We start from the raw sequence: 56,007 nt of genomic DNA, 5'->3' as shown, positions 1-56,007 counted from the left end.
GAGTTCCAGGTGCCGGTGTAGGCGAGGGTGCCGTCGCCGCTGGAACGTCCGTCGTCGTTGATCCAGTGAGTGCCCGAACCGGGGTCGCCGGAGGGCAGGTTCTGGGTGGCGCCCAGGGCGAGCGGCGTCCCGAGGCCGGGGCTGCCGTCGGCGTTCCAGCCGATCTTCTGGGCGCGGGTGGTGCGGTTGGTGTAGGTGTACTGGGAGGTGGTCTTCGCGTGGTAGACCATCCAGTCCTCGGTGCCGTCGGGCGACTTGAAGAAGGCGTGGTGGCCGGGGCCGTACACGCCGACGGCGTCGTTGCGGGAGAAGAGCGCGCCGGTTCGCTGCTGCCAGTTGGCGGGGACCAGCGGGTCGGCGCCGTTGGCCAGGGAGAGCATCCACAGCTGGTAGTCGGGCTTGCCGGTGTCGCAGGCCGAGTAGGTCATCCAGGTGCGGCCGTTGCGGTTGAGGAACTCCGGTCCCTCGCGCACCTCCGGGCAGCCGCCCGCCGCGTTGATCGCGACCGCGTTGCCGGAGACGGTGTAGGGGTTGGACAGCGGCGCGATGTTGAGCCCGTTGTGCTGGTAGGCGTTGATGCCGCTGTAGGCGAGGTACAACCTGCCGTTGTGGGTGAAGACGCTGGGGTCGATCGCGAAGTCGTTGGCGTGGTTGGGCGGGACGAGCGCGGACTTGAAGCGGTAGGGGCCGGTGGGGGAGTCGCCGGCGGACTCCAGGACGTAGAGGCGGTGGTGGTCGTCCACACCGTCGTCGGCGGTGTAGTAGAGGTACCAGCGGTTGTTGAAGCGGTAGAACTCCGAGGCCCAGATGTTCTTGTTGCGGGAGCTGTCGGTGTCGGTCCAGACGGTGACCGGGTCGGACGCCAGGAGGGTGGCCAGGGACGGCGAGCGCCACATGCGGATGCTGCCGCCCTGGGTGGTGGTCATGTAGTAGGAGCCGTTGAAGTACGTCAGGTACGGGTCGGGACCGGTGTTGAGCGGATTGCGGAAGGTGGTGCTGTGGGCGGCCGCGGCCTGGGGCGCCGCGGCCGTCGGGGGTGCGGAGACGAGGGAGAACATCACGGCCAGCAGCAGGGCGAGCAGGGCTGCGGTGCGGGCCGTGCGGGGGGACGACGTACTCATGGGCGACTCCGTGGGGTGGGTGGTGCCTGAGTGGGTGCTGCCTTTCAGCCGGTGGGTGGTGTCACTGGCCGCCGAGTCCCGTCGTGGCGACGGACTTGACGATGTGCCGCTGGAAGAACAGGAAGACGATCACCAGGGGCAGTGCGGCCAGGACGGCCGAGGCCATCGACTGTGCGTACTGGACGCCGTAGGCGTCCTTGACCGACGTGATGCCGACGGGCAGGGTCATCAGGTCGGGGTCCGAGGTGGAGACGAAGGGCCACAGGAAGTTGTTCCAGGCCCCGATGAAGACGAAGATCGCCACCGCCGACAGCATCGGGCGGGACAGCGGCAGGAGCACGGACCAGAAGATCCGCAGGTGCCCGGCGCCGTCGATGCGGGCGGCCTCCTCCAACTCCCTGGGCAGGGAGTCGAAGTGCTTCTTCAGGATGAACACCATCACCGGCGCCACGGTCTGCGGCAGGATCACCGCCGCGTAGGTGTCGACCAGGTTCAAGGTCAGCATCTGCTGGAACCACGGCACGATCAGCATCTGCGGCGGCACCAGGACGGCCGCCACCGTGACGGCGAACAGTGCCTTGCGCCCGGCGAACAGGGTGCGGGAGAAGGCGTAGCCGGCCATCGCGGACACGGCCACCGTGATCACGGTGACGACGGCGGCGATGAGGAAGCTGTTGAACATCCACAGCGGCAGGTCGCCGCGTTCCCACACACTGCGGAACCCGTCGAGGGTGAAGCCGTGCTCGGGCCACAACCAGTGGACGGGGTCGCTGGCGTCCTGCTCCGACTTGAACGCGGTCAGCAGTCCCCAACTGGACGGCAGCAGCCACAGGAGGGCCAGCAGGGTCAGCGCGGCGAAGGTGAGGGTGCGGGCGGTGCGGCCGTCGCCGAGGGAGAGATGGGTGCGGCGGGCCTCGGCGCGGTGTCTGCGCGCCGCCACCTCCCGGATGACCGGTGAGCGGGGCGCGGCCTCGGGGCGGCCGGCGGGCAGCTCGGTGGTGGTGGAGGTCATGTCACTTCTCCCGGCGGCGGAGGGCGGCGTACTGGGCCGCGGAGGCGAGGATGACGAGGGCGAAGAAGACGTAGCTGATCGCCGAGGCGTAGCCGAGCCGGTAGCCGGTGAAGCCGACGTCGTACATGTACTCGATGACCGGGCGGGTGGAGTTGTCCGGGCCGCCCTTGGTGAGCAGGTAGATCTGGTCGAAGACCTTCAGCGAGGCGAGGATCTGCAGCACGGTGACGACGACGGTGATGCGGCTGAGCTGCGGCAGGGTGATGGAGAACAGGCGTCGCCAGGCGCCCGCGCCGTCGAGTGCCGCGGCCTCGTACAGGTGGTCGGGCACGGACTGCAGGGCGGCGAGGTAGAGCAGGAAGTTGAAGCCGACGGTCCACCACAGGGTGGTGAGCACGATCGCCCACATGGCGACCGACCTGTCGCTCAGCCAGGCCACCGAGTCGAGCCCGACGGCGTTGAGGAGCTGGTTGTACAGGCCGAGGTCGCCCTGGAAGAGCCAGCCCCACACCAGGGTCACCACGCCGACGGGCAGCAGGTACGGCGCGAAGAAGGCCAGGCGCCACACCCACTGGCCGGGCAGCCCGGTGTGGACCAGCAGGGCCATGCCGAGGGCGACGACGACGAGCGGGACGGTCGACAGGACGGTGAACCACACGGTGTGGCCGAGCGACCGCCACATCTCGGCGTCCCGGAGGGCCTCGGAGAAGTTGTCGACGCCGATGAAGCTCGGTGCGTGGGCCGACAGCGAGGTGTCGGTGAAGCTCATCCACAGTCCCTGGACCAGCGGCCAGACCATGAAGAGGGCGAAGAGCACGAGGAAGGGGAGGGCGAAGAGCAGGCCGGGGGAGAGGATCCGGCGCGCCGGGAGCGTCCCGGGGCGGGACGGGGCGAGGGGAGAGGACATCGTTGTGCCTCCTGCGCGGATGGTTCGCGGCCGGATCAGGCCGGGCTGGGCTTGGAGAGGAAGGTGTTGAGGCGCCGCACCATCGCGCGGGCCGCGCGGTCCGGGCTCATGTCGCCCAGGAGGGCCTGCTGGAGGACCTGGGACATGGCGTTCTGGAAGTCCGAGCCGGCGCCGGCGAACCATGCCGCCGGATCGAGGACGACGTGCTCCGCGGCCTGGGCGTAGTGGGACTGCGGGAGCAGCGCGGCGTACTCGGAGGTCTCGGTGACCGGCGTGTAGGAGGGGATGTGGCCGGCCGTGGCCCAGATCTGTCCCGCCTTGAGCAGCGCGGCGACCGCGCGGTGGGTGCGGCGGCGGTGTTCCTCGTCCGGGTGGTCGCGGCGGGGCAGGACGAAGGCGTGCGAGTCGGCGTAGACGGCCGGGGTGCCGAAGACGGTGGGGAAGGGGGCGGCGCCGACGTTCTCGTCGGTCGACCGGAAGGTGCCCAGCTCCCACTCGCCGGAGAGGATCATCGCCGTCTGGTTGTTGACGAAGGAGGCGATGGCGGCGGCGTAGTCGAGGCTGCGGGGGTTGACGGTGCCGTCGACGATCTTCGCCATGAAGGCGATGACCTCGGCCATGCGGTCGACGTCCACCTCGGCCGGACCGCCCTCGGGCAGTTCGAAGCGGCCGCCGGTCTGGTGGTAGAGGCCGTAGAAGAGCCGCCAGCACTGGGCGGTGTCGGTGACGTAGCCGAAGGCGATGCCCTGCTTCCCGGAGGCCTTGGCGAGTTCCTTGCCGGCGGCGAGGAACCGGTCGGGGGAGGAGAAGGCGTCGGTGTCCAGGGCGCCGTCGGCGGTGAGCAGGCCGGCCTTCTTCGCCGGTTCGGGATGGTAGAAGACGATGAAGGGGTGGGTGTCCAGGGGGATGGCGTAGGTCTTGCCGTCGAACCGGGTGCGGGACCAGACCGCGTCGGCGAAGTCCTCGGGGGCGACGCCGTACTCCGCGAGCATGGTCAGGTCCCACGGGTCGAGCAGGCCGGTGGGCGCGTAGCCCGCCAGGCGGGACATGTGGGAGACGGCGACGTCGGGGCCCCGGCCGCCGGCGGAGGCCATGGCGAGCTTGGTGTAGTAGGGCGTGCCCCACTCCAGGACGGTGCGCTCGACGCGGGTGCCGGGCATGTCGGGGCGGGCCTTGGCCACCATGTCGTTGAGGAGGCCGCCGTCGGCTCCGCTGAACAGGTCCCACAGCCGGACGGTGGATCCGTCGTCGGAGGCGAGGGCCGAGCCGCAGCCGGTGAGGGTGCCGGCGCCGAGGGCGGCCGCTCCGGCCGCGAGTGCTGTCGTCAGGACGCGGCGTCTGGTCGGTCCGTGGCGACCGACCTGGGCGGGTGTGCCGGTCATGAGGGTCCTTTCCGGTGGGCGGCGGCGCGGGAGGGGAGTCCCTGCGCCGCCACTCCACCACATGTGCGGTGCGTTCTTACATCGATGTAAATCTTGCGCAGGAGTCTGCGTGCCCGCTCACGGGGGAGCGGTGGTCCGGGGCTACGGCGTGTTCTCGTAGGCCGCCGTGCGCAGTTGGGCCTCGCGCAGGGCCGCGGTGTCGGCCTTCTCGGAGCGGTCGAAGCGGTAGACGCCGTTGCGCTCCTGGAAGACGTCGGTGAGCTGCGTGTAGCAGTAGCCGAACATGCCGGGGTCGTCGAGCAGCACGCCGGTCAGACCGCGGAAGCGCTCCACGAACTCGGCCTCGGTGCGCGGCCGTTCGCCGTACCCCCAGGAGCTCGCCGAGTCGTCACCCGCAGCGGCGGCGGCCTCCGGGTCCCACCAGATCCCGCCGAACTCACTGCAGAAGTAGGGCTGTCCGCGGTAGGGAACGGACCAAGTGCGGCCGTCGGGGCCGGTGTTGACGTACGGCCGGTTCTCGGCGAGCCCCGCCATGATCTTGGCGAAGGCGGCGGGGTCCTGCTCGTAGCAGTGCGAGTCGTAGACGTCCGTCTCCGGCACCCGGTGCGCGTAGCCGGAGGCGTCGATCACCGGACGGGTCGGGTCGGCCTGCTTGGTGGCGATGAACATGGCGTGCGTGACGTCGTCCAGCACCGTGATGCGGTCGTGCAGGTTCTGGTACGTCTCGTTCAGCGGGCACCAGCCGACGATCGAGGGGTGGGAGTGGTCCCGCTCCAGCGCCTCCAGCCACTGGGTGACGTAGGAGGCGTCGGGCCGCTGGTTGTCGTCGCGGACGCCGCTCTCGCAGCCCCAGTCGCCGAACTCGCCCCACACCAGGTAGCCGAGCCGGTCGGCGTGGTAGAGGAAGCGCTCCTCGAAGACCTTCTGGTGCAGGCGGGCGCCGTTGAAGCCGGCCGCGATGCCCAGCTCGATGTCCTTCAGCAGCGCGGCGTCGCTGGGGGCGGTCATCAGGCCGTCGGGGTAGTAGCCCTGGTCCAGGACCAGCCGCTGGAAGAGCCGCTCGCCGTTGAGCAGCAGTTCCTTGCCGCGCACGGAGACCGAGCGCAGGCCGGCGTAGGAGCCCACGGCGTCGACGACCGTGCCGTCCGGGCCCAGGACCTCCAGGGCGAGGTCGTACAGGTGGGGGTCGGCCGGCGACCAGGTGCGGCGGCGCTCCTCGGGGACGGCGAGCGTCAGGCGCGGGCACAGGTCCAGGTCGGCGCGTCCCTCCGCGGTGACGACGACTCCGTCGGCGTCGCTCAGCGTGGCGCGCACCCGGTGTCCGGCGAGGTTCGCGGAGAGCGGCAGCTCGACCAGGAAGGAGCCGGTGGCCAGTTCGGGCGTGATGCGCGGGCGGCGCAGGGCGACGGTGCGGGGGACGGGCTCCAGCCATACGGTCTGCCAGATGCCGGTGGTGCGGGTGTAGTGGCAGTGGGTGTTGGCGTACCAAGTGGCCTGCTTGCCGCGGGCCTGGAGGGTGTGGCGGCTGTCGCGGGCGCGGACCACGACGGTGAGTTCCTCCCCGGCCGCGACGGTGTCGCCGAGATCGGCGGTGAAGGAGGTGAAGCCCCCGCGGTGGCGGGCGACCTCTCTGCCGTTGGCCCACACGGTGGTGTCGTGGTCGACGGCCCCGAAGTGCAGCAGGACGCGGGAGTCGGTCCACTCGGCGGGCACGGTCACGGTGCGCCGGTACCAGACCGCCTCCAGGAAGTCCGTCTCGCCGACGCCGGACAGTTCCGACTCGGGGCAGAACGGGACGAGGATGCGGTCGGCCAGGTCGCGGTCGGTGAGGCCGCGTTCCAGACCGGTGTCGGACCGGTCGATCTCGAACTGCCATTCGCCGTTGAGGTTCAGCCAGGCGTCCCGGGTGAACTGGGGCCTGGGGTACTCGGGGCGGGGTGGCTCGTCCGGGAGGTACGGGGCGGGCATGGTGCTCCTCGTTGCGAGAGTGCAGGTCGGTGCGTTGTGCGGTTGGTGCGGGCACATGGCACCATGCCGATTACATCGATGTAAATAGCTGGGGCGCAGATTGTGTCGACCCGGCGGACGGAAAGCGCTCTCTGCGGTCGGTATGATCACCGCAGTTCGGAAGGAAGGGCAGCGTGGAGGCCAGACCGAGGATCAAGGACGTGGCGCAGTACGCCGGCGTCTCGCCCAAGACCGTCTCCAACGTGATCAACAACTACGAACACGTCTCGGAACGGACCCGCACCGCCGTCCAACAGGCGATCGACGCCCTCGGCTACCGCGTGAACATCGCCGGCCGCCAGCTCCGCCAGGGCCGCACCGGCATGATCACCCTCGCCGTCCCCGAACTCGACGTCGCCTACTTCTCCGAACTGGCCCGCCACGTCATGGAAGCGGCCGGACGACACGGCCGCACCGTGCTCATCGACCACACCGGCGGAGATCGCGAACGCGAGCTGGCCGCGCTCCACGGATTCGACACCCAGTTCTGCGACGGAGTGATCCTCAGCCCGCTGTCCCTGCTGCCCCGCGACCTCGCCACCCGCGACCGGCGGCTGCCCCTGGTACTGCTCGGCGAGCACTCCGCCGAAGGGCACACCGACCACGTCGGCATCGACAACGTGCGCGCCGCGCGCGAGGCCACCGAACACCTCCTGGCCCGGGGACGGCGCCGGATCGCGGTGATCGGCGGCACCCTGCGCGGCAAGCAGGGCACCGACCGGCTGCGCACCGACGGCTACCGCGAGGCCCTCGCCGCGGCGGGCCTGCCCTTCGAGGCCGACCTGGTGGTACCGGTGGACGCCTACCACTGGCGGGACGGCGCCGAGGCGGCCGCCCGCCTGGCCGGGGACGCGTCTCCACCGGACGCCCTGCTGTGCCTCAACGACAACCTGGCGCTCGGCGCCCTGCGCGCCCTGCACGAGGCCGGCCTGCGCGTACCCGCCGACCTCGACGTGATCGGCTTCGACGACATCCAGGCATCCCGGTTCAGCGTGCCCAGCCTGAGCACCGTCTCGCCCGACAAGCGGGAGATCGCCCGACTGGCGGTCGCCCTGCTCCTGGACCGGGTGGACGACCCGAGGTCCACCGCCGCCTACCGGGACGAGGTCGTCGGCCATCGGATCGTCGTGAGGGAGAGCAGCGGAGGCTGACGGTCAGGAGGTGCTCACCGGTCGGACCCGCGCTCCAGGACACGGCGGGCCGCCTCGGCCTCCGCGGCCGCCGGCGACAGCTCGTCGAGCGTGTCGAGTTCGTCGTCCGACTCCAGCTCCCGCTCCCAGGCTGCCGCGAGGCGCTCCTGCTCCTCGCAGGGCCGGGCGTCGACGGCCTCGCGCTGCTCGGGGCTCAGGGCGGCGAGGAATCGCTCGACCGGGTCGGTGTTCATGCGTGCTCCCTGTCGCGAGAAGGCGTGAGGTCCTGTTCAAGCATGGGGGAGAGCTCTGCCGGGGACGACCCGAGACACCCCGTTGGCCCCTTCGGGGCTGTGGCAGGTCAGCCCCCGAGATACCGGCCGAGTATCTCCGGGCTGTCCGGGGTGAAGGTCCACTGCCGCAGGGCCCGCCGCAGCTCGGGCTCGGTCAGCCACCCGTGCCAGGCCACCTCGCTCGCGTCGGGGGCGACGGTCTCGGTGAGGACGGCGTCGTACACCGCGAGCCAGTGCGGGCTGAGTCCGCCGCGGTTGAGGAACGTGAACCGGAGGGACACGGCCGCCGCTGTTCCGAGCTCCTCACGCAGTTCCCGGGCGGCCGCCTGCTCGTAGGTCTCGCCCACGCCCACGGCGCCCCCGATGCCGAGTTCGTAGTGCCCCGGGAAACGGGACAGCCCCTCGGCACGCCGGTGCACGAGATAGCGGCCCCGCCGGTCCCGGCACACCACTACCGCGACCCGGTGCAGCCAGCCCTCCCGCACGGCCTCCGCCCGGCCGACCGTGCCGAGCACGCGGTCCTGCTCGTCGACGCGTTCCACGAGTTCGTCCACGCGCACACGATCGCAGCACCCACTGACATGCGCCGGCGGTGTCGTCGGCTCGCGGGGCTACAACCCGTACGTCCTGCCGATGATGTCGCGCTGGATCTCACTCGTGCCGCCGTACACCGTGGACACGACCGTCTGTCGCAGCAGGGCCTCCATGCCGTACTCGGTGGCATAGCCGTAGCCGCCCATCATCTGCATGCCCTCCAGCGTCACGTGCTTGGCGAGTTCGGTGCACTTGAGCTTTGCCATCGACGCCTCGCGCATGAACATGCGGCCGGGTTCCGCGTCGATCGCGGCGGCGACGTCGTCCAGGAGGAGCTGGGCGCACTCGATCTCGGTCGCCATGTCGGCGATCCGGTGTCTGAGGGCCTGGAACGAGCCGATCGGGCGGCCGAACTGCTCGCGCTGGCGCACGTATTGGACCGTGTCGTCGAACGCCCGCTGGGCCACGCCGAGCATCAGCGCGGCGAGGATCATGCGTTCCAGGTTCAGCCCGGCCATCAGCTGGGTCCACCCCTGTCCCGGGGTGCCGACGACCGCCGAGTCGGGGAGGAAACAGTCCGTGAAGTACAGGTCGTTGACCTCCTTGCCGCCCATGGTGTCGATGCCGCTGATCCGCAGGCCGTCGACGTCGGTCGGCACCATGAACTGGGTGAGGCCGTGGTGCTTGGACTCCCCTTGTTCCGTGCGGGCGACCAGCAGGATGTGGTCGGCGATATGGGCGTTGGAGCACCATGTCTTCTGGCCGTTGACCAGATAGCCGCCGGTGGTGCGCTCGGCTCGGCAGACGAGCGCGCCCACGTCGGAGCCCGCGCCCGGCTCGGACATCGAGATGGCCTCCACCCGGCCCTTGGTCACGCCCTGGAGGACGACGCGCTTCTGCTCCTCGGTGCCGAACCTCTCGTACGCGGCGGCGGCGATGATGGTGGTCCCGAAGCCGGTGATGGGCGCCCGCCCGTAGGCGGTCTCCTGGAGGAACAGGCACAGGTCGACCATGCCGCGTCCCGCGCCGTCGTACTCCTCGGGGACGGCGATGCCCAACCAGCCGAGCGCCGCCATCTTCTCGTACAACCGCTGGTTGTGCGGTTCCCGGCCGTCGGCCGTCAGCTTGTCCCGCTGTTCCTTCGTGCCGCACTCGCGGCGGCAGAAGTCGCCTATCGCCGCGAGCAGGTCGCGGCGTTCGTCCGACAGGACTCGGGGCATGGCATTCCTCTCTCCGGGGGCGGGGTGGGAGTCGGTGCTCAGTCCTCCCGCACCGCGGGGTGGACGGTGTGGAGCAGGTGCAGCACGGTGCGGGTCAGCATCACGTGCAGGTCGCTCCGGCTGAGGGTGCCGCGCACCAGCCATTCGCGGGAGGCCGCCTTGAGCATGCTGCTGTGGGCGCGGATCATCGCCCGGAGCTTGGGGGTCGCCTCGGTGGCGTCGGTCATCATGGCGGCTTCGAGGATCCGGTCGGTGGCGATCTCGTCGGCCTCGAGCATGATCTGGTCGATCTCGGGGTCGTTGCCGAGTGACTCCAGGCCGATCGCCGAGAGCCACATGTCCCGGTTGCGCTCGACGACTTCGAGCCACCGGTCGACGCAGATCGACAGACGTTCCTCGGCGGTGGTGGGCGGCAGACGTTCCGAGACGGAGGCGGGGACGACCATCATCTGCCGTACGACGTCCAGGTAGAGCTGTCGCTTGCCGCCGAAGTAGTGGTTGATCAGCGCGCGGGCCACACCGGCTTCGGCCGCGATGTCCGAAGTGGACACCGACGCGTAGCTGTTGGCGCCGAAGAGCCTGCGGGCGACGGCGAGGATCTCCGCGCGGCGGGCGTCCGGTTCCATTCTGCGGCGCGGTGTCTGGCGCTGATCGACCATGCCGTCGTTCCTTTCCTGCCGTGCGGTCGATGACGGGTCGCGTGGACGCGGGCTATGTGTACATCGACTCGATCGTGGCGGCGTGCCGCTGGTCGATGGCCTTGCGGCGCAGGCTCAGCTTCGGTGTCAGCTCGCCCGACTCGGCGGTCCAGGGCCCGGCCAGGACCCGGTAGCGCTTGACCTGTTCGGTCCTGGAGAGGACCGAGTTGGCGCTCTCGACCGCGGTGTCCAGAGCCGCGAGCACCTTGGGGTGGCGGGCCAGCTCCGCGAGGCCGGTCTCGTCGATCGCGTGGGCCTTCGCCCACAGCGGAGCCGTCTCCTCGTCGAGTACGAGGAGTGCGGTGACGTACCGGCGGCGGTCGCCGATCGCGACGGCCTGGGCGATCAGGGGGTGGGCGCGCAGCAGGGACTCGATCTTCGTCGGGGCGATGTTCTTGCCGCCGGCGGTGATGATGATCTCCTTCTTGCGGTCGGTGACGGCGACGATGCCGCGGGAGTCGACCGAGCCGACGTCACCGGTGGCCAGCCAGCCGTCGGCGTCGGTCGCCGGCTCGATCCGGCCGTCGGGCTGCAGGTAGCCGGCGAAGACGACAGGGCCGCGGACGAGGAGTTCGCCGTCGGACGCCTCCTTGACCTCGATGCCGGGGCCGGGCCGCCCGACCGAGCCGAGCGCGAACACCTCGGGAGTGCTGACCGTCGCGGCGCCCGTGGTCTCGCTCAGCCCCCACACCTCGTACACCGGGAGCCCGACGCTCGCCAGCACCTCCAGGACACCGGTGGGGATCGGCGCCGCCCCGCTGAACGCCCTGCGGCAGGCGCCGAACCCGATGGCGGCGCGGATGGGCTCCAGCACATGGGTGTCGAAATGTTCCAGGGCGGCGGCGAGTTCCGCGGGGACGTCCTCGCCGGCGGAGCGCAGGCGGTACACCTCCAGCGCGGTCTTCTGGGCCCGGGCCACGGCGGTGGCCTGTTCGCCGGGGAGTGCCGCGAGCTTCGCCTGGAGTCCGGCGGCGAGCTTCTCCCAGACCCGGGGGACACCGAAGAACCCGTGCGGCCGGGTCGCCAGCAGCGCGGGCAGGAGCTGTGCCGGGTCCGGGCAGATGGTGACGTGGCCGGCGTTGCAGATCGGCAGGTAGATGCCGAGCACCCGCTCGGCGATGTGCGCCATCGGCAGGTAGGCGATCGTGCGCGGATGCTCCGGGCCGGGCACGAGCTGCTCCTGCATCAGGGACTCGTGGATCACATTGCGGTGGGTGAGCACCACGCCCTTGGGGTCGCCGGTGGTGCCCGAGGTGTACACGAGCGCCAGCGGGTGGTCGGGCAGCGCGGCGTCGGTGAGTTCCTCGAACGCGGTGTCGTCGGGCGGCACGGCACCCCGCACCGCCGTGTAGGCGACGAAGCGCGGATCGCCCGCGGGGGCGGCGTTCCAGTCGAGGAGGACGACGGCCCGCAGGTGCGGCAGGTCGTGCAGGACCGGCTGCCAGCGCAGCAGTTGCTCCTCGCCCTCCAGTACGAGGACGGTGGCCGCGCTGTGCCGGGCCACGGCGCCGATCTGCTCGGTGCTCAGGGTGTCGTACGTGCTGCAGGCCAGGGCGCCGATGTGGATCGCGGCCAGGTCGGTGACCCAGTGCTCCGCGCGCTTGGACATGGCGATGAGCATGCGGTCGCCCCGCCGCAGGCCGAGCGCGGTCAGCCCCCGGGTGAGGGCGGCGACCTCGGCGCGCAGCTGTGTCCAGGTCAGGGTCCCCGCCTCCGGGCCGGGACCGGTGGTCAGTGCGGGAAGTTCGGCGAACTGCTGGGCGTTGCGGCGCAGCAGTCTGGTGATGGTCAGCCCCTCGGTGGACTGGTGCAGCGGCTCTGCTGTGGTCACGGCGGGCTCCCTCCCTCGCGAACCGAGAGCGGACTGGTCGACCGGTCTCGTGCAGTGGTCTCGTGGAGCGGATCTGCTTCGTCAGCGGGCTCACAGTGGACCCGTTCCTGGCGGGGTGTCAATAGTGAACGAGCGTCGAGTCTCAGGGAGTTGAACGGCCACTCAACTAGTCATTTTCCAAGGGGACTTGATGCATTGTCGTCTCTATTGACACTCCGCCAACAGACCTGCAGGCTTCATCGGCGGCCAGGGTCGCGCGGGTCCTGGGCGTCGTCGCGGTTCGCGTACGGCGGTCCGAGCATCGGGACGAGGAACTGCCGGGCCACCGCACGCATCCGCTCGTCGTCGTCGAGGTCGATGACATGGCTGGGGACGACCAGGAACGACGTGCACACCCGGACCATCATCTCGGCGACGACGTCCACGTCCACCTCGGGCGCGACCTGGCCGGCCCGCTGTTCCTGGCGCAGCCGGTCCGCGACGAACCGCTGCACCACGGACAGGGTGCGGCCCCCGTCGCCGGTCAGGGACGGCACGACCGCGTCCGGTTCGACGGCCATGAGACCGCCGATGAGCCGGTTGTGGCGGATGGCGCGCAGGGAGCTGACGAACCCGAGCACGACCCGGTCGGCGACGGTCCCGGCGTCCTGGATCTCGACGGCGAACCGGTCGAAGTACCGCCGGAACTCGCGCCGTACCACCTGCTCGACCAGTACTTCCTTGGTGGCGAACCGGCGGTAGACGGTGATGCGGGAGACCCCCGCGAGCCGCGCCACGTCGGCCATCGTGGACCGTTTGATGCCCGTCCGGCAGAACTGTTCGTGGGCGGCGTCGAGCAGGCGCATGGCCACCTCGTCGTCCGGATCGGTCTCCTCGGCCGTGCCGCCGAAGGCCAGTTCCAGCACGGAGGGTGAGGCGGACGGCCCCGTGAAGCCGGTTCGGGCAGGTTCCACAGGTGCCTCCCTGATTCGGTGAAGCCTCTGGCGCGCGGGCTTCGTTTGTGCTCCCCTGGTGATACAAAGAAGCTGACTGTGTATCAGCGTATCAGGAGCGTTTCCCCGGCTGCCGGACTCAAGGAGGAGTTCTGAGCTATGGACGGACTCAGCAGGCGCAGGATGTTGCTGACAGGAGGGGCCCTCGGGGCCTTCGGCGCGCTGGGTGCGGCGGCGCCGGCCGCCGCCCGGTCGCTCTGGACCTGGTCGCCGGCTGCGTCGGTGGCGGGCGCGGGCGCGGGGGTCGACCCGGAGTGGGTGTGGGACGAGGAGGTCGACCAGCTGATCGCCGCCGTCATCGACCGCGGTGACGTGCCCGGGGTCAACGAACAGCTGCGGACCTGGACCCGCAACGACCAGCCGCCCCCGGCCGGACTCCCCGCGGACGTACGGGACTTCATGGCGCGGGCGAGTCAACTGCCCTCCTGGGCCGAGCGGGGCAAGCTGGAGGCCGCGGCGAAGTTCAGCGAGGGGCGCAGTCTCTACCTCAACGTCCTCAACGGCATCGGCGGCGGCATGCTGAGCACCGCCATCCCCAGGGAGGCGCGCTCGGTCTACCACTCCAAGGGCGGCGCAGACATGGAGGACCGCGTCGCCAAGACGAGCCTGCTCGGCTTCGCCATCGGTGACCTGAAGGCCTACCGGGCCGACGGCGACTGCATCGTGCAGGCGGTCAAGACGCGCATGGTCCACGCGGCCGTACGGCACCTGCTCCCGCGGTCGCCGGCCTGGACCCAGGGCAGCGGCGGCCAGAAGATCCCGATCAGTCAGGCCGACATCCTGGTCACCTGGCACAGCCTGGCCACGTACGCGATGCAGAAACTGCTGGAGTGGAAGGTCCGGGTCACGCCCACCGAAGCCGCCGCCTACCTCCATGTGTGGCAGGTGACCGCCCACATGCTCGGCGTCCGCGACGAGTACATCCCCGCCACCTGGGACGCCGCCAACGCCCAGTCCCAGCAGATCCTCGACCCGATCCTGGCCACCACCAGGGAGGGCGTCGAGCTGACCGACATCCTGCTGGGCCAGCTCGCCGAGCAGACCAGCCCCGGCGGCATCGACCGTCCGCTCGTCAACGCGTTCGCCCGGTACCTGGTCGGTGACCGGGTCGCCGACATGGACCGGATCCCCCGCGAGCCGTTCTGGGAGAAGACGATCGAGCTCGTCTGGCCGAAGCTCGTGGCCTACCGCGAAGGACTGATCCAACTGCCCCTGGTCCCGCCCCTGGCCTGGACGGTCGACGAGGCGGCACGCCAGTACATCCTCTTCTACCTCACCAAGGGCAAGGGCACCGCGATCGAGATCCCCGACACCAACCGGCCCGCTTCCCGCTGACGCGGGCCAAGGAGGAATGCACCCGATGAACGGATTCGACAACAGATCCGGACGTGAGGTCAGCAGGCGCAGGATGCTGCTGACGGGCGGGGCCCTGGGCGCCTTCGGCGCGATAGCGGCGGCCTCTCCCGCCGCGGCCCGGTCCCTGTGGACCTGGTCGCCGAGCGCCTCGGTGGCGGGCACGGGCGCCGGCATCGACCCGGAATGGGTCTGGGACGAGGAGGCCGACCCGGTGATCGCCGCCGTGCTCGACCGGGGCGAGGTGGCGAGGGTCAACGAACTGCTGCGGCAGTGGACCCGCAACGACCAGCCCTTGCCGGACGGCCTGCCCTCGGACCTGCGGGAGTTCATGGAGCACGCCCGGCGGCTGCCCGCCTGGGCGGACCGGACGATGCTCGACCGCGGAGCGCAGTTCAGCAAGACCAAGGGGATCTACGTCGGCGCCCTGTACGGCCTCGGCAGCGGTCTGATGAGCACCGCCATCCCCCGTGAGTCGCGCGCCGTGTACTACTCCAAGGGCGGCGCGGACATGAAGGACCGCATCGCCAAGACCGCGAAACTCGGCTACGACATCGGCGACCTGGACGCCTACCAGCCGCAGGGCTCGATGATCGTCACCACCGTGAAGACCCGGATGGTGCACGCGGCCGTTCGGCACCTGCTGCCCCAGTCCCCGGACTGGACCCGGACCAGTGGCGGCCAGACGATCCCCATCAGCCAGGCCGACGTCCTCGTCACCTGGCACAGCCTGGCCACATTTGTCATGCGCAAGCTAAAGGAGTGGAACGTCCGGGTCGGCACCGCCGACGCGGACGCCTACCTGCACGTGTGGCAGGTGAGCGCGGCCATGCTCGGCGTCAACGACGAGTACATCCCCGCCACTTGGGACGCAGCCAACGCCCAGTCGAAACAGGTCCTCGACCCGATCCTGGCCCACACCCGCGAGGGCGAGGCGCTGGCCGAGGTCCTCCTCGACATCGTGGCCGAGATCGACGCCGGGCTGACCCGCCCCCTGATCAGCGCGTTCTCCCGGTACACACTCGGAGACCGGGTCGGCGACATGATCGGCCTGTCCCGTGAGCCGATCCTGAAGCCCGTGATCGCCGCCGCCTGGCCGCTCCTGGTGGCGTTCCGCGAGGGCCTGATCGGCCTGCCCGGCATCCCGGCCATCGCCTGGACCCTGGAGGAGGCACTGCGCCGGTTCGTCCTGCTGTTCCTCGCCGAGGCGCGGCCGATCGCCATCGATCTCCCGGACACCAACCGCCCCTCGTGAACCCCCTACGCGCCAGGGGTGGCGGCACTCCCGCCACCCCTGGCGCACGTATGCCCCCTGTCACCGACCGGAGCCGAGCCCTACCATGCCCATGCCCGCGCCGACCTCTCCGCACGGCAGTGCGGCGGGACGGCAAGCCGACGACGGGAGCCGCCGATGAACGGTGCCGACCCCGCAGCGCCGCAGCCCTCCGACCGTCCCGCAGCCCAGCAGCGCACCGACCAACCCGCAGCGCGACAACCCTCCGGCCACGCCGCAGCGGAACAGTCCTCCGACCACCCCGCACCGCAACAGCCACCCGACCGCCCCGGCCTCGGCAGGCGCCGCTTGCTGGGCTACGTGCTGGCGGCACCCACCCTGGTGACGGCGGCCCAACTCACCGCCTCCCCGTCGGCCGCCGCCGAAAGCGACGCGACGACCGGCGCCACCTCCGCGGACGTCCCCTCCGCCGACATCACCGAACTGGTCGACCTCAACGACGTGATGACCGCGGCGGCACTCCCCACCTCCGGCCTGATCACGATCCAGGTCAACAGCGACGGCACGGTCTCCTTCGCCCTCCCGCGGGCCGAGGTCGGGCAGGGCATCACCACCTCCACGGCCATGCTGATCGCCGAGGAACTGGACGTACCCCTCGACCGGGTGCGGGTCACCCTGGCCGACGCCCGTCCGGAACTGGTCTTCAACCAGCTCACCGGCGCGTCGAACACGACCGTCTCGACCTTCACCCCGATCCGGGTCGCCGCCGCCGTGGCCCGGGGCCGGCTGCTGCGGGCCGCGGCGGCCGAACTGCGGGTCGCCGAGAGCGACCTCACCATCGAGGCCGGAGTGGTCACCGGTCCCGCGGGCCGCGGCATCGGCATCGGCGCCCTCGCGCGGAAGGCGGCGGCCGTCGAGACACAGGCCGTCACCGCCGTACTCAAGCCCGCCGGCAGCTTCACGGTCATCGGCACCCCGCGCGGCCGGATCGACGCCCTCGCCGCGGTCACCGGGCGCAAGAAGTACACGATGGACCTCGACGTCCCGGACGCCCTGCCGACCATGGTGTGCCGGGCGCCGACCATCAACGGCACGGTCGGATCGGTGGCCAACCTGGCCGAGGTCCGCGCGATGCCCGGTGTCACGGACGCGGTCGCGATCTCCACCGGGGTGGCCGTGCGCGCGCGGACCTTCGGACAGTGCATCGACGCCGTACGCGCCCTGCGTGTGACCTGGCGGCCCGGCACCGCCGAAGGACAGTCCGACGAGTCCGTGCTGGCCGAGTTGCGAAGGGCCGAAATCCCGCTCGGCCTACCGCCTTTGACGCCGAGCGTGGAGGAGCGCTTCACCTTCCACTTCCGCGGCAACAGCGCTCTGGAGCCCAACTGTGCGATAGCCGACGTGCGTTCGGACCGCGCTGAGATCTGGTCCAGCCTCAAGGCCCCGATCGTCGCCCAGGAGACCATCGCCGCCAAGCTCAAACTGCCGCTCCACGCGGTCACCGTGCATGTCACCGAGGGCGGCGGCTCGTTCGGACGCAAGCTCTTCTTCGACGCCGCACTGGAGGCCGTCGAGGTCTCGAAGAAGATCGGCAAACCGGTCAAGCTGATGTGGCACCGTGCCGATGACGCCCGCCAGGGACGCGTCCACCCCATGGCCACCTCCCGCGTCCGCGTCGCCTACCTCGGCGGCACCGTCCTCGGCTACCAGCAACGCCACACCGGCGTCGCCACGGACCTGAGCCACGGCTTCGGCGAACTGCTCACCGCCATGGCCGCCAGGCTCCCGGTCGCCGACCTCGGCTTCTCCGAGACGTTCTTCCAGCTCTCCCAGTCCATGCCGTACGACTTCGGCACCGGCACCCGTCTGCTGAACGAGACCAACAAGAGCTTCAACACCGGCAGCATGCGTAACGTGTACTCGCCCGACGTCGCCTGCGCGCGCGAGCTGATCGTGGACCGGGTCGCGGCGAGGATGGGCAAGGATCCCTACCGCTTCCGCCGGGACTTCCTGCGGGACGAACGGTTCCGGGCCGTCCTGGAGAAGGTGGCCGAGGCCGGGCAGTGGGGCCGGACCATGCCCCAGGGCATGGCGCAGGGCATCGCCTTCCACTCCGAGTACCACTCCGTCAGCGCCGCCCTCGTGGAGATCGACTGCCGGCCGGAGACCGTGAACAGGCCCGTCCGTGACGGCGTGACCGGACCCCGGGTCACCAGGGCCGTGTTCGCCGTGGACGTCGGACTCACCGTCAACCCGCGTGGTCTGGAGGCCCAGATGATGGGCGGCATCATGGACGGCATCGCCCTGGCCCTGACCTCCAGCATGCACCTGCGCGAGGGCCACTTCCTCGAAGCGAGCTGGGACAACTACTTCTACACCCGCCAGTGGAACACCCCGCCCGAGCTGGACATCATCGTGATGCCGACCAGCACCGGGGAACCCGGCGGAGCGGGCGAGCTGGCCGTCGCCGCGTCGATGGCCGCCGTGGCCTGCGCCTACGGCCGGGCCACCGGCACCATGCCCACGACCTTCCCCATCAACCACGGCACGCTGTCCTTCACCCCCAAGCCGACCGTGCCCCCCGTTCCGCCCGCCCCGTCCGACGGCCTCGACCACGCCCGCTGACCCGAGGAGCACACCCGTGCCTCAGCACACCTTCCGTCTCAACGGCGAGCAAGTCACCGTCGAAGTCGCCGACGACGTACGCCTGTTGTGGGTCCTGCGGGACCTGCTGGGCGTCACCGGACCCAAGTACGGCTGCGGCATCAACGTCTGCAAGGCATGCACCAGCCACCTCAACGGCAAGGCCGTCAACCCCTGCGCCGTCCCGGTCGGAGCGCTGGCGGCGACCGACGAGGTCACCACCATCGAGGGACTCGCGGCAACGGTCGACGCGGAACTGCACCCGATGCAGGAGGCGTGGCTGGAGCAGGACGTCGCCCAGTGCGGCTACTGCCAGCCGGGGCAGATCATGGCCGCCGTCGCCCTGGTCCGCCGGGTCGCGCAGGAGGGCCGCGAGATCACCGACGACGACCTCGACGGCATCCGCAACGTCTGCCGGTGCGGCACCTACTTCCGTATCCGGGAGGCCATCAGGGCCGGTGCCGCCAAGATGTGACGGGGCGCCCTCTCCGCGCGGCCTCCGCCGAAGTACCGGCGGAGGCGGCTGCGTTGTGGGCGGTGCCCTCCGGCCTGAGACGGTTCACGCGGTCCGAGCCGCGACACCCCTGTTCTCGTCCGCCGCGACGCGTGCGGCGGGCCGGCGTCGCTCGATCCAGACCGCGAGGACCGTCAGCACGACGGCGAGCCCGAGCAGTCCGAGCGGACCTGCCGTGCTCAGCAGCCACAGCAGGCGCTCCGCGGTGGCGGCCTCGTCGGCCTGGTGGCGCACGGAGGCGGTCGTCCCCTTGACGTCGACGTCGGTGACCGGGAAGAGGGCCAGCGGGCCGTCGGGGCCCTCGGTCTGGGCCACGACCCTCTGGTGCAGGGCGCCGTTCAGGGACAGGCCGGTGTCGGCGTCGACCCACCCGCGGCGCTCGGTGTCGGAGGTGAAGGTGAGCGGCACGGTGTCGGGGAGTGCGGCCAGCTCGGCCTCCGACGGGCGCTGGTCGGCGGGCAGGGCGGCGGAGAGCCCGGCCACGGCCTCGCGGGGCAGGGCCTTGGGCAGGGACTCCAAGGTGGCCGCCTCGGTGAGCCGGCCGCTCGCCTCGACGGAGTACACGTAGGCGCTGCGGCCGGACACCGAGGCCGTCCCCGTGTACCGGGCCGGTACCGCCCGCTGGGTGGGCGTGTCCCAGAACTGGTAGTCGCGCTGCTCGGGCTCCAGGGGCCAGGCGATGACCAGGCCGTGGTGCTTCGCGGCGCCCGAGCCCGCGGGAACCGGGCGGTCGGCCAGGGTGCGCCGGTCCACGGCCCAGATGTCCTTGGACCCGCTCAGTTTCGTGCCGTCGGGACCGCGCAGCACCGCCGCGTCCGACACGACGGCGGTCCGGCCGTCGGTGTCCTCCACCACGACCCGACGGTCCAGTGTGACCGGCAGATCGCGCAGGTAGGGGTCGCCCTCACCGCTCTGGAGGGCGGCGGCGTTGAGCATGGTCGCGGTGCCCTGATAGCGGAACGTGGTGGTGGATTCGGCCGGTACCTGGTGCAGGGCGGGATAGACGGTGAATCGCGTGACGGCCGAGGCGGCCAACAGCACCACCGCGGATCCGCTCAGAATCCAACTGCTCTTGCGCATGGCCTCTCCTCGGAACGGGAGTCGGCAGGATCGCCGGATCTCGCTACTTAGCGAGCGCTAGATAAGTTATGGGCGGCTGTGAGGACGGTCAATACGACGGCGCACATGTGTTGTGCGGCCCGGGTGTTGAGCACCGCGCGGGCCACCGCCCCCGAATGATCGCTAGACTCGCCGCCACCAGCGGGCGGAAGGCACGGGGTCATGGCGGAAGTTGCGGCAGCGCTGCGCGCGGACGGGCATGAGGACTGGCGGAAGTACGGGCCGTTGGAACTGCCGCCCATCCTGGACGCCGCACTCGCGGCTTTCGACGAGCAGGGCTACCACGGCACCAGCGTGCGGGACATCGCCCGCCGCATCGGGGTCACCGTGCCGACCCTCTACTACCACTTCCACAACAAGCAGGCGATGCTGGTCGAGTTGCTCATGGGCTCGATGCGGGCGGTCCTCGGCCGCTGCCGCGACGCCGTCGAGGACGCCGACGCCGATCCGGTGGCCCGCTTCCGCGCACTGGTCGAGTGCACCGTGCTGTACATGGCGCATCGCGCGCCCCTGGCCTTCCTGGACACCGAGATCCGCAGCCTGGAGCAGGAGAACCGGGCCCGCTACGTCGCCCTGCGCGACGAGCTGGAGGCGATGCTCCGGCACAGCGTGCGCGACGCCGTCGACACCGGCGCCTTCGCCACCGCCTACCCCGTGGACGCGGCGCGAGCCGTGCTCACCATGTGCCAGGGAGTGGCGAACTGGTACCGCCCCGACGGCCCGCTGACCCCCGCCGACCTGGCCGACCGGTACGTCGACATCGCCCTGTCCGCCGTAGGCCACCGTCCCCGCGGCACGGCGGCCTGACGACCGCGGCTCGGTCCGACCGGGGCCGGGGCCGGGGCTCGGCTCAGGAAAGGGCCGCCGCGAGCAGAGCGGCGGCCGGCGGCACACCCTGCCCCAGGGCGCCCCGCCACAGGCGGGGGAACGAGGCGAGGAAGACGATCGCCGAGACGACCAGGAACGCGCAGAGGTGGACGACCAGGGTCCGGCCGACGGTGGTGTCGCCGGTGTGCAGGGCCGTCACGCCCGCGACGAGGCCCAGACCGAGCAGGATGTTGTAGACGGCGACCCCCGAGCGCCACAGGGTGACCTCGGGCGCGTCGGCGGCGGAGGTCGTGAGGAAGACACGGACGTCCGGGCGGTCGTAGAAGAACCGCTCCAGGATTCCGACGACGATGTGGGTCAGTGCTGCGAGGGCGGCGAAGACCTGAGTCGCGAGGTTCACGCCCGGAGTGTCTACCTATATCAGGAGATCGGCAAGGCGCGCCGGGCCCAGGAACACCCGAAGAGGGGACCCGCTCGGGGAGCGGGCGGGTCCCGGGAGCCTCGGCGAGACGGCGCCCCCTTCAGTCGCCCCGGGCGAGCCAGGCGGCGTTGGCCCGGTAGAGGTCGTTGATCGTGTCGGGCCGGTCCACGCCGGGCAGATCGTCGCGCACCGCCGCCGCACCCCGGGTCTCCTCGACCCAGTAGGACAGCGCCGAGTAGGACGGCCGGTAGCGCGCCAGGCGGCCGGGATCCAGCTCGACGGTGTCGCCGGGGTTCTCCGGCGTCAGGTAGTCGAACTGGTAGACGCACTTCAGCTCACTGATACGCCAGTCCCGTCCCCGCTTCTCCAGCCGCTCCACGATGCGGCTGTAGGCCGTCAGGAACACCCCCACGCCACCCACGCTCATACGTCCGGCGATCACCACGCCGGTGTCCGCGGTGGCGCGGTCGCCGTTGACCTGGATCAGCACAGGGCTCAGGACGTGACAACTGCGGCCGCCGCCGTCGAAGCTCTGCCGCGAGAGGCGGACGAACTCCGGTCCGCTCGTGCGGATCCAGGAGATGTCGACCAGCGAGTCGGGATGGAACTGCGCGGCCATGACATCCCACTGGGCCATGTCCCGGGCCCACCGTTCGGTGAGCACGACGTTCTCGATCTCCTTCTGCACGGTCAGGTCCTTGAGGCCGACCGCCGGGCCGGAGTGTCCCGCGGCAGCGGCGGGGTGAGCCGCCAGACCCGCGCCCGCCAGCCCTGCACCCCCGGCCAGGACGGCTCGCCGCATGAGGGCCGGAGTGGGCTTGTCGTGGTGGTCCGACATGATCGTCTCCTGTACGTGACCTGCCCGAGGGCAGCGGTGCGACCCGCGACGGTCCACAGCCCCGTCCGCGCGGTCCCGGGAATCGGTGAGTCAGTGATCTCACGATTGCCGCGCCATGACATTGGGCCGGGAGGCCAGCAAGGACGGATGCCGCTGGACGCCCGGCCCAAGCGGACCGCCGGCCCCTGCGTGCGCATCCCGTCCGAACTATTGACGGGCCATGAAACAACTCAATAGCTTCAGTATCATCGGCTCACTCGGTGCGCTCCCACCGGAACCCGGTACGGCCGCCCGCCCCGAAGCAGCTCGCCGGCGGCATCCTCTTCCCGGCCTGAACGTCCGTACGTCTCATGCGACTCGACCGCTCGCCCCGCGAGTCGGTGGCCGCGATCCGACAGGAGGGACTTCCCCATGGGCCGCTACAGTCGGCTGCGCCGCATCCGGCAGCTGGATCCGCAGAAGGACTTCGAGCAGATCTACCGGTGGATCATCCACTACGAGTTCCCCGAGGACTACCTCCACGGGACGTCGATCGCCTTCCTCCGCGACTACGGCGTCCCGCGCATCTCCCGACTCCTGGACCGCACCCAGGAGTTCGAACGCGCCGGCCAGAAGCGCTACGACGACACCGTGCTGCTCACCTACGAGATGGTCCGCGAAGGCATGGACTCGGAGCACGCACACGCGGCGGTCCGGCACCTCAACCGCATCCACGGCCGCTACCGGATCGCCAACGAGGACTTCCTCTACGTACTGGCCACCACCGTGGTGGGGCCGAAACGGTGGATCGACCGTTTCGGCTGGCGGCGCCTGTGCGAGCAGGAGACCGAGAGCCTCGCGCTCGTCGGCCGGCGGATGGGCGAGATGATGGGCCTGTCCGACGTGCCCGACACCTACGCCGCGTTCGAGCACTTCCACGACGCCTACGAACGCGAGATGTTCGCCTACGATCCCGCCAACCGCCGTGTCGCCGCGGCCACTTTACGAGTCCTCGCCTCCTGGTACCCGGCACCCCTGCGCCGGCCGGCGTCCCGGATCGCGCTCGCCCTGCTGGACGAACCACTGCTGGAGGCACTCGGCTTCCGCCCCCAGCCGCGCTGGCTGCGAACCGCCGCACACCGCGCCTTCCGCACCCGGGCCGCGCTGATACGGCTGCTGCCCGCCCGCCCGGAGCGGTGGCCGCGCACGCCGAAGCCACGCACCTACCCCTTCGGCTGGACCCTGGACGACCTGGGCCCGCACTGGGCGCACTCCCGTCAGCCGGGACCGCTCCACGAGGAGACTCCGCCCGAGGACGCCCCCGCCCCGGTGGCCTCCGCAGCCCCCGAAACTCCCCGTCAGGAGCCCCGATGACCGACACCACCCCGGCCACCGCACCGCGAACCGCGACCTTCACCACGCGTTCCCCCGCGACCGGCAAGCCGATGGCCGAGTACCCGGTGGACGGTCCGGCGGAGGTCTCCCGCGCCGTCGCACGCGCCCGGAGCGCCCAGGAGAGCTGGGCCGCGCTGCCCGCGTCCCAGCGCCGCGGACACCTGCTGAGCTGGAAGAAGAGGCTCGCCAACGACCTCGACGACCTGGCCCGCACGATCGCGGAGGAGACCGGCAAGCCGGCCGGCGACGCCGCGCTGGAAGTCGTACTCACCCTGGAACACCTGGGCTGGGCCGCCCGCAACGCCGACCGCGTGCTGCGCCGGCGCACGGTCCGCACCGGACTGTTCGCCGCCCACCAGAGGGCCTCGCTGGTGCACCGGCCGCTGGGGGTGATCGCAGTGATCGGCCCCTGGAACTACCCCCTGTACACACCGATGGGTTCGGTCGGCTACGCCCTGGCCGCGGGCAACGGCGTGGTCCTCAAGCCGTCCGAGCTCACCCCGGGCACCGGTACCGCGCTGGCCGAGCGCTTCGACGCCGCCGTCCCCGGGCACGCCGGACTGCTCACCACCGTCACCGGCGCCGCCTCCACCGGGGACGCCCTGGCCCGGTCCGGCGTGGACAAGCTGGCGTTCACCGGCTCACCCGGGACCGCCCGCAAGGTGATGGCGGCGTGCGCCGAGACCCTCACTCCGTTCCTCGCCGAATGCGGCGGGAAGGACGCGGTGATCGTCACCGCCGACGCGGACCTCGACGCGGCCGCCGACGCGATCGTGTGGGGCGCGCTCAGCAACGCGGGCCAGACCTGCGCCGGGGTGGAGCGGGTCTACGCCGTGCGGGAGATCCACGCCGGGCTGTGCGAACGGGTCGTGGAGCGGGCCGCGGCGGTGCGCCCGGGCGCCGAGGCCGACGCCTCCTACGGTCCGCTGACGCTCCCGGGCCAGATGGAGATCGTCGAACGCCATGTGCGCGGCGCGGTCTCCGCGGGTGCCCGCGCCCTGCTGGGCGGTCCCGACTCGGTGCGCGCCCCGTACGTCGCGCCCGTCGTGCTGACCGGGGTTCCGGAGGACGCGGAGGCGATGACGCAGGAGACCTTCGGACCCGTGGTGGCGATCAACGCGGTGGCGGACGTGGACGAGGCGGTCCGGCGGGCCAACGCCTCGCAGTACGCCCTGGGGGCCGCGGTGTTCTGCCGCAACGGGCGGGCCGGAAGGGCGATCGCCGCGCGGTTGCGCGCGGGGGCCGTGTCGGTGAACTCCGTGCTGGGCTTCGCAGCGGTGCCGGCGCTGCCGTTCGGCGGTACGGGGGAGTCCGGCTTCGGGCGGATCCACGGCGCGGAAGGGCTGCGTGCCTTCACCTCCGTGCAGTCGATGACGGTGCAGCGGTTCACCCCGCCGATCGCCCTGACGTCCTTCGGGGTTCCGGCGGCGACGCGCGAGCGCGCGGTACGGCTGGCGCAGGCACTGCACCGACGCCGCTGACCAGTGTGTGCGGGGCCCGTGCTGAGGGGCCGGTCAGGCGTCCAGCAGCGGGGCCAGGTAGCGGCGGGCGAAGGCCCGGGCCTGGTCCTCGTCGTCCATCTCGATGCAGCTGGCCGGGTTGAGCAGGAAGGACACCGCCACCCGCACCATGAGCTCGGCGAGCGGGCGCGGGTCGTCGCCGGGACGGTCCTCGTCCTGCTGCGCGCGGCGCAGATGGGCCGTCAGGTAGTCGACGGTGGCGGAGAGCGAGGAGCCGCCCTGCACCGTCAGGTAGGGGAGCACCACTTCGGGTTCGAGGCGCAGCAGCCCGCCGAAGAGAGGATGGGCGCGGGTATGGCGAAGGGCCACCACGAAGCCCTCCACGACTCGCTCCCGCATGGACGGCAGCGGCGCCACCGCGCCGTCCAACTCCTGGAAGAAGCGGCCGAGTTCGCGCAGCAGGGTCTCCTCGACCAGCTTGTCCTTGGTCTGGAAGCGCCGGTAGACGGTGACCCGGGAGACGCCGGCCCGCTTGGCGACGTCGTCCACCGAGGAGCGGCGCAGCCCCAGCAGGATGAACTGCTCCAGCGCCGCGTCGAGGATGCGCCGTGCCGTGTCGTCCTCCGGCTCGGAGGGGGCGTGAGCGCGGACGCGCCACGAGTCGTTCGTGTCAGTTCGCATGGTGCGTCTCACGATACCGGGGGCCCTGGACCTGCGGCGGGGCGCGCGCAAGCCCCGCAGGAGCCGCGGCGATCGTCTTCCCCCTGACCGCAAGGGGCGGTCGAATCGCTCCGGACGGCGTGCCCCGCCGGTTCGCACGGAGCCGGTGAGGGCCCCTGACGAGGTGTGATTGACTGCTCGGCATGGCTGCCGCCTCACCGTCCGCCCGCCCGGCCCCGAACACCGGTCCGCCCGCGCACAGCGCCGCGAACAGCGCTCCGGCCGTGGCCACCCGGCCGCGCAACCGCAGACAGCTCATCCTCGAAGCGGCCGGGAGGGTCTTCAGCGAGCGCGGCTACCACAAGGCGTCCATGGAGGAGGTCGCCGCCGGCGTGGGGATCACCGCCGCGGCCCTGTACCGGCACTTCCCGAACAAGTACGCCCTGTTCGCCGAGTGCGCGCACGTCATGGTGGACGGACTGGTGGCCGCACTGGACGAGGTGCCGGCCGAGGCGCCCCTGGCGGATGTGCTCGCCGCGGTCGTCCGGGTCACCATCGCCCATCGCGCGTCGGGCGGCGTGTACCGCTGGGAGGCCCGCTACCTCGACGACGAGGACCGGCGGGGCCTCGGGTCGAAGTACTCCCGTCTCGTCGAGCGGGTCGATGAGGCGGTGCGGCGCGAACAGCCGCTGCCGGACGGGCGACTGCGGGCCGTGGCGGCCCTCGGCACGATCGGGTCGATCACGATGCACCGCACCGCGATAGCCCAACGCCGGGCGGAACGGCTGCTGTTGACGGCGGCCCTGCGCGTGGCCGCCACTGATCCGGCCGCGGCCCGGCCGGGCGCTCGCCCGGTCGCCCTGCCGGCCCGGCCGGTACCGCGTACACGCCGTACGGAGATCCTCGCGGCCGCCGTGCCCCTGTTCGCCCGCGAGGGCTTCGCCAACGTCACCAACGGGCGGATCGCGCAGGCCGTCGGGCTGACGCCGTCCGCGCTGTACCGCCACTACCCGGGCAGGATCGACATCCTGGCGGCGGCGTGCCTCCAGGCGGCGGGTCTGCTCTCGCAGGGGGTGGAGCAGAACCTGCACGGCGTGACCGACCCGCACGAGGCCATCGCCGTGCTGACCGCCACGTATGTCGCCTACGGCTTCGAGCACACCGCACTGAACAGCGTCGCCGAGGCCGAACTCCCCGGCCTGCCGCCCGATCTGCGCCGGCCCCTGCTCCTCGCCCAGCGCGAACACATCGCCCTGTGGCAGCAGCAGTTGAGGCTGGCCCGCCCCGAACTGGACCCGCGCCAGGCCCGGGTGCTGGTGCACGCGGGGTTCGGCGTGGTCGTCGAGGCGGGACGCGGGCTGCGCTGGCGGGACAGCCCGGAACATCGTGCAGCCGTCACCGCTCTGGTGATGGCCGCGCTGGGTCTGTGAGCGGCGGGGGAGTCCGCCGCCCGGCCCCGGCCCGTCAGGCCGCCCTGTTCCCGGTGGGGATCGTGATGGGCGTGGTCTGCCCGGAGGATCCCTTGTTGAGGAAGAGCATGGCCAGGGCGCGGACGAACTGGTCGAACACGTAGAAGCTGCTGGGCATGACGGGCGACAGGCCCTCGCGGAACAGGATGAACGCCGGCCACACGGTCCGCACCAGGGCGGCTGCCGCGTAGTCGCGCTTCAGCCCCAGCCAGTCGCCGACCTCGTTGCTGAGGACGTAGCGGACGAACTCGTTGAGGAAGCCGCGGGTGACACCGAGGTCGATCTGCGCGGTCAGGCCGAGCAGTTCCTCGGCCAGGGCGATGCCCTCCTTGGACGGGGAGAGGATCGGGGTGAGCACCCGCGCCGACTGGGCCTCGGCCTCGGCCCACGTCTTGGGGATGTGCTGGTCCGGGACGCCGAGCAGGGAGATCGCGACCTGCCAGGAGTGCAGGAACGCCTCCTGGTCCGCGGCCGGGAAGGGGACCTTCCAGTCGACCAGCTTGCGGTAGACGTAGGTGCCCAGGCTGTGGAAGGTGACCAGGATGTCGGCGGCGCTGATCGGGATGGTCTCGTCGGCGACGGCCCGCCAGTGCGGCGACTGGGGCAGCAGGTGCCGTACCGCGGCGTGCACCACGCGTGTCTTGTTGGCGGTGACGACGAACTGCCCCGTCGGCTCGAAGGCCCCCAGTTCGGCCAGGTCGTAGCCGAACGTGAACGTCTTGGCCGCCCGGTCCTGCATGTCGGCGCCGCCCGCGGACCAGTAGACGCTCTTGGCCTCGCGGGGGATCACGGTGCTCATGATGCCGCTGCCGAGGCCGTAGAGCATGAACAGGTAGGTGTCCTTGCGCCGGTTGAAGTCGGCGGCGCGCTTGAGCTTGGCGGGGTCCGCCCAGGAGGGCAGCCGGTTGACCTGGCGCAGGTAGGCGGTGAACTCGGCCGGCAGTCCGGTGGGCAGCGGGTCGTTGTTGTTCACCCAGGATGCCCACGCGGAGTTGATCGCGGGAACGTGACCGCCCTTGATCATCGAGACCATCAGCGGGTCCGCCGCGTCGTCCCAGATCCACTCCGGTCCGGGCCCCGCGGCGGCCGCGGCGGCCGAGCCCGTCGACGCCCACGCCGACACGGGGCTCGCCGCGCCGACGAGACCGAGGGCGACGCCGAGTGACAGGGCCTTGCGCCTGCTGAGGTTTTCCATTGACTTACCTGCTTCCCTGATGGGCGAGGGGGTTCCAGATTCCTTGGCAGACCAAGCATCTGTACGGACAGCTGCATGATGCATCTGGTCGCACAGATGTGATTTCGGATTAACATAGCGACGTGCGTCGCTGTGGGCAATGGTCCTGACAGGGCCCCGCCACAAACAGCTCACGACCCGCCGCCCTCGTTCGGGGCGTCCTTCACGCGCCCGCTCCGGACAGTGCCTGCTCCGGGCGGTGCCCGCTCCGGCGCCCGTGGATCACATGCCGACCCGCTCCCGTGGGCGTAGCGTCCTGATAGGGGCAGGCACGGGTGGGTGCGGCAGTCCCGGACGGCGCGCCGAGGAGAGCGGATGGCATGACCGGTACGGCTGACCAGGACGCGGACACCGACGCGCTGGATGCCGCGTTCGCGCAGACCGTCAGCGCGACCGGCGCGTCCATCGGCGCCCTGTACCTGCTCGCGCCGGACGGCGAGCTGCTGTGTCTGGACGTGCTCTGCGGAGCGCCGGCCGAGTTCGCCGAACCCTGGCGCAGGGTTCCGCTCGCCGCACCGGCCCCCGTCGCCGACGCCGTCCGCGAGAACCGCACGGTGTGGGTGGGGGACCAGGAGGAGATGGCCCGCTCCTACCCGCGCACCGCGATCGTGCTCCCGTACCCGCTGGCCCTGGTCGCCGCGCCGGTCAGCGGGGTACGGCAGTGGGGCTCCCTGCTGCTGATGTGGCCGGCCACGCGACCCCCGCACATGACCCGGCGGGAGCGGGGCAACATCACCGCCAGCTGCCGGCGGCTGGCCCGGCTGCTGGAGGAGGCGGCCGGGCACGGCGGTGCCGGCGCACGGCGGGAACAGCCGCGCGTCGTCGCACCGGCGAGCGGCATCGGCTCGGCGGTGCACACGGCCGTCGCCGACTTCGTCGAGCGCCTGCCCGGGGGAAGCTGCGCCGTGGACCTGGACGGCCGGTTCACCTACGTCAGCGAGGGCGCTTCCGACCTGCTGGGATGTGACGCCGGGCGGCTGTTGGGCACCCGGCCCTGGCAGTCGCTGCGCTGGCTCGACGACCCCACCTACGAGGACCGCTACCGGGCCGCCGTCATCAGCCGCGAGCCCGTCTCCTTCACCGCGCGCCGCCCGCCGGACCACTGGCTGGACTTCCACCTGTACCCGGACGCGAGCGGCATCAGCGCCCGTATCGTCCCCAGCCGCGAGCACACCCTGCCCTCACCCGCGCCCAGCCGGCCGACCGGTACGGCCACACCGGCGCGGGCCGGCCGGCTGTACCAGCTCATGCACCTGGCCGCCGCGCTCACCGAGGTCGTCGGAGTGCAGGACGTCGTGGACCTGGTCGCCGACCAGATCATGCCCGCCTTCGGAGCGCAGGGCCTGGTCCTGTCCACCGCGAGCGCCGGCCGCCTGCGGATCACCGGTCACCGCGGCTACCCGGCCGACACCATCAGACGCCTCGACGGCCTCTCCGTCGACACCTCCTTCACCCCGGCCGGGCAGGCGCTGTCCAGCGGAATCCCCGCGTTCTTCGCCACCCCCGAGGACATGCGCCGCACCTACCCCGAGGCGCCGCAGGTCAGCGGGAAGAAGGCCTGGGCGTTCCTGCCGCTGATCATCACCGGCAGAGCGGTCGGCGTCTGCATCCTGTCCTACGACACCCCGCACGAGTTCCCGGCCGAGGAACGCGCCGTCCTGACCTCGCTCGCCGGACTCGTCGCCCAGGCCTTCGACCGCGCCCGCCTGTACGACACCAAACACGAACTCGCCCACAGCCTCCAGCAGGCCCTGCTCCCGCGCAGCCTGCCCGAGATCGCCGGACTCCGGGTCGCCGCCCGCTATCTGCCGGCCACCCGCGGCATGGAGATCGGCGGGGACTTCTACGACCTGATCCGGCTCGGCGACACCGCCGCGGGCGCCGTCATCGGTGACGTCCAGGGGCACAACGCCGCCGCCGCGGCACTGATGGGCCAGGTGCGCACCGCCGTCCACGCCCACGCGACCCTCGGCACACCACCCGGCCAGGTCCTGCACCGCACCAACCGGCTGCTCACCGACCTCGCGCCCGAGCTGTTCACCACCTGCCTCTACGCCCACCTCGACTTCGCCCGCGCCCGCGCGACCTTCGCCAGCGCCGGCCACCCACCACCCCTGCTGCGCCTGCCCGACGGCCGCACCCGGCCCGTGGCCGTGGAACCCGGACCGCCCCTGGGCATCGACCCCGGCGCCGACTTCCCCGTGACCGAGGTGCCGCTGAGCGAGGGGACCCTGCTCGTCCTGTACACCGACGGGCTCGTCGAAGTACCCGGCGCCGACCTCCAGGACTCCATCGAAGGGCTCGCACACCACCTCGCCGGCACCGACGAGCGGAGACTGGCCCCCCTCATCGACCATCTGCTGGGAAGGGCCGACAGGCGAGGGCCACGCACCGACGACATCGCCCTGCTCGTACTCCGCCACGAAACGCCTCCGGCACGGCCGCCGTGAACCGGCGGCGGAGGCCGGCGCCACGGTGCCGGACGCCGACGCCGGGGTGCCCCACCGCCGCCCTCGGCCAAGGCGTGCCGGGGCCCCCGGGGCGCGGGGTCAGCGCACCGGGAACCCGAAGGAGTAGCCCTGCTCCTTGAGCATGGGCAGGATCCGGCGCAGGGCCTCCACGGTCTGGGAGCGGTCGCCGCCCGCGTCGTGGAAGAGCAGTGTCGGCCCGTTGGGCAGCTCCCGCTGGACGGTGGCGACGATCGCATCGGCGCCCGGCTGCTCGAAGTCCTTGGTGTCCACGTTCCAGCCCAGCGGGCGCATGCCCCGGGAGGCGGCCACGGAACGGCTGTAGGGAGTGAAGGCGCCGCCCGGCGCCCGGTAGTACATCGGCCGCACACCCCCCGACGCCTCGATGATCATCCGCTCGGCGTCGAGGATCTGCTTCGACTGATAGGACTGCGACTTGTTGTCCATGGTGGTGTCGTGGGACACCGAGTGGTCGCACAGCCGGTGCCCGGCCGCGACGACCCTCTTCACGAGGTCCGGGTGCGCCTGCGCCTGCGTTCCGACCATGCAGAAGGTGGCCTTCACCCCGTACTCGTCCAGCAGGTCGAGCATCTGCGGCGTCCACACCGGGTCGGGGCCGTCGTCGATGGTGATGTTGACGCCGCGCGCCCCCTTGTCCGAGGCGTGCGCGATGGACTTGTCGACCGCCTCCGGGCCCGCCGCGGGGGACGCGGCCTCCTGCGGCGAAGAGCCGCTGTCCACGGAACGCGCCTGCGCGGTCCACACCGAGGCGCCGCCGGCGAGCAATGTCACCCCGAGCGCCGCCGCGGCGATCCTGCCGTGCCAGCCCCGCCTGCTGCCGTGCCGTGCCATGTCCGCCCCGCTCTCTCGTACCTACCCACCAGCCGTCGGCCGTCCCGCAGCCAACTGGCAGGACGAGGGAGGCGGGCCGGCGGATCCGTCCGTTACTGATCACGGACAATTCCGTGGGAGTCCCCGGACAACCGGGCGCGGGAGATCACCGAACCGGGCCGCCCGGCCCGTCCCTTGTCGCTCGAACAAGAGAACAAAGAGATAACGGTGGGCAACGCGAAGGGGGTTGTCGAGGTCTAGGCCACCATGAAGATCTCTTTCCTCCTGCACAACGCCTACGGCATCGGAGGCACGATCACCACGACCTTCAACCTGGCCCAGGCACTGGCCACCCGGCACGAGGTCGAGATCATCTCGGCCCTGCGCCACCGGGAACGCCCGAACTTCGCCCTGGACCCGAAGGTTCGCCTCCGCCCGCTGGTCGACCTGCGCGACGAGAAGGATCACCCACTTCACACGAGACCGGCGCGGGTGTTCCCGGCCGCCGAGTACCGTCACCAGCAGTACAGCGAACTGACCGACCAGCGGATCGGTGAATGCCTCCAGGCCACCGACGCCGACGTGGTGATCGGCACCCGCCCCGGGCTCAACGTGCACCTGGCGCTCCAGGCCCCGAGCCACGTCGCCCGCATCGGACAGGAGCACCTCACCCTCGACAACCACTCCCCGGCACTGCGCACCGCACTGCGCCGCGCCTACCCGCGGCTCGACGTGCTCACCACGGTCACCGAGGCGGACGCCGCCGCCTACCGGCGCAAGATGCACCTGCCCGGCGTACGGGTCGAGGCACTCCCCAACAGCGTTCCCGACCCGGTGCTGCCCGCTGCGGACGGCCGGGCCAAAGTGGTGATCGCGGCCGGCCGGCTGGTCCCGGTGAAACGTTACGACCTGCTCATCGAGGCCTTCGCCCGAGTGGCCGCCACACACCCCGACTGGCAGTTGCGGATCTACGGAAAGGGCGAGGAACACGACCGGCTGCGCCACCTCGTCCAGAGCCTGGACCTGAACGACAACGTCTTCCTGATGGGCGCCGCCGCCCCGATGGAGGCGGAGTGGGTCAAGGGCTCGATCGGCGCGGCCGCCTCCAACTTCGAACCCTTCGGCATGACCATCGTCGAGGCGATGCGCTGCGGACTGCCCGTGGTCAGCACCGACTGCCCCTACGGCCCCGGCGAGATCATCAAGGACGGGATCGACGGCCGACTGGTACCGGTCGGAGACCACGCGGCGTTCGGCGACGCGCTGTTGGAACTCGTCGGCGACGACGAGCGGCGCCGCGACATGGGCCGCGCCGCCATGGAGAACGCCCGCCGCTTCGCACCGGCCCCCGTCGTGGAACAGGCCGAACTCCTCATCGACCAAGCCGTATCGGCGAGACGAGGCGGACAACCCGCCCCACCGGGGCGCGAAGGGCTGCACCACACCCTGGTCAGCCGCGGCTTCGCCGCCCGGGACGCCGCCCACGCCGCCGCCGGAACCGCCCTGCGCGCCATACGAAAAGGACACGGACAGCGGTGAACCGAGAACCGGTCACGATCGACAACACCCAGGTCCGCGCCCACTGCACCGCCGCGGCCGACGGCCGAATCACCTTCCGCCTCCCCGCACTTCAGGCACCGGAGCCCCAACTCCTGCTGTGCCTGCGGCCCAAGAAGAACAACCCCGAGGAAACCCGAATCGTCCTGCCCCTCGAAACCGTCGACGACGGCGGACGAGCCGTCCTGGAGCCGCAGCCCACGCTCACCGAGGGACGCTGGGACCTCTACCTGCTCCCCGAGCCGGGAGCGCCCCGCCAACGTCTGCGCCCCGGCCTGCGGGACCTGCGCGCCCTGGTCGACGGGGACACCCGCACCTGGCCGTCGCCGGTGGCCGTACGGGTTCCGTACACCACCAAGGACGGCTTCCTCGCGATCCGCACCTGGCTGCGCACCGCCCATGCCGAGGCCGCCGGCATCGACGTGACGGACCGGTCGATGACGGTCACGGCACGACTGCACGGCGCCACCCTGGCCGCCGGCGCCGTCGTACGCCTGCGCGCGCGGGGCCCCGAAGGCGCCGTACGGACCGTGGAACCGCACATCGGGAGCGACGGCCGCTTCTCCTTCACCGTGCCCTTCGAGGAGCTGACCGCCACCGGCCAGGTGTGGGACGTGAGCCTTCGCCCCCGACCCGACGAGAAGGCCCCGTACATCCGCATCGGCCGCCTCTTCGACGACGTGGCGGACCGCAAGGAGATCTTCGTGTACCCCACCGTCACGGTCGGCGATGCCGCCGTGCGCCCCTACTACACGGTCGACAACGACCTCTCCGTGGAGGTGACGGCCACGGCGTGACCGCAGCCGTCCCCGTCGATGCCGACGGTACGACCGGCGCCCGCCTATGCCTCGGCGGATGACCCGCCGGACCCGGACTTCGGACCCATGACGCGGTACATGCCGACCGAGTCGTGCGCGGCGGTGTCGGTGAAGCCGTACTTCTCGTACAGGAAGCGGGCGGGGCCGTCGGCGATCAGCGAGACGTACGCGGTGGCCGGCGCCCGGCGCTCCAGTTCCCCGGTGAGGGCGGCCATGATGCGCCCGCCGAGGCCGCGCCCCTGGTGCGCGGGATGCACACAGATGTCGACGATCTGGAACGCGGTACCGCCGTCACCGATCACCCGCCCCATGCCGACGGGCCGCCCCGCGTGGCTGAGGACCACGCCGTGCCAGGTGTTGGGCAGGGCGAGCGCCACAGCCTCCGGATCCTTGTCCGACAGACCGGCGTCGGTGCGCAGCCGGCGGTAGACCTCGACGGAGGGCACGCCCACGCGCACCTCGTAGGGTCCGCTCGACTCGGCAGCTTCCGCTGGTGCGTTGTCCTCGGTGATGGCCTGCTCCTCTGCTCGGCGGCTGCGGTCAGTGTCCCGCCTCGACGCCCGTCGCGACACCGGGTACCCCGACGTGGTGGTGGTCGGCACGATGCGGGCCCTCAGACCACCGCATCCGTCCGGAAGGCGATCATCGCGATGTCGTCGCGCAGGTCCGACAGGCATTCGAGGGCCCTGAGCAGCTCGGGCAGCGACCGATCCCGGCAGCGGGTGGCTTCCGACGCGAGCTGCCGCATCCGGACGTCGAGGTCCTCGAAAGGGGTTTCCACCAGGCCGTCGGTGTAGAGGAGCAGGGTGTCGCCCGGCCCCAGGAGGCGGGTGTGGGTGGTGCGGGGGAGGCCGGGGTCGACGCAGAGCGGCAGGTCCGGTGCGCCGGGCAGGAAGCGGGCGTCGCCGCACGTGGGGACGAGCAGCGGCGCGGGATGGCCGGCGCTGGACCAGGACAACTCCCAGTCCCCGTCGGTCCGGGGCCTCAGCGTCGCGTGGATGGCGGTGGCGAGCGGGGCCGTACCGAGACCCTCGGCGACCTCGTCGAGGCGGGCCAGCACGGTGCCGGGGGTGGTGTCGGGGCCGCCCGCGTAGGCGAGGGTGCGGAGCATGCTGCGCATCTGGCCCATCGCGGTGGCGGCGGTCAGGTCGTGTCCGGCCACGTCGCCGATGTCGAGCACCAGCGTGCCGTCGGGCAGGGCGAAGGCGTCGTACCAGTCGCCGCCGATCTCGCCGGTCGAACTGGCCGGCTGGTAGCGCGCGGCGAGATCCGCGCCCGGTACGCGGGGCGGCTCGGTGAGGTGGGTGCGCTGGAGGCCGAGAGCGGTACGCCGGGCCTGCTGGAGGTCAAGGGCCTTGCGGATGGGCCGCTGGGCGTGATGCAGGACCTCCCGCAGCAGCTCGATCTCGGAGTCGTCCGGCAGGGGCGAGTCGCCGCTGGTGCCGGTGACGGCGTAGCCGAGGACGGTGTCGTCGACGACGAGCGGGATCAGGGTGATGCTGGTGGAGTCCGCCGCCGCCAGCCATCGCTCCGTGACGGCCGGGACGAGTCCCGGTGGGACCGGGCCGTCGGGCGGCAGGACGAAGGTGCGCGGTACCCGCTGCTCCAGGATCTCCCGCACCATCGGTGACAGCGGCACGCTCTGACCGCGCATGGCGGGCGGGGCGGGGAGCCCGGGCCGCGTGGCCGAGGCGACGCGCCGGGCCGAGACCGTGGCGTTCTCGGGCAGCGGCCACTCGTCGTGCGAGAGCAGCAGGATCAGACAGGCGTCGGTGAGGTCCGGCACGACGACCTTCACCAGCTCGCCGAACGCCCCCTGCAGACCGCCTCCGGACACCGCCGCGACCTGGGCGAGCAGCCGCTCGCGCAGCCGCAGCTCCCACGAGTGCTCGACATCCGCGGTGGCGGAGACCCACTCGGTGATCTTCCCGTCACGCAGGACGGGCACGGAGCGGGTCGACAGGTGCCGGTACGAGCCGTCGGCAGCCCGGACGCGGAAGACGGCCTCGAAGACAGTGGGCGCGGCGGTGTCCGCGGCTGCCCGCCACATCCGGCTCAGGTTGTCGCGGTCGCGCGGATGGATGTGCGCGTACCACTCCTCGTCGGCCCTGGGGTGCCAGGGAACACCGGTGAGCCGCTCCCAGCCGGGAACGAGCTCCTCCATACGGCCGTCGGGGTGCATGACCCACACCATCTGCGACACGGCGGAGATCAGGGCCCGGTACCGCTGGAGGGTCCAGGTCTCGGGCGTGGTGTCCATCGCCACGACCAGGACGCCGGGGCCCTCGGCGGTGGTGACGGGGCTGCAGCTGTAGACGAAGTGGTCGGCCTGCTGCTCGGCTCCGGGATCGGTGCGGCGCGCGCCGACCACCTGGCGGGCCTGTCCGGTGGCGCGGACCTCGGCGAGGACGGACAGGAAGCGGTACGCGTCGGGGTCGGGGAAGGTCTCCGGGGCCGGACGGCCCAGCGGCCGGGGGCCGAAGAGCCTGGTGAACGCCTGGTTGGCGTAGGTCATCCGGCTGTCGGCCCCGGTGAGGACGGCCACCGCCGCGAGGGTCCCGTCGAACAGGCGCGGGTCCACGTCCGGCCCGCCGGTCATGCCGGATCGGGCGTTCGTACCGTGCCGTCGGTCCGTCCGGTGCCCGCAAGCGTGGTGGATGTTCGCCCTGTCACCCGGCCATCATCCCCAGGCCGGGACGCCCCGGCCTGTCGGCACGCGGACCGGGGGTGCCGGCCCGGCACCCGTACCGTGCCGGGCCGGCATACGGGACGGGAGGTTCGCGCCCCGGGCGCTGCGGACGCGGTGCGTCGTCAGTGGGCCGCTCGGCGCGCGGAGTTCTCTCGCCACTCCCGGCCGATCGAGCGCATCAGGGCCGGGTACACGCCCAGGTACCGGAAGGGCTTGATGCCCATCATGTACAGGGAGCCGAAGCGGCCGTTGGGCTTGACCAGTACGGCCATCTGGCCGCGGTAGCCGCCGTCGCCGTCGGGAACCCAGCCGATGTGCATCACACCGTGCATGGTCTTGTTGGCGTACTCGGCCGCCCACTCGTCGCGGGTCTGGAAGACGGAGGTGAAGGGCGCCGCACTGACGTCCGGCCCGCGCGGTCCCGTCCGCAGATCGTCCGGCAGCCTGTCACGCAGGGAGGCGACCCGTCCGCCGACGCCGGAGTTCTCCTTGTCCCAGCCGAGGAGCGCGCCCAGCTTCCACCGCGTGGCGAAGAGGAAGCGGCCCACGAGGTTTCCCCCGTCCGGGCCCCCCTTGCCGTCTGCCATCTGCCGGACGAGATGCTCCAGGTCGTCCGGACCCCCGGGCGTCGGCAGCAGCCACACGTCCTCCAGCCGGAAGTCGCCGGCGACCTCATGGATCCGCCAGGGGCGGGAGGTGTGCTCGGTTGCGGGAAGGCGCAGATCACTCACGACGAACCCCCTATATACGGTGCCGTATAGATCGAGCATAGACCCATCTGTACGGCTCCGTATACTTGCCCCGGCGAGTGAGAGGAGCCACGGCATGGGCGCGATCCGCACCCCGCGGGACAAGTGGATCGAGGAAGGGCTGAGGGCCCTCGCCGCCGGCGGCCCCGAGGCCATCCGGGTCGAGGTGCTCGCCCAGTCCCTCGGCGTCAGCAAGGGCGGCTTCTACGGCTACTTCCGCAACCGCGCCGCCCTGCTGGAGGAAATGCTCGACACCTGGGAACGCGGGGTCACCGAGGACGTCATCGAGCGGATCGAACGCGACGGAGGCGACGCCCGCGAGCGCCTGGGACGCCTCTTCGACTTCGTCGGGTCCACCGACACGCCCGTGACCGGCGCCGGCGTGGAACTCGCGATCCGCGACTGGGCCCGGCGCGACGAAGGAGTCGCCCGCCGCCTGCGCCGGGCCGACAACCGGCGCATGGACTACCTGCGCGAGCTCTACGGCGTCTTCTGTCCCGACGAGGACGACGTCGAGGCCCGCTGCCTGATCACCTTCTCCCTGCGCATCGGCGACCACCTCATCGCGGCCGACAACGGCCCCCGCAGGCGCTCCGAGGTCCTGGCGGCGGTCAGGGAGCGACTGCTGGGGCCGTGAGGCGCGGGCCGTGTCCACCAGGTCCGGGCCGGCCTGTGGAGGTCTCAGGTCCCCGGCCGGGGCCGGGCGGTCAACGGGTGCCCGTCCGAGGGCCGGGACGTCATGCTGCGGCGACGGGCGCCGAGCGGGCTGAGCTCGAAGACCAGTCGTCCCAGTGCGACCAGAGTGCCCTGCCCGAGGACGAGGAGCATCCACCACCCCGTTTCCCAGTACCAGTTCGTGCTCCAGGGCTGCGTGATCAGCATGGTTCCGGCGAGGTGGGAGAGGGCGATGACGATGCCCGCGCGCCGCTGTCGGAGCCGGAGCAACGGCAGCACCGACCAGAGCAGGGAGGCCGGCACCAGCCAGGGGGCGAGGAACGGCAGAGCGGACACGACGTGCTCCGACATCGGTAGGGAGAGGTCTGGCCACCGTCGCACGAGCGGGCCGCGGTGCCGGCTCGGTTGGGCATCGCAATGATCACGATGCTTGCCGGCCCCCGATTCTCGGTCGTTGATCTGGCGGCGGGTGATGTTCTTGCTGCTGGATGCGCTGGGAGAGGCATGAGCACGGTGGCGTTGGTGTCGCGGTCGGTCGAGTCGGGTACAGGGGCCGACTGCCGCGTCCACGAGGGAAGTCGCCGGTCGTGGTCGGCCTGTGGTCCTGGTCGGCTCGGTCCGGTGCGGGGGAGTGGCTGAGTGTTCCGCGTATCGCTGCGTTCCTGGTCGGTCCTCGCCCTGCCCGTGGTCGGCGTGCTGCTGCTGGCGTACTGCGAGGGAACGCCCGAACCGCCCGTCGCCTCCGCGGAGCGGGTGAGGGACAGCGCGCTCCCCGGCGGGGGCACGGCCACGCTCTCGAAGTGCGGGCTGGACGACGGCCCCCGCCCGGCCCCTCGGGGCGAGGGTGAGCGGGGCACGGACCCGCAGCTGGTGCTGACCGGTTGGGGCTACTTCGACCCGGGGCCGAAAGAGAAGGGCGAGCCGAGCTTCACCGTCCACGCGGCGATCCGTACCGGCGACCGGCCACTCGTCCTCTCCGCACCGCCGGCCGCACACCGGATCACCGTGGACGTCTTCGGACCGCACGGTGAGGGGCGCCGCGCTTCGGCCCGAGGGCTGACCGCGACCGTCGTGGACGGCGGATACCCGAGCAGGCCCGCGAGAATCCCCGAGACCGGCAGCCTCCGGATCGACCCCGGCGAGGAGCTGTACCTGGACATCCCGCTGCCTGCCGGGGCCGTGTGCCCCGGCCAGAGTCTGGTCAGCATCAACAGATGCTCGCCCGAGCAGACCAACGACGCCTTCGACTGCCCGGTGCTCACCCTCACCCTCGCCGACCCCGCGATCAGCGCCTACCGGGCCGAGGCGGCGGGCGCCGGCTCCGCGGGCGAACCCAGCGACCGGCTGGTCGCGGTGTCCCTGGAGCCGAACACCTCCGAGGTGTGAGCGGCTTCGAAGCCTGTCGGCTCAGCCGAGCGTCTGGTGCAGCGCCCTGTACGCGCGAGGTGACCCGACCCGCCCAGGAGCGTCGGCCGGACTGCTGCACACTGCCCTGTACATGGGCGTGCTGCTCGGGCCGGCGTTCAGCGTCGTCGTCTTCCACGCCGGGGCGACCCGTGCCGGCCCGCACGACCTGGCGGCTGTCCTTGTCGCGGTGGCCGCGGTCTTCCTCCTCGTCTGCGCGGCCGACCGCTCCCTGGGCCGGCACGGCCCACCGACACCCGGCTGACCGCGGCCTGAAGCTTGTCGGCGCGGCGGGCGGAGAACCTGTAGCGCGGCGCCCTGCTCACCCACGACCGCGGACGACCACGACAGGGCAGTGCGCGTGCTGAAGCAGGGCCTGGCTGACCGAGCCGAGCAGCAGCCCGGTGAAGCCGCCGCGCCCGCGCGCCCCGGTCACCACCAGCTGCGCCGAACCGGTCGCCTCGATGAGGGCGGGGCGAATGCGGGAGCGCACCAGACGCCGTTCCACCGCCACTTGGGGAAAGGCCGACTCCAGGGGAGCCACGGTCCGGTCCAGCAGCCGCTGCTCGGCCTCGCGGAGCCGGTCGACATCGGCCACCACGGCGGACAACGGGTCGACGGGGAGGCCTTCGTACGCCCCCTCGCTCCAGGTGTTCCACACATGCAGCGCGACCAGGGGCGCCTTGCGCAGGACGGCCTCGGCGAACGCGAACTCCACCGCCGCCTGTCCGGCTTCGGAACCGTCCACGGCCACGACCACCGCACCGGCCGGATCCGGACGGCCGCGCACCACCATCAGCGGGCAACGGCCATGGGCGGCCAGGTGCAGCGCGGTGGAGCCCAGCAGCAGCCCGGCGAAACCGGACAGGCCCCGGCTGCCGACCACCGCCAGCGCCGCCGACCGCGCCTCGATCTCCAGCACCTCCAGCGCCTCACCGGCCACCACCGACCGCGCGATCTCGATGTCCGGTGCCGCCGCGTGCGCCTGCTTCTCCGCGCGCGCCACCACCCCGTGCACCATCGGCTCCAGACTCTCCCCGGCCGGATTCCACGGCGCGGCCCCGGGCGGCAGATGCAGCGCGGGATGGCCGAAGGCATGCACGATCCGCAGCGGAACCCCGCGCAGTCGCGCCTCGCGGGCCGCGACGTCGATCGCGTCAAAACTGGAGGCGGAACCGTCCACGCCCACGACTACCGGATCACCCATGGCACACTCCCGTCCCTGACCGCCGCCGAGCCGCGGCCGTCCGTGTCCCGAGCCTCGACCGGGCCGGGCCTGCGCACCATGGGCCATCAGGGCGCCTCTTGGGCCGTCCGGCCCTGTTCAGTCGTCGGCGTCCGCCGCCCGTACGACCGCGAGGGGACTGTGCGCGTGATGGAGCAGCGCCTGACTGACCGACCCCAGCAACAGTCCCTGGAACCCGCCGCGCCCTCGTGCCCCGACCACCACCAGCTGCGCGGAGCGGCTCGCCTCGATCAGCACCTCCCGCGTCCGGCCCCGGACCACCCTGTGCTCCACCACGACATCCGGATACCGCTCCCGGTGCCCGGCCAGCGCCTCGGACAGCAGCCGCTCCTCCTCCCCGGACAGCGTCCCGGGAGGGTTCGCGTACGGCTCGGACGTGTGCTGCGGCGGAGGCAGGGGCGCGTTCCACGTGTTCCAGGCATGCACCGCCACCAGGGGTGCCTTGCGCAGGGCGGCCTCGGCGAAGGCGAACTCCACCGCCCGCTCGCCCGGTTCGGAGCCGTCCACCCCCACCACGACCGGACCGTCCACGGCCGGCTCGTCGCGCACCACCAGCACCGGGCATTGGCCGTGCGCCGCCAGATGCACCGCCGTCGACCCGACGAGAAGCCCGACGAAGCCCCCCATGCCCCGGGAGCCGACCACGACCAGCTCGGCCTCGCGGGACTGCGTCTCCAGGACCGTCAGCGGCTCACCGGTGACCACCGCATGGCTGACGTCCACCCCGGGTGCCGTCTCCCGCGCCCGCTCGACGGCCTCGGCCACCAGACGATCGGCCATGCTCCGGAGCCCGCCCTCCGCAGGGCCCAGCGGCGACCCACCCAACGGCACATGCATCATCGGCCACATGAACGCGTGCACCACCCGAAGCGACGCCCCGCGCGTCTGAGCCTCCCGCGCCGCGGCCGCCACCGCGGCGAGGCCCGACGCCGACCCGTCCACTCCTACGACAACCAGCCCGGCCACGCGTGCCTCCCAAGTCCGTGTAGTGCCCCTGTCACTCCCAGCTTCTACCCCGTCCATCCCGCCATCACAGGGCCGAAGGGCCCTCTCGGGCGCCATCCGGCCCCGTCTCCGCCGTCATGCCGTCGGACCGGTCCGGTCGCCGACGGAGTCCGCCAGGCCGGGGTCGGCCCCGCCCACCGGAGTCGGGTCGGCCCCGCCCATCGGGTTCCGGTCCGCGCCCGTCCCGCGCGGCGGCGACGAACCGAGCCTCCGCCGGCCCCCTGGCGTCTCCGCGCCGACCGAGACCTTCCGCCCGACCGCTACCCGCCCCCGGGGCGCCAGCGAGGTCAGGGCCACTCCGCCGACCAGCAGGACCGCCGCCCACCACCGCAGACCGCTCACCGGTTCGCCCAGGAAGAGTGCCGCCGACGACATGCCGAAGACGGGGACGAGGAGGGAGAAGGGGGCCACCGTGGACGCCGGGTGGCGCCGCAGCAGCCAGCCCCAGGCGCCGAATCCGAAGACGGTCGTGATCCAGGCGACGTAGAGCACGGTGCCCGCGCCCTGCCAGTCCAGGCCGCGCAGCGCCGCCAGGTCGCGCGAGGGGCCCTCGACCAGGAGGGACAGGGCCAGCAGCGGCAGGACCGGGACCGTGCTGACCCAGACCATGAAGTTGAGCGCGTCCGGCGGGGCGGCCTTGCGGGTCAGTACGTTGGAGGCGCCCCAGCACGCCGCCGCCCCGACACACAGGGCGAACGCGCCGAGCGGGCCGGACGCGCCCTCGTCCACCGCCGCGACGGCGATCCCGGCCAGGGCGATCGCCATGCCCAGCGCGCCCAGCTTCGAGGGGCGTTCCCCCAGGGTCGCGAAGGCGATCATCGCGGTGAACACCGCCTGTATCTGAAGGACCAGGGAGGACAGGCCGGCCGGCATCCCGGTGTCCATCGCCACGAACAGCAGCCCGAACTTGGCCACCCCCAGGACCAGCCCCACGCCCACGATCCACTTCCACGCCACCTTGGGACGTCCCACCAGGAGCACCGCGGGGAAGGCGGCCGCGAGGAAGCGCAGGGCGGAGAAGAGCAGGGGCGGGAAGTGGTCGAGTCCGATCTCGATGACGGTGAAGTTGACACCCCAGACGGCGGCGACGGCAACGGCGAGGGCGAGGTGTGCGGGGCGCATGGGCCGAGGATCACACCCCTCAACCGTGAAGCACCAGCGATGATTGCTACATGGTTGGATGAAGTGAGGCTAATCGGTTGCTCGGCTCGTGACGGGAGACCCCATGCTCGACCTGCAGCGTTTGCGCGCTCTGCACGCCGTCTCCGTGCACGGCAGCGTCGGCGCCGCCGCGTCCGCCCTCGGTTTCACACCCTCCGCGGTGTCCCAGCAGATCGCGAAGCTGGAGCGGGAGACCGGGACCGTGCTGTTGGAGCGTGCGGGGCGCGGAGTCAGTCTGACGCCCGAGGCGCGTCAACTCGTCGCCGTCGCGGATGAGTTGCTGGGCATCATGGAGCGGGCGGAGGGCGAGCTGGAGCAACGGCGCGGCAAGCCGGCCGGGCGCCTGACCATCGCCGCCTTCGCGTCAGCGGCGCGCGGGCTGCTGCCCGAGGTCCTCGCCGACCTGGCCGTACGGCATCCGGCGCTGGACGCCCGGCTCAGCGAGGTCGACCCGCATCTGTCGGTCGGCATGGTCGCCAAGGGCGCGGTCGACATGAGCGTGGTCCACGACTGGGACATCGCGCCCCTGCTGCTGCCGCCGGGGGTGGAGCGGGCGGTGATCGGGGACGACCAGTGCACCCTGCTGGTGCCGCGAGGGCATCCGTTCGCCGGGCGGGAGGCGGTGCGGCGGGAGGACCTCGGCGGGGAGCGGTGGGTGTGCCAGCCGCCGGGCCGGGTCTGCCACGAGTGGCTGATGCGGACCCTGCGGACGGCCGGGCACGAGCCGGAGATCGTTCACCAGGCGGACGAGAACCCGACCCTGGTGGCGCTGGTCGCCGCCGGTCTGGGCATCTGCCTCATCCCGCGCCTGGGCCGCGGCCCGCTGCCCGCCGGGGTGGCCGAGGTAGTCCTCGACCCGACACCGGTACGGCGGCTGTACGCCCTGTGGCGCACCAGGGCGGCCCAGCGCCCCGCGATCGCCGAGACCGTCCGTACGTTGCAGGAGCACTGGCCCGGGGCGTCGCGGCCGGGTCAGCCGGCGCCACGGCTCGCCGGCGCGGAGTGAAAGCCCGTCGCCAGGACGCCCGTCGCCGGCGCGCCCTCGCGACGTGGGCTCGACCGAGGTCGGTCAGCGCTCTGCCCGGCGGCCGCGGATGCTCAGGGCGATGACGGAGACGAGGAACCAGAAGGCGCCGAAGGCCGAGTACCCGGCGACCGTGGACAGGGTGCTCGTCGGCGAGGCGGCGGTGGCGGCGATGGTGGCACCGGCGAGAACGGACTGACCGCCGCTGACGATCATGGGCCACTGGGCGCCGACCGCGCGTCGACGCCGGACCGCCACGACGAGCTGAACCGCTCCGGACAGCAGGGCCCACACACCGAACACGACGAGGGCCGTACCGACCGTGGAGAAACCGGCGATGCCCATGGCGGCGGTGGCGCAGAGGCCGAGCCCCATGTTGACGGTGCTGACCCGGTCGGTGGTGCCGGCCAGGCGCCGCTCAAGGAGGGTGGCGACGACGTCCCACAGGGGATACACGACGAGCAGTACGGCCGCGGTCACCGAGAGCCGGTCCGTCGAGTCGAGCGAGCCCGAAGTCGTCAGGACGAGGGCCACCCAGAGCAGGGAGAACACGACACGGATCAGGTGGAGCGACCGCAGCCCGGCAGTCACGCCCGTCGCCGTCGCCGTCGCGGTGGCTGTCGGAGTCGCAGTGGTCTGAGTCATCGATGGTCCCCAGGTGATCGTTCGGTGCGGGGCGGCTGCCCCGCCGACGAGTCTCAGCGGCCGCCCGCGCCTCCACGTACTACGAACGAAGTAGTTCCGCCGCCCGCTCCCGGCGGCGGGCGTCGGCCGACTCCGCGGACCGCCGAAGAGCTGAGCCGTGTACTTCGTTCGAAGTACACGGCTCCCGCACGCGTGAACGAGAATCGGTTCATGGCCAAGGCGCAGAACAGTTCCGAAGGACCCACGGCACCGCTGTGGGTCCGCCGCCCCGAGATGGTCCACCGGGGCGCCTACACCGTGGCCGCGCTGGTGTTCACCGGGCAGATCGTGGCGGCGGCCCTGCGCGGCTCCGACTGGCCGACGGCGCTGTCCGTACTCCTCGCCGGCGGCGGCGTCGCCCTGTCGTGGTGGAGGCCGTGGGCCGGACTGGTCGTGACGAGCGCGGCCTCCTTCGCCGTCACCGCGGTGGGCCACGACCCCCTGTCGGTGTGGATGATGGCCGTGCTCGTGCTGTTCTCCGTCACCTTCCGCGGCAAGCAGCCGCTGGTCGGTACCTGCGTCGTGGCGGCGTCCTTCCTGGGCGCCTTCATGACGGTGGGGGGATTCCGCGGCGGCGCGGTCGTCGGAGCCGCCGCCCTCTTCTCCGCCGTGGCGGGAGGCGCGACCGGAGCCGCGCTCCGGATCCACCGCGAGCACTGGTGGATCCTGGAGGAACGGGCCGAGAGCGCCATCGCCACCCGTGAGATGGAGGCCACCCGGCGTGTCACCGAGGAACGCCTGCGGATCGCGCGTGACCTCCACGACGTCATCGGCCACCAGGTCGCGATGCTGAGCGTGCATCTGGGGGCTGCCGAGATCGGGCTGCCCGAAGACGCCGACTCCTCCCGGCAGGCCCTCGTCTCCGCCAGGGCCGGCGCCCGCACCGTCGTCGTCGAGACGCAACGCATCCTCGCGCTGCTGCGCCTGGGCGACGACGACGCCGACGGCGAGGCGTTCCGGCCGACCCCGGACCTCAGCGGCCTGGAAGGGCTCGTCGCCTCCTTCGAGAGCGTCGGCCTCGACGTCCGGCCCTCGATCCGTCTCCCCGACGGGTTCGTCGAGCCCGGCGTCGGCGTGACGGTCTACCGGGTGGTCCAGGAGGCACTCACCAACGCCTACCGCCACGGAGAGGGGACCGCGACGGTGGAGGTGTGCGAGCGCGACGGCCGGATCCGCGTCACCGTGGAGAACCCCGTCGCCCCCTCACCCCGCCACACCGCGCCGGGCAGCGGACTGGGGCTCCTCGGGATGCGCGAACGCGTCGAGTCCTCCAGCGGACGGCTGGCGATCGACCAGAACGACGGGCGGTTCCGGGTCCACGCGGAGTTCGGTCCCTCGGGAGCGCTCGTCCGATGACACGCATTCTGATCGTCGACGACCAGGACGGCATCAGGGCCGGTATCCGGACGATGCTCCGGCTCGACCCGCATTTCGTGGTCGCCGGGGACCTCTCCGACGGTCTCCAGGTCGTTCCCTTCCTCCGGGACCACCCCGTCGACGTGGTCCTGATGGACATCCGGATGCCCGGCATCGACGGCGTCGAGGCCACGCGCCGGATCCGCGCGGAACACCCACCGGAGCGGATCCGGGTGATCGTCCTGACCACGTTCGACCAGGACGACATCGTCCTCGCCGCCCTGCGGGCGGGCGCCAACGGATTCCTCAGCAAGACCGTCAGCCCCGCCGAACTCGTCGCCGGCATCAACGAGGTCGTCGGAGGTGGCGGCGCGCTGTCGGCCGCCGCCGCGGCCGCGCTCATCGGACACATGACGGACAACCCGCCCCCGGAGATCGACCGTGAACTGCTGCGCCGCTTCGGCGCCCTGACCCCCAGGGAGCGGGACGTGGTCGTGCTCGTCGCCGGCGGCCTCGGCAACGACGAGATCGCCGCCCGCATGTCCGTGTCGCCGTTCACCGTGAAGACGCACGCGGTGCGGGCCATGACGAAGGTCGGCGCGCGCGACCGGGCGCAGCTCGTCTCCTTCGCCTTCCGGGCCGGCCTGCACCGCTGACCGGCCCGGAAGGGCTGACTCGGCCGCGCCGGCCGGTCAGCCGGGGAAGCGGCCGGTCGAGCGCAGCTCCCAGCGGCGTTCCGCGTAGGCGAGGTCGTCCCGCCACAGCCTTCCCGCCGCGCCGCGCATCAGGGGGCGCAGCAGGGGTGCCGCGCGACGGGCGATCGCGAAGCCACGGCGGTCGGAGGCCGCCACGACCGCCTCGATCACGGCCGTGCGGGGCCGGCCCAGCGCGTCCGGGCCGAGCGGGGTGGCGTGTGTCTCCACCACGGACCCCGCCCCCTCGCCCTCGGTGATGTGCATGACGACGGTGCGCGGCTCGGGCGCGGTGAACACGGCCCGTACCGGCACCACCAGCCGTCCTGCCACCTTGAAGGAGACGTCGACGGTGAAGCTGTCGTCGGACGGGTCGGCGGCGGAGGGCGAATCGACGACCGTGAGATCGACGAACGAGTACGCGTGGTACCAGGCGCCGTGCCACGGATCGAGCCGGTTGGCGACGACGTCCTCGGGTTCGCAGACACCGACGCCCTCGTAGACGGCCGTGAGCGCGCCGTCGGCGGGCGGGCGGGCCGCCAGGACCGGTGCGTCCAGCGGGGCTTCCCCGCCGAGGTCGTCCAGGCGCACCCAGACGAGGACCCCGTCGTCGTGGGCGGGCAGGGGGTCCCAGCCCGCGAAGGGGCCGCCGTCGAGGGTGAGCCCGTGCCAGTGGCAGGTCAGGGTGCCGCAGCGCACCGGGCTGTCGCGCAGGGGCGCGCCGAGGTGCGGGCAGATCCCCGGTCCCGCCAGTGGCTGGCCGTCGGGCCCGCGCCACACCACCACCTCCCGTCCGGCGACGGTCCGTGCCAGGGGCCGGTCACCGGCCAGGGCGTCCGAGGAGCCCACGACGTACCAGTTGCCGGAGGGCCTGGCCTGGGCGCGCTTGAGGGACTGGGCGATCACGGCCGGCTTGGCCTCGCGCCACAGGGGGCGCTGACGGTGCCAGGGGACGGGCGTTCGCCGCAGCGACAGCGGCAGACGTCCGCGGCGGCTGGGCGGGTTGGCGTTCACGCGACCTCCTTGGAGACCGTCGGGTTCAGGCCCGCCGGCTGTGCCGGGGCCGGGCGCGGCGAGGGAGAACGATGGCGCAGGCGCGCGGCGGTCACCCGGGCCAGGCCGTCGGCGGCGACGGCGGCGCGGGTCCGGCGCGGCACCACGGCGCGCCGGTGCAGTACGGCATAGCCGTCGTCGGCGACGGCGTCCAGGATGCGGCCGTACAGCACGTAGGCGGTGCGGATGCAGGGCCGTGCGACGGGGGAGAGCATGTCGATGCCGGGTTCGGCCCGCCGGTAGACGGACCGGGTCAGCGCCTCGAACTCCTTGAGGGCCGCGGTGACACGCCCGTCGGTGGTCCCGGTGTCGCGGCAGTGGCGCAGCAGCGTCCGGTCGACTCCGTGGCCGGCGAGGAGGTCGGCGGGCAGGTAGACCCGGCCGCGGTCGAGGTCCTCGCCGACATCGCGCAGGAAGTTGGTGAGTTGGAAGGCCACTCCGAGATCCGCCGCGTAGGGGGCCGCTTCGTGGAGGGGGACGACGGTGTCCAGCACGGGCAGCATCTGCAGGCCGATGACCGCGGCCGAGCCGTGCATGTAGCCACGGAGGTCGTCGTAGGTGGGGTAGTCGGTGACGGTGAGGTCGGCCTCCATCGCGTCCATGAAGTCGCGGAAGTGCTGGTGGTCGATGGAGTAGCGGCGAGCGGTGTCCGCGAGCGCGAGGACGACGGGGTCGTCGCCGCGCCCTTGGCTCAGGGCCGTGTCCAGTTGGTGGTGGAGTGCCGCGAGCGCGCCGGCGCGCTCGGTGCCGCCGGCGTCCGGGTCGAGGGAGTCGACGATGTCGTCGGCCCAGCGGGCGAAGCCGTACAGGGCGTGGACGGCGGGCCGTCGTGCGGCGGGCAGCAGACGGGTGGCGAGGAAATACGTTTTGCCGTGTGCGGCGTTGAGGGCGCGGCAGCGCAGGTAGGCGTCACGCAGTTCGGGATCGGTGATGCCCGCCGCGTCGAGTTCGCGCCTGGTCATGCGGAGGCCTCCTCGGCGCGGGCGTGGGTGGTGGCGGGACGGACCCGCGTATGGTCGGGGCCGGTCACGCGCGCCGCGGCGAGCTTGCCGGAGAGCAGCGAGGTGGGGACGCCGACGCCGGGCGTCGTTCCGCAGCCCGCGAGTACGGCGTTCGTCGTGCCGCGGACGAGGTTGCGGGGACGGAACGGCCCGGTCTGCGGGAAGGTGTGGGCCGCGGAGAACGGTGTGCCCGCCGCGTGCCCCTGGGCCTGCCAGTCGGCCGGTGTGACGAGGCACTCCTCCTCGATGGCGGCCTCGATCCCGTCGAGCCCGCGCCGTTCGAGTTCCCGCAGGAGTGTGGCCCGGTAGCGGGGCGCGAGGTCCGTCCACTCGGCCGCCCCGGGACCGATGTCGGTGTTGGGGCAGGGCGCGAGGATGTAGTGCAGGTGCCGTCCCGGCGGGGCGAGCCCGGGGTCGGTGGTCGTCGGGCGTGTGATGAGCAGGGAGGGGTCGCTCATCAGCCGCCCGTCCTTGATGACCTCGTCGAAGGTGCTGTGCCAGGCGTCCCCGAACGAGATGGTGTGGTGCGCGAGTTGGGGCCAGGTGCGGGTGGTGCCGGCGTGCAGGACCACGGCGGAGGGTGCGTGCCTGAGCCGGACCGGTCGGCGGGGCGTGCGGCCGAGCAGCCGGTAGGTGACGGGCAGGTCGGGGGTGAGGACGACCGCGTCGCACGGAATGCGTTCCTGGTCGGTGACGACCGCCGTGATCCGTTCGCCCGCGCGCTCCAGCCGGGTCACCGTCTGCCCGAAGCGCAGTTCGGCGCCGGCGTCGGCCGCCGCGTCCGCCATGGCCTGCGGCAGGGCGTGCATGCCACCGCGGGGGAAGTAGACGCCGGCGACGGTGTCCATGTAGGCGATGACGGCGTAGGCGGCCAGCGCGCTGGAGGGGGAGACGCCCGCGTAGAGCGCCTGGAAGGAGAAGACGCGGCGCAGGCGTTCGTCCTTGATGAACCTGCCGATGCGCCGGTCCAGGCTGCCGAATCCGCCGAGGGCGGCGAGTCGGGCCAGATCGCCGGTGAGCAGGTCCAGCGGGGAGTCGAAGTTCGCGTCGATGAAGCGGCCCATCTGCGCGCGGTAGAGCCGGCCCAGCCAGTCGCGCAGCCTGAGATAGCCGTCGGCTTCGGCCGCGCCCGCGAACCGTTCGACCTCGGCGACCATGGCGTCGGCGTCGGTGTGCACGTCGATCGTGCTGTCGTCGGCGAAGCAGGCCCGGTAGGCCGGCCGCATCGGGATCAGCTCCACGCGCCGGTAGAGGCTGTCGCCGACGGCGGCGAAGGCGTCCTCGGCGAATTCCGGCATGGTCAGGACCGTCGGCCCGGTGTCGATGCGGTAGCCGCCCAGGGTCAGGCTTCCGGCCCGCCCCCCGGGCAGCGCGTCGCGTTCGACCACCGTCACCCGGCGTCCGGCTCCCAGCAGGTGCAGGGCGGCCGAGAGTCCGGCGAGGCCGGCGCCGACGACCACGACGTGGTCGGTGCGTCCGGTCAGGGTGCGCGTCACCGCCGGCCCTCCGTTCCGGCCGAGGCGTGCGCCGCGGGAGCCTTGTGCGGGGTGTCCGGCTCCGGCTGTCCGGCGACCCCGGCCAGCAGGTGCCGCAGGCGGGCCGCCGCGTCGGGTTCGAGTCCGGCCGAGTCGAAGTGGCGGAACCCGGTCCTGGCCATGCGTTCGATCTTGGTTTCCACCATGGCCCGGGCGCCGGTCGCCTCCAGCACCTCCCGCACCTCGTCGAGGTCCCGGACGCTGAGTTCCGGGTTGCCGAGGGCCCGTTCCAGCACGCCCGTTGCCGCGTGGTCGTCCGCCTTGTCGGCCTGGGCCAGGGCCAGCGCGACGAGATAGGTCGGCTTGCCCTCACGGATGTCACCGCCGAGGGGCTTGCCGTTGTGCCGGGGGTCGCCGAACACGTCGTTGAGGTCGTCGCGCAACTGGAACGCCATCCCCACGCACCGGCCCGCGGAGCACAGGGCGCGCAGCGTGGGCGCGTCGGCGCCCGCCACGGCGGCGCCCAGGGCCAGCGGCCGTTCGACGGAGTACAGCGCGCTCTTCAGACAGGCGGCGCGCAGGGCGCGGGGCAGCGAACGCACGGGCGAGATCTGCCCCTGCATGTCGAGGTACTGCCCCGCCACCATCTCCGTGCGCATGTCGCTCCACATGCGCCGTACGACGGTCGCGGTCCACGGGGACAGGACGGTCTCGGCGACCGCGTCGTCGGCCCAGGCCAGCGCGAGGTCCCCGGCCAGGACCGCGGCCGCGTCACCGAACCGCCCGACCCGTTCGGGTGCCGCCGTCCCGGCGTAACTGTCCCGTATGACGGTGTGCAGCGCGGGGCGCCCGCGGCGCAGGGCCGAGCCGTCCATCACGTCGTCGTGGATCAGGGCGCAGCTCTGCAGCAGTTCGATCGCCGCCCCGATCCGCAGGGCCGCCGCCGCGGAGGACTCGTCGGCACCGCCGCAGGCGCGCAGCGACCACCACACCAGCCGGGAGCGGATCCGTTTGCCGCCCTCCCGGGTGAACTGGCCGACGCGTGCCGCGAGTTCCTGGGTGAACAGCGCGTCCATGGTCCGGGACCGGGTGAGCCGGTCGGTGAGGATCTCCTCCAGGACCCGGCCGACGGCGGCGTGCACATCGGCGTCGATCAGACGCAGCGTCACCTCCGTGCCGCTCGCCTCACCGCCCTCCGGTGACCGTGACGGCGGCGCCGAGCCGGGTGCCCCCGCCGGACCCGCGTCCGGCCACAGCTGCCGGGGCGTCCCGGTCGAGGGAACCAGGCGTGGGACGGGTGGCGTCAGGGCCGCGCCGCGCTCCTCTGCCTGCATGGGACGCATTCCGATTCCTCTCGTCGCGGGGGAGCGTTCATCTCACCGCATCCTTCTGTCGCGGCGGCGGTCCTGGATGCGGTCGGCGTGGCGTTTCTGCGCAATCGGCTGACAGCGGCCGCGAAAGGGTTTGCTGGGGGGCGGGCGCATCCGGGAAGGCGCCCGCCGGGGAAGAGGCTGAGCGTGGCTCAAGCGCGTCGTCGAGGCAGGGAGGAAGAGCGTCGTGTGGGAGGCGGATGTCGCCGTACTGGGCGCGGGGGCGGCAGGTCTCTCCCTGGCCCACCGCCTCAACGGGCCGGGCGAGGGACCCAGGACCCCGACCGTGATCCTGGTGGACGCCCCGCCCGGCCCGCTGCGACCCGCCACCCGCACCTGGTGCTACTGGGAGGAGGGCCCGGGCCGCTTCGACGCGGCGGTACGCGCGCAGTGGAGCGCGCTGCGGGTCAGGCCGCCGTACGGCACCCCCATCGAGCAGGACATCTCACCCCTGCGCTACAAGATGATCCGCTCCGACGACTTCGAGGACCTCGTCACGCGGGACCTGGAGCGAGGCGGGAACGTCCGGTCGGTCCAGGCCACCGTGGACAGCGTGGAGGAGACACCGGGCGGCGCCCTGGTAGGGTTCACCGGCGCGGACGGCCGCGCCGGCACCCTCACCGCCCGATGGGTCTTCGACTCCCGCCCGCTGGGCAGCCTCCCCGCCGCCCGCACCACCGTGCTCCAGCACTTCCGCGGCTGGATCGTCCGCACGCCGGGCCCCACGTTCGACCCCGCAACCGCCGAACTGATGGACTTCCGCACCCCCCAGCCCGCCGAGGGACTCTCCTTCGGCTACGTCCTGCCCACCGCCGCCGACGAGGCGCTCGTCGAGTACACCGAGTTCTCCCCGCACGTACTGTCCGAGAGCGGCTACCACGCCGCCCTCGCCCACTACACGGAGAACGTCCTCGGCCTGGGCGACTTCGAGATCACGGCCGAGGAGGGCGGCGTCATCCCGATGACCGACGCCCCCTTCACACGCCGCGTCGGAGCCTCGGTGTTCCGCATCGGAGCCGCGGGCGGGGCCACCCGCCCCTCCACCGGCTACACCTTCGCCGGGCTCCAGCGCCAGACCCGTGCCGTGGCCGCCGCCCTGCGCGCGGGACGGTGCCCCGAGCCGCCCGCCGCGCACTCCGCCCGCTCCCGGGCCATGGACGCGGTGCTGCTGCGCGCCCTGGACAGCGGCCGGGTCGACGGACCCGCCCTGTTCACCCGCCTCTTCTCCCGCGTCCCCATGACCCAGGTACTGCGCTTCCTCGACGGGCGCACCTCGCTGCGCGAGGACCTCACCATCGGCCGGCACACCCCCGTCGGCCCCATGCTGCGCTCCGCCGCCGAACTGAACCGCCTGCCCCGCAGGCCCTTCCCCTGACCCGACCCCCACCACTGGAGGCTCCATGACCGTCCTGCGGGACGCAGATCTCGCCACGGCGTTCGACCACGCGTCGCGCACCTACGACGCCCTCACCGCGGCCAACCCCGGCTACCACGCCCACCTGCGGCGTTCGGTGCGCCGACTCGGCCTGCCCGGGAGGGGGGAGGGGCTGCGCGTCCTCGACCTCGGCTGCGGCACCGGCGCCTCGACGGCCGCGATCCGCTCCGTGCTCCCGGCGGCGCAGGTGACGGCTGTGGACGCCTCCGCCGGGATGCTGGAGCGGGCGGCCGCCAAACCCTGGGCGAAGACCGTCTCGTTCGTGCACGCGCCGGCCGAACGGCTCACGGAGGCAGGCGTGCTCGGCCCCTTCGACGCGGTCTTCGCCGCGTACCTGATGCGCAACGTCGCCGACCCCGACGCCGTCCTCGCCCAGGTCCGCGACCTGATGCTGCCCGGCGGCAGACTCGGCGTCCACGAGTACACCCTCAGCGGCCGGCGCCGCGACCGTGCGGTGTGGACGCTGGTCGTCCGCGGAATGGTCCAGCCCGCGGCCAGGGCCCTCGGCGACGGCCCCCTCTACGACCACCTGTGGCGCAGCGCCATCGACTTCGACACCGCCGACCGGTTCGCGCGCCGGCTGCGCGCCGCCGGCTTCGACCACGTCCGCGCCCTCCCGCTGCCGGGCTGGCAGACGGGCATCACCCACACCTTCGTCGCCCGCAGAGGAGACCTCACCCCATGACACGCCCCGCCCCCGCCACCCGAGCCGCCCGCCGCGGACGCGACCGGCGGGCCTGCGTCGTGCCCGCGCACCCGGGAGCCCGGCACGCCGCGGGCCGGCCCGCCGTCGCCGTCGTCGGCGCGGGCATCGCCGGACTCGCCGCGGCGACGGCACTGGCGGAACGCGGCGTCGCCGTGACGCTCCACGAACGCGAGCACTACCTCGGCGGACGCGTCGGCGGCTGGTCGACCCGCCTGAACGACGGCAGCGACGTCACCATGAGCCGCGGCTTCCACGCGTTCTTCCGCCAGTACTACAACCTGCGGGGCCTGCTGCGCCGCACCGATCCGGCGCTGACCCGCCTGACCGGCCTGCCCGACTACCCCCTCCTCCACCAAAGCGGCCTGAGCGACAGCTTCCGGCACGTCCCCAGGACACCGCCCTGGAGCGCTCTCGGGTTCGTCGCCCTCAGCCGCTCCTTCCGCCTGCGCGACCTGCGCGCCATGGACCCCGTCGCGGCCCTGCCCCTGCTCGACGCGCGCCTGCCCGACCTCTACACCCGCCTCGACGACACCAGCGCCCACGACTTCCTCGAAGCCGTGCGCTTCCCGGAGCAGGCCCGCCACCTCGCCTTCGAGGTGTTCTCCCGCAGCTTCTTCGCCGACCCCCGCCACCTCTCGGCCGCCGAGATGGCGCTGATGTTCCACATCTACTTCCTCGGCTCCTCCGAGGGACTGCTCTTCGACGTCCCGCGCGAACCCTTCCCCGCGGCGCTCTGGGACCCCCTGGAGTCGTACGTGCGCGGACACGGCGCCGAGGTACGCAGGTCCGTGGCCGTCCGGCAGGTCACCCCCCTTCAGGGCGGCGGCTACGAGGTCGCCACCGACGACGACGAGCGGCGCTACGACGCCGTCGTCCTGGCCCTGGACTCCGCCGGCCTGCGCTCCCTGGTCGACGCCTCGCCCGCGCTGGGCACCACCCCCTGGCGCGAGCGGATCGCCCGCCGGCGCACCGCCCCGCCCTTCCTGGTCACCCGGCTGTGGCTGGACAGGCCCGTCGCCCCCGACCGGCCGGGCTTCCTCGGCACCAGCGGCTTCGGCCCGCTGGACAACATCAGCGTGCTGGAACGCTGGGAGGACGAGGCGGCACGCTGGGCCGCGCGCACCGGCGGCTCGGTCGTCGAACTCCACGCCTACGCCCTGCCCGACCGGGCCGCCCGCGACGTCGAGCAGAAGCGGCTGATCGAGCACCTGCACCAGGTCTACCCCGAGACCCGCGCCGCCGAAGTCGTCGACGTCCGCCACGAGTGGCGGTCCGACTGCCCGCTGTTCCCCGTCGGCGGGTACGCCGACCGGCCCGGCGTCGAGACCCCGGACCCCGGACTGGTCCTCGCAGGTGACCTGATCCGCACCGACCTGCCCGTGGCGCTGATGGAACGGGCGGCGACCACCGGATTCCTCGCCGCGAACGCCTTGCTGCGGCGATGGGGCGTACGGGGGCAGACGCTGTGGACGGTGCCGGACCGTGGCCGCTCCGCCCCGCTGCGGGGCCTGGCCCGCATCGCGGGGAAGTGACGCCTCGGGACCTGGGGGGCCGTATCGCGGGGAAGTGACCCTCGGGGTCCGGGCGGCCGTATCGCGTGCATCGGTTCGCGGTCCGGCCGCCCGCCCGCACCTGCGCCCGTGCCGGCGCCTGAGCCCGTGCCTGAGCCGGCGCCGCGACGGCCGGCCGGGTCGTCGCAGAAGGTCCGGAAGTTTCTCGGCATCCAGTGAATCCAGGCCCGCATCACCGGCGGAATGCGTTCCCACGAGATTCGAGACGTGCTCGAACGGAAGGGGAACCCGTCATGACCACTCGCGTTCCGGGTGCGGCCCTGGCCGCCGCAGTCGCCGTCGTCCTGTCCGCCACCGCCGCCGCACCGGCCCTCGCACAGCCGCAGGCCGCCGACGACGACCAGGCCACCGTCTCCGTACTGCACGCGGTGCCCGGCCTGACCGTCGACGTCTATGCGGGGGACGAGGAACTCATCGCCGACTTCAAGCCCGGCACCCTCACCGACCCGATGAAGCTCGACGCCGGGTCCTACGACATCAAGATCTTCAAGGACGGTGAGGGACCGGACGGCACGCCCGCCATCGAGAAGACCGTCGACGTGCCGGCCGGCGCCAACGCCACCCTCGTCGCCCACCTGACCGCCGAGGGCGATCCCGCACTGGACGCCTTCGTCAACGACACCTCCCAGGTGCCCGCCGGCAAGGCGCGCCTCACCGTCCGCCATGTCGCGGCGGCCCCCGCGGTCGACGTCCGCGCGGACGGAACCCCGGTCTTCAAGAACCTGGAGAACCCCAAGGAAGCCAAGGGTGAGGTCGCGGCCGG

At 72.2% G+C, this 56,007-nt stretch carries 51 protein-coding genes (1 of these 51 only partly in view); 22 read left to right on the top strand and 29 right to left on the bottom strand.

All coding sequences use genetic code 11. The features are described from left to right. The 5 genes from ABT296_RS28885 to ABT296_RS28865 all read right to left on the bottom strand — a co-directional run. Positions 1-1,121 carry the 5' portion of a family 43 glycosylhydrolase gene (locus ABT296_RS28885; RefSeq protein WP_351931606.1) on the bottom strand. The gene continues 334 nt to the left of window position 1, outside the view, so the window shows 1,121 of its 1,455 coding nt (coding positions 1-1,121); its start codon is at positions 1,119-1,121; the stop codon falls past the left edge of the window. Positions 1,122-1,182: 61 nt separating this feature from the next. Next, on the bottom strand, positions 1,183-2,133 hold the full coding sequence (locus ABT296_RS28880; RefSeq protein ID WP_351931605.1) for a carbohydrate ABC transporter permease: 951 nt from the start codon (positions 2,131-2,133) through the stop codon (positions 1,183-1,185). A 1-nt stretch (position 2,134) separates the two neighbouring features. After that, positions 2,135-3,040, bottom strand: a complete 906-nt coding sequence (locus ABT296_RS28875; RefSeq protein WP_351931604.1) for a carbohydrate ABC transporter permease — start codon at positions 3,038-3,040, stop codon at positions 2,135-2,137. A 35-nt stretch (positions 3,041-3,075) separates the two neighbouring features. Beyond that, positions 3,076-4,422, bottom strand: coding sequence for an extracellular solute-binding protein (locus ABT296_RS28870; protein WP_351931603.1), 1,347 nt, complete (start codon positions 4,420-4,422; stop codon positions 3,076-3,078). A 141-nt stretch (positions 4,423-4,563) separates the two neighbouring features. Next, positions 4,564-6,390 (bottom strand): glycoside hydrolase family 2 protein, encoded by a 1,827-nt coding sequence (locus tag ABT296_RS28865; RefSeq protein WP_351931602.1) that lies wholly within the window; start codon positions 6,388-6,390, stop codon positions 4,564-4,566. Between the two features lie 173 nt (positions 6,391-6,563). Between ABT296_RS28865 and ABT296_RS28860 the strand changes: the two genes are divergently transcribed. Further along, positions 6,564-7,580: a LacI family DNA-binding transcriptional regulator gene (locus ABT296_RS28860; RefSeq protein WP_351931601.1), complete on the top strand. Its 1,017-nt coding sequence runs from the start codon at positions 6,564-6,566 to the stop codon at positions 7,578-7,580. A 14-nt stretch (positions 7,581-7,594) separates the two neighbouring features. Here the strand turns inward: ABT296_RS28860 and ABT296_RS28855 are convergent, their stop codons facing one another. From ABT296_RS28855 to ABT296_RS28830, 6 genes are all read right to left on the bottom strand, one after another. After that, entirely contained in the window at positions 7,595-7,813 is a 219-nt protein-coding gene (locus ABT296_RS28855; protein WP_351931600.1) for a hypothetical protein, read from the bottom strand. Between the two features lie 107 nt (positions 7,814-7,920). Further along, on the bottom strand, positions 7,921-8,406 hold the full coding sequence (locus tag ABT296_RS28850) for an NUDIX hydrolase (protein ID WP_351931599.1): 486 nt from the start codon (positions 8,404-8,406) through the stop codon (positions 7,921-7,923). A 57-nt stretch (positions 8,407-8,463) separates the two neighbouring features. Next, positions 8,464-9,606: an acyl-CoA dehydrogenase family protein gene (locus ABT296_RS28845; RefSeq protein ID WP_351931598.1), complete on the bottom strand. Its 1,143-nt coding sequence runs from the start codon at positions 9,604-9,606 to the stop codon at positions 8,464-8,466. 38 nt (positions 9,607-9,644) lie between these two features. Continuing rightward, complete coding sequence (locus ABT296_RS28840; RefSeq protein ID WP_351931597.1) at positions 9,645-10,265, bottom strand: TetR/AcrR family transcriptional regulator; 621 nt, start codon at positions 10,263-10,265, stop codon at positions 9,645-9,647. 52 nt (positions 10,266-10,317) lie between these two features. Continuing rightward, positions 10,318-12,135, bottom strand: a complete 1,818-nt coding sequence (locus tag ABT296_RS28835) for an AMP-dependent synthetase/ligase (RefSeq protein ID WP_351931596.1) — start codon at positions 12,133-12,135, stop codon at positions 10,318-10,320. A 236-nt stretch (positions 12,136-12,371) separates the two neighbouring features. Then, positions 12,372-13,088 (bottom strand): TetR/AcrR family transcriptional regulator, encoded by a 717-nt coding sequence (locus ABT296_RS28830; RefSeq protein WP_351931595.1) that lies wholly within the window; start codon positions 13,086-13,088, stop codon positions 12,372-12,374. Between the two features lie 138 nt (positions 13,089-13,226). Between ABT296_RS28830 and ABT296_RS28825 the strand changes: the two genes are divergently transcribed. The 4 genes from ABT296_RS28825 (at position 13,227) to ABT296_RS28810 (ending at position 18,832) form a co-directional block, all read left to right on the top strand. Next, positions 13,227-14,462 (top strand): oxygenase MpaB family protein, encoded by a 1,236-nt coding sequence (locus tag ABT296_RS28825; protein WP_351931594.1) that lies wholly within the window; start codon positions 13,227-13,229, stop codon positions 14,460-14,462. Between the two features lie 25 nt (positions 14,463-14,487). Beyond that, the gene (locus ABT296_RS28820) at positions 14,488-15,735 is read left to right on the top strand and encodes an oxygenase MpaB family protein (protein WP_351931593.1); all 1,248 of its coding nucleotides are present in this window, start codon (positions 14,488-14,490) and stop codon (positions 15,733-15,735) included. Positions 15,736-15,891: 156 nt separating this feature from the next. Beyond that, on the top strand, positions 15,892-18,339 hold the full coding sequence (locus tag ABT296_RS28815) for a molybdopterin cofactor-binding domain-containing protein (protein WP_351931592.1): 2,448 nt from the start codon (positions 15,892-15,894) through the stop codon (positions 18,337-18,339). A gap of 16 nt (positions 18,340-18,355) precedes the next feature. Further along, positions 18,356-18,832: a (2Fe-2S)-binding protein gene (locus ABT296_RS28810; RefSeq protein WP_351931591.1), complete on the top strand. Its 477-nt coding sequence runs from the start codon at positions 18,356-18,358 to the stop codon at positions 18,830-18,832. 84 nt (positions 18,833-18,916) lie between these two features. On the opposite strand, the gene ABT296_RS28805 is transcribed toward ABT296_RS28810, so the two are convergent. Beyond that, on the bottom strand, positions 18,917-19,951 hold the full coding sequence (locus tag ABT296_RS28805) for a porin PorA family protein (RefSeq protein WP_351931590.1): 1,035 nt from the start codon (positions 19,949-19,951) through the stop codon (positions 18,917-18,919). A 201-nt stretch (positions 19,952-20,152) separates the two neighbouring features. On the opposite strand from ABT296_RS28805, the gene ABT296_RS28800 reads away from it, so the two are divergent. Next, entirely contained in the window at positions 20,153-20,797 is a 645-nt protein-coding gene (locus ABT296_RS28800; RefSeq protein ID WP_351931589.1) for a TetR/AcrR family transcriptional regulator, read from the top strand. A 43-nt stretch (positions 20,798-20,840) separates the two neighbouring features. On the opposite strand, the gene ABT296_RS28795 is transcribed toward ABT296_RS28800, so the two are convergent. Both ABT296_RS28795 and ABT296_RS28790 read right to left on the bottom strand, forming a co-directional pair. Beyond that, positions 20,841-21,218 (bottom strand): DUF1304 domain-containing protein, encoded by a 378-nt coding sequence (locus ABT296_RS28795; protein ID WP_351931588.1) that lies wholly within the window; start codon positions 21,216-21,218, stop codon positions 20,841-20,843. Positions 21,219-21,339: 121 nt separating this feature from the next. Next, entirely contained in the window at positions 21,340-22,077 is a 738-nt protein-coding gene (locus ABT296_RS28790; RefSeq protein WP_351931587.1) for a nuclear transport factor 2 family protein, read from the bottom strand. A 411-nt stretch (positions 22,078-22,488) separates the two neighbouring features. On the opposite strand from ABT296_RS28790, the gene ABT296_RS28785 reads away from it, so the two are divergent. Both ABT296_RS28785 and ABT296_RS28780 read left to right on the top strand, forming a co-directional pair. After that, a complete protein-coding gene (locus tag ABT296_RS28785) occupies positions 22,489-23,430 on the top strand; it encodes an oxygenase MpaB family protein (protein WP_351931586.1) in 942 nt (313 codons plus the stop codon). Next, positions 23,427-24,932 (top strand): aldehyde dehydrogenase family protein, encoded by a 1,506-nt coding sequence (locus ABT296_RS28780; RefSeq protein WP_351931585.1) that lies wholly within the window; start codon positions 23,427-23,429, stop codon positions 24,930-24,932. Before ABT296_RS28785 ends, ABT296_RS28780 begins: the two co-directional genes overlap by 4 nt. A 33-nt stretch (positions 24,933-24,965) precedes the next feature. Here ABT296_RS28780 and ABT296_RS28775 read toward each other — a convergent pair whose 3' ends face one another. Beyond that, positions 24,966-25,592 carry a TetR/AcrR family transcriptional regulator gene (locus ABT296_RS28775; protein ID WP_351931584.1) on the bottom strand — a complete coding sequence of 209 codons (627 nt, stop codon included), beginning with the start codon at positions 25,590-25,592 and terminating at the stop codon, positions 24,966-24,968. A 182-nt stretch (positions 25,593-25,774) separates the two neighbouring features. Here ABT296_RS28775 and ABT296_RS28770 point away from each other — a divergent pair, with 182 nt between their 5' ends. After that, complete coding sequence (locus ABT296_RS28770) at positions 25,775-27,001, top strand: TetR/AcrR family transcriptional regulator (protein WP_502977350.1); 1,227 nt, start codon at positions 25,775-25,777, stop codon at positions 26,999-27,001. Between the two features lie 34 nt (positions 27,002-27,035). Here ABT296_RS28770 and ABT296_RS28765 read toward each other — a convergent pair whose 3' ends face one another. After that, positions 27,036-28,235, bottom strand: coding sequence for an oxygenase MpaB family protein (locus ABT296_RS28765; protein ID WP_351931583.1), 1,200 nt, complete (start codon positions 28,233-28,235; stop codon positions 27,036-27,038). Between the two features lie 359 nt (positions 28,236-28,594). Here ABT296_RS28765 and ABT296_RS28760 point away from each other — a divergent pair, with 359 nt between their 5' ends. Continuing rightward, a complete protein-coding gene (locus ABT296_RS28760) occupies positions 28,595-30,724 on the top strand; it encodes a SpoIIE family protein phosphatase (RefSeq protein WP_351931582.1) in 2,130 nt (709 codons plus the stop codon). Between the two features lie 99 nt (positions 30,725-30,823). Here ABT296_RS28760 and ABT296_RS28755 read toward each other — a convergent pair whose 3' ends face one another. Then, a complete protein-coding gene (locus ABT296_RS28755; protein WP_351931581.1) occupies positions 30,824-31,594 on the bottom strand; it encodes a polysaccharide deacetylase family protein in 771 nt (256 codons plus the stop codon). 246 nt (positions 31,595-31,840) lie between these two features. Here ABT296_RS28755 and ABT296_RS28750 point away from each other — a divergent pair, with 246 nt between their 5' ends. Together ABT296_RS28750 and ABT296_RS28745 are read left to right on the top strand one after the other, a co-directional pair. Next, entirely contained in the window at positions 31,841-33,112 is a 1,272-nt protein-coding gene (locus tag ABT296_RS28750; protein WP_351931580.1) for a glycosyltransferase family 4 protein, read from the top strand. After that, positions 33,109-33,927 (top strand): transferase, encoded by an 819-nt coding sequence (locus ABT296_RS28745; protein ID WP_351931579.1) that lies wholly within the window; start codon positions 33,109-33,111, stop codon positions 33,925-33,927. Before ABT296_RS28750 ends, ABT296_RS28745 begins: the two co-directional genes overlap by 4 nt. A gap of 44 nt (positions 33,928-33,971) precedes the next feature. Here the strand turns inward: ABT296_RS28745 and ABT296_RS28740 are convergent, their stop codons facing one another. The 3 genes from ABT296_RS28740 to ABT296_RS28730 form a co-directional block, all read right to left on the bottom strand. Continuing rightward, the gene (locus ABT296_RS28740; RefSeq protein ID WP_351931578.1) at positions 33,972-34,394 is read right to left on the bottom strand and encodes a GNAT family N-acetyltransferase; all 423 of its coding nucleotides are present in this window, start codon (positions 34,392-34,394) and stop codon (positions 33,972-33,974) included. A gap of 167 nt (positions 34,395-34,561) precedes the next feature. Continuing rightward, complete coding sequence (locus tag ABT296_RS28735) at positions 34,562-36,547, bottom strand: SpoIIE family protein phosphatase (protein ID WP_351931577.1); 1,986 nt, start codon at positions 36,545-36,547, stop codon at positions 34,562-34,564. A 212-nt stretch (positions 36,548-36,759) separates the two neighbouring features. Beyond that, the gene (locus ABT296_RS28730; protein WP_351931576.1) at positions 36,760-37,407 is read right to left on the bottom strand and encodes a DUF2867 domain-containing protein; all 648 of its coding nucleotides are present in this window, start codon (positions 37,405-37,407) and stop codon (positions 36,760-36,762) included. A gap of 55 nt (positions 37,408-37,462) precedes the next feature. Here ABT296_RS28730 and ABT296_RS28725 point away from each other — a divergent pair, with 55 nt between their 5' ends. Then, complete coding sequence (locus ABT296_RS28725; protein WP_351931575.1) at positions 37,463-38,023, top strand: TetR family transcriptional regulator; 561 nt, start codon at positions 37,463-37,465, stop codon at positions 38,021-38,023. Positions 38,024-38,067: 44 nt separating this feature from the next. Here the strand turns inward: ABT296_RS28725 and ABT296_RS28720 are convergent, their stop codons facing one another. Next, positions 38,068-38,397, bottom strand: coding sequence for a hypothetical protein (locus ABT296_RS28720; protein WP_351931574.1), 330 nt, complete (start codon positions 38,395-38,397; stop codon positions 38,068-38,070). Positions 38,398-38,700: 303 nt separating this feature from the next. On the opposite strand from ABT296_RS28720, the gene ABT296_RS28715 reads away from it, so the two are divergent. Both ABT296_RS28715 and ABT296_RS28710 read left to right on the top strand, forming a co-directional pair. Next, a complete protein-coding gene (locus ABT296_RS28715) occupies positions 38,701-39,447 on the top strand; it encodes a hypothetical protein (RefSeq protein WP_351931573.1) in 747 nt (248 codons plus the stop codon). A gap of 112 nt (positions 39,448-39,559) precedes the next feature. Then, complete coding sequence (locus ABT296_RS28710) at positions 39,560-39,730, top strand: hypothetical protein (RefSeq protein ID WP_351931572.1); 171 nt, start codon at positions 39,560-39,562, stop codon at positions 39,728-39,730. 57 nt (positions 39,731-39,787) lie between these two features. Here the strand turns inward: ABT296_RS28710 and ABT296_RS28705 are convergent, their stop codons facing one another. The 3 genes from ABT296_RS28705 to ABT296_RS28695 form a co-directional block, all read right to left on the bottom strand. Further along, positions 39,788-40,672 (bottom strand): universal stress protein, encoded by an 885-nt coding sequence (locus ABT296_RS28705; RefSeq protein ID WP_351931571.1) that lies wholly within the window; start codon positions 40,670-40,672, stop codon positions 39,788-39,790. A 117-nt stretch (positions 40,673-40,789) separates the two neighbouring features. Beyond that, positions 40,790-41,677, bottom strand: coding sequence for a universal stress protein (locus ABT296_RS28700; protein ID WP_351931570.1), 888 nt, complete (start codon positions 41,675-41,677; stop codon positions 40,790-40,792). 114 nt (positions 41,678-41,791) lie between these two features. Continuing rightward, complete coding sequence (locus ABT296_RS28695) at positions 41,792-42,838, bottom strand: EamA family transporter (RefSeq protein ID WP_351931569.1); 1,047 nt, start codon at positions 42,836-42,838, stop codon at positions 41,792-41,794. Positions 42,839-42,941: 103 nt separating this feature from the next. Here ABT296_RS28695 and ABT296_RS28690 point away from each other — a divergent pair, with 103 nt between their 5' ends. Beyond that, the gene (locus ABT296_RS28690) at positions 42,942-43,883 is read left to right on the top strand and encodes a LysR family transcriptional regulator (RefSeq protein WP_351931568.1); all 942 of its coding nucleotides are present in this window, start codon (positions 42,942-42,944) and stop codon (positions 43,881-43,883) included. Between the two features lie 63 nt (positions 43,884-43,946). Here the strand turns inward: ABT296_RS28690 and ABT296_RS28685 are convergent, their stop codons facing one another. Then, complete coding sequence (locus tag ABT296_RS28685) at positions 43,947-44,546, bottom strand: DUF308 domain-containing protein (RefSeq protein ID WP_351931567.1); 600 nt, start codon at positions 44,544-44,546, stop codon at positions 43,947-43,949. Between the two features lie 210 nt (positions 44,547-44,756). On the opposite strand from ABT296_RS28685, the gene ABT296_RS28680 reads away from it, so the two are divergent. After that, complete coding sequence (locus ABT296_RS28680; protein WP_351931566.1) at positions 44,757-45,941, top strand: sensor histidine kinase; 1,185 nt, start codon at positions 44,757-44,759, stop codon at positions 45,939-45,941. Continuing rightward, positions 45,938-46,597: a response regulator transcription factor gene (locus ABT296_RS28675; protein WP_351931565.1), complete on the top strand. Its 660-nt coding sequence runs from the start codon at positions 45,938-45,940 to the stop codon at positions 46,595-46,597. Before ABT296_RS28680 ends, ABT296_RS28675 begins: the two co-directional genes overlap by 4 nt. Positions 46,598-46,633: 36 nt before the next feature. Here the strand turns inward: ABT296_RS28675 and ABT296_RS28670 are convergent, their stop codons facing one another. The 4 genes from ABT296_RS28670 to ABT296_RS28655 are packed head-to-tail and all read right to left on the bottom strand — an operon-like array spanning position 46,634 to position 51,505. Continuing rightward, on the bottom strand, positions 46,634-47,647 hold the full coding sequence (locus ABT296_RS28670; protein WP_351931564.1) for a Rieske (2Fe-2S) protein: 1,014 nt from the start codon (positions 47,645-47,647) through the stop codon (positions 46,634-46,636). Beyond that, positions 47,644-48,648, bottom strand: a complete 1,005-nt coding sequence (locus ABT296_RS28665; RefSeq protein WP_351931563.1) for a phytoene/squalene synthase family protein — start codon at positions 48,646-48,648, stop codon at positions 47,644-47,646. The genes ABT296_RS28670 and ABT296_RS28665 overlap by 4 nt, the downstream gene beginning before the upstream one ends. After that, positions 48,645-50,183 carry a phytoene desaturase gene (locus ABT296_RS28660; RefSeq protein WP_351931562.1) on the bottom strand — a complete coding sequence of 513 codons (1,539 nt, stop codon included), beginning with the start codon at positions 50,181-50,183 and terminating at the stop codon, positions 48,645-48,647. The genes ABT296_RS28665 and ABT296_RS28660 overlap by 4 nt, the downstream gene beginning before the upstream one ends. Continuing rightward, the gene (locus ABT296_RS28655) at positions 50,180-51,505 is read right to left on the bottom strand and encodes a polyprenyl synthetase family protein (RefSeq protein WP_351931561.1); all 1,326 of its coding nucleotides are present in this window, start codon (positions 51,503-51,505) and stop codon (positions 50,180-50,182) included. The genes ABT296_RS28660 and ABT296_RS28655 overlap by 4 nt, the downstream gene beginning before the upstream one ends. A gap of 214 nt (positions 51,506-51,719) precedes the next feature. On the opposite strand from ABT296_RS28655, the gene ABT296_RS28650 reads away from it, so the two are divergent. The 4 genes from ABT296_RS28650 to ABT296_RS28635 all read left to right on the top strand — a co-directional run. Beyond that, the gene (locus tag ABT296_RS28650) at positions 51,720-52,907 is read left to right on the top strand and encodes a lycopene cyclase family protein (RefSeq protein ID WP_351931560.1); all 1,188 of its coding nucleotides are present in this window, start codon (positions 51,720-51,722) and stop codon (positions 52,905-52,907) included. Positions 52,908-52,932: 25 nt separating this feature from the next. Next, on the top strand, positions 52,933-53,652 hold the full coding sequence (locus ABT296_RS28645; protein ID WP_351931559.1) for a class I SAM-dependent methyltransferase: 720 nt from the start codon (positions 52,933-52,935) through the stop codon (positions 53,650-53,652). Next, positions 53,649-55,205, top strand: a complete 1,557-nt coding sequence (locus ABT296_RS28640) for an FAD-dependent oxidoreductase (protein ID WP_351931558.1) — start codon at positions 53,649-53,651, stop codon at positions 55,203-55,205. The genes ABT296_RS28645 and ABT296_RS28640 overlap by 4 nt, the downstream gene beginning before the upstream one ends. Before the next feature lie 272 nt (positions 55,206-55,477). Further along, positions 55,478-56,007, top strand: a 530-nt coding sequence (locus tag ABT296_RS28635; protein ID WP_351931557.1) for a DUF4397 domain-containing protein, incomplete at its 3' end; no start/stop codon positions are given.

The organism is Streptomyces sp. NPDC000983, assembly GCF_040299205.1.
In the GTDB taxonomy this organism is placed as follows: domain Bacteria; phylum Actinomycetota; class Actinomycetes; order Streptomycetales; family Streptomycetaceae; genus Streptomyces.
This window is presented reverse-complemented; position numbering and strand designations above follow the sequence as displayed.

Excerpts from the sequence above, each read along its gene's own strand:
- ABT296_RS28870 (WP_351931603.1), bottom strand. The coding sequence starts at position 4,422 with ATGACCGGCACACCCGCCCAGGTCGGTCGCCACGGACCGACCAGACGC.
- ABT296_RS28815 (WP_351931592.1), top strand. The coding sequence starts at position 15,892 with ATGAACGGTGCCGACCCCGCAGCGCCGCAGCCCTCCGACCGTCCCGCA.
- ABT296_RS28760 (WP_351931582.1), top strand. The coding sequence starts at position 28,595 with ATGACCGGTACGGCTGACCAGGACGCGGACACCGACGCGCTGGATGCC.
- ABT296_RS28765 (WP_351931583.1), bottom strand. The coding sequence starts at position 28,235 with ATGGAAAACCTCAGCAGGCGCAAGGCCCTGTCACTCGGCGTCGCCCTC.
- ABT296_RS28820 (WP_351931593.1), top strand. The coding sequence starts at position 14,488 with ATGAACGGATTCGACAACAGATCCGGACGTGAGGTCAGCAGGCGCAGG.
- ABT296_RS28875 (WP_351931604.1), bottom strand. The coding sequence starts at position 3,040 with ATGTCCTCTCCCCTCGCCCCGTCCCGCCCCGGGACGCTCCCGGCGCGC.
- ABT296_RS28730 (WP_351931576.1), bottom strand. The coding sequence starts at position 37,407 with ATGCTCGATCTATACGGCACCGTATATAGGGGGTTCGTCGTGAGTGAT.
- ABT296_RS28690 (WP_351931568.1), top strand. The coding sequence starts at position 42,942 with ATGCTCGACCTGCAGCGTTTGCGCGCTCTGCACGCCGTCTCCGTGCAC.
- ABT296_RS28755 (WP_351931581.1), bottom strand. The coding sequence starts at position 31,594 with ATGGCACGGCACGGCAGCAGGCGGGGCTGGCACGGCAGGATCGCCGCG.
- ABT296_RS28675 (WP_351931565.1), top strand. The coding sequence starts at position 45,938 with ATGACACGCATTCTGATCGTCGACGACCAGGACGGCATCAGGGCCGGT.
- ABT296_RS28865 (WP_351931602.1), bottom strand. The coding sequence starts at position 6,390 with ATGCCCGCCCCGTACCTCCCGGACGAGCCACCCCGCCCCGAGTACCCC.
- ABT296_RS28780 (WP_351931585.1), top strand. The coding sequence starts at position 23,427 with ATGACCGACACCACCCCGGCCACCGCACCGCGAACCGCGACCTTCACC.
- ABT296_RS28640 (WP_351931558.1), top strand. The coding sequence starts at position 53,649 with ATGACACGCCCCGCCCCCGCCACCCGAGCCGCCCGCCGCGGACGCGAC.
- ABT296_RS28725 (WP_351931575.1), top strand. The coding sequence starts at position 37,463 with ATGGGCGCGATCCGCACCCCGCGGGACAAGTGGATCGAGGAAGGGCTG.
- ABT296_RS28750 (WP_351931580.1), top strand. The coding sequence starts at position 31,841 with ATGAAGATCTCTTTCCTCCTGCACAACGCCTACGGCATCGGAGGCACG.
- ABT296_RS28705 (WP_351931571.1), bottom strand. The coding sequence starts at position 40,672 with ATGGGTGATCCGGTAGTCGTGGGCGTGGACGGTTCCGCCTCCAGTTTT.
- ABT296_RS28645 (WP_351931559.1), top strand. The coding sequence starts at position 52,933 with ATGACCGTCCTGCGGGACGCAGATCTCGCCACGGCGTTCGACCACGCG.
- ABT296_RS28665 (WP_351931563.1), bottom strand. The coding sequence starts at position 48,648 with ATGACCAGGCGCGAACTCGACGCGGCGGGCATCACCGATCCCGAACTG.
- ABT296_RS28880 (WP_351931605.1), bottom strand. The coding sequence starts at position 2,133 with ATGACCTCCACCACCACCGAGCTGCCCGCCGGCCGCCCCGAGGCCGCG.
- ABT296_RS28695 (WP_351931569.1), bottom strand. The coding sequence starts at position 42,838 with ATGCGCCCCGCACACCTCGCCCTCGCCGTTGCCGTCGCCGCCGTCTGG.
- ABT296_RS28790 (WP_351931587.1), bottom strand. The coding sequence starts at position 22,077 with ATGTCGGACCACCACGACAAGCCCACTCCGGCCCTCATGCGGCGAGCC.
- ABT296_RS28710 (WP_351931572.1), top strand. The coding sequence starts at position 39,560 with ATGGGCGTGCTGCTCGGGCCGGCGTTCAGCGTCGTCGTCTTCCACGCC.
- ABT296_RS28805 (WP_351931590.1), bottom strand. The coding sequence starts at position 19,951 with ATGCGCAAGAGCAGTTGGATTCTGAGCGGATCCGCGGTGGTGCTGTTG.
- ABT296_RS28785 (WP_351931586.1), top strand. The coding sequence starts at position 22,489 with ATGGGCCGCTACAGTCGGCTGCGCCGCATCCGGCAGCTGGATCCGCAG.
- ABT296_RS28845 (WP_351931598.1), bottom strand. The coding sequence starts at position 9,606 with ATGCCCCGAGTCCTGTCGGACGAACGCCGCGACCTGCTCGCGGCGATA.
- ABT296_RS28770 (WP_502977350.1), top strand. The coding sequence starts at position 25,775 with ATGGCTGCCGCCTCACCGTCCGCCCGCCCGGCCCCGAACACCGGTCCG.
- ABT296_RS28855 (WP_351931600.1), bottom strand. The coding sequence starts at position 7,813 with ATGAACACCGACCCGGTCGAGCGATTCCTCGCCGCCCTGAGCCCCGAG.
- ABT296_RS28825 (WP_351931594.1), top strand. The coding sequence starts at position 13,227 with ATGGACGGACTCAGCAGGCGCAGGATGTTGCTGACAGGAGGGGCCCTC.
- ABT296_RS28840 (WP_351931597.1), bottom strand. The coding sequence starts at position 10,265 with ATGGTCGATCAGCGCCAGACACCGCGCCGCAGAATGGAACCGGACGCC.
- ABT296_RS28735 (WP_351931577.1), bottom strand. The coding sequence starts at position 36,547 with ATGACCGGCGGGCCGGACGTGGACCCGCGCCTGTTCGACGGGACCCTC.
- ABT296_RS28680 (WP_351931566.1), top strand. The coding sequence starts at position 44,757 with ATGGCCAAGGCGCAGAACAGTTCCGAAGGACCCACGGCACCGCTGTGG.
- ABT296_RS28685 (WP_351931567.1), bottom strand. The coding sequence starts at position 44,546 with ATGACTCAGACCACTGCGACTCCGACAGCCACCGCGACGGCGACGGCG.
- ABT296_RS28775 (WP_351931584.1), bottom strand. The coding sequence starts at position 25,592 with ATGCGAACTGACACGAACGACTCGTGGCGCGTCCGCGCTCACGCCCCC.
- ABT296_RS28655 (WP_351931561.1), bottom strand. The coding sequence starts at position 51,505 with ATGCGTCCCATGCAGGCAGAGGAGCGCGGCGCGGCCCTGACGCCACCC.
- ABT296_RS28800 (WP_351931589.1), top strand. The coding sequence starts at position 20,153 with ATGGCGGAAGTTGCGGCAGCGCTGCGCGCGGACGGGCATGAGGACTGG.